The 57,671-nt window shown below is 36.2% G+C and carries 42 protein-coding genes and 2 pseudogenes (2 of these 44 cut by a window edge); 25 read left to right on the top strand and 19 right to left on the bottom strand.

Going from position 1 to position 57,671, the window contains the following annotated elements:
* Positions 1–715, top strand: partial view of an alanine--tRNA ligase gene (gene alaS, locus ACFIKJ_RS05495; protein WP_375651823.1) — the 3' end only. 1,952 nt of this gene lie to the left of the window's left edge; the window shows 715 of its 2,667 coding nt (coding positions 1,953–2,667); its start codon lies off the left edge, out of view; the stop codon is at positions 713–715.
* A 1,171-nt stretch (positions 716–1,886) separates the two neighbouring features.
* Here alaS and ACFIKJ_RS05490 read toward each other — a convergent pair.
* Positions 1,887–3,668: a glucan ABC transporter ATP-binding protein/ permease gene (locus ACFIKJ_RS05490; RefSeq protein ID WP_375670333.1), complete on the bottom strand. Its 1,782-nt coding sequence runs from the start codon at positions 3,666–3,668 to the stop codon at positions 1,887–1,889.
* Positions 3,669–3,905: 237 nt separating this feature from the next.
* Between ACFIKJ_RS05490 and ACFIKJ_RS05485 the strand changes: the two genes are divergently transcribed.
* The 6 genes from ACFIKJ_RS05485 to ACFIKJ_RS05460 all read left to right on the top strand — a co-directional run bounded on the left by ACFIKJ_RS05485 (position 3,906) and on the right by ACFIKJ_RS05460 (position 10,233).
* Positions 3,906–4,889 (top strand): RluA family pseudouridine synthase, encoded by a 984-nt coding sequence (locus tag ACFIKJ_RS05485; protein WP_375626030.1) that lies wholly within the window; start codon positions 3,906–3,908, stop codon positions 4,887–4,889.
* Positions 4,890–5,685: 796 nt separating this feature from the next.
* Complete coding sequence (locus ACFIKJ_RS05480; RefSeq protein ID WP_375626979.1) at positions 5,686–6,705, top strand: ATP-binding cassette domain-containing protein; 1,020 nt, start codon at positions 5,686–5,688, stop codon at positions 6,703–6,705.
* Complete coding sequence (locus tag ACFIKJ_RS05475; protein ID WP_375651825.1) at positions 6,680–7,351, top strand: ABC-2 family transporter protein; 672 nt, start codon at positions 6,680–6,682, stop codon at positions 7,349–7,351. Before ACFIKJ_RS05480 ends, ACFIKJ_RS05475 begins: the two co-directional genes overlap by 26 nt.
* A 135-nt stretch (positions 7,352–7,486) precedes the next feature.
* Positions 7,487–8,275 carry an ABC-2 family transporter protein gene (locus ACFIKJ_RS05470; RefSeq protein WP_375651826.1) on the top strand — a complete coding sequence of 263 codons (789 nt, stop codon included), beginning with the start codon at positions 7,487–7,489 and terminating at the stop codon, positions 8,273–8,275.
* Between the two features lie 707 nt (positions 8,276–8,982).
* Positions 8,983–9,342, top strand: a complete 360-nt coding sequence (locus ACFIKJ_RS05465) for a hypothetical protein (protein ID WP_375626025.1) — start codon at positions 8,983–8,985, stop codon at positions 9,340–9,342.
* Positions 9,343–9,867: 525 nt separating this feature from the next.
* A complete protein-coding gene (locus ACFIKJ_RS05460; RefSeq protein ID WP_375626023.1) occupies positions 9,868–10,233 on the top strand; it encodes a response regulator in 366 nt (121 codons plus the stop codon).
* A gap of 232 nt (positions 10,234–10,465) precedes the next feature.
* On the opposite strand, the gene rpsI is transcribed toward ACFIKJ_RS05460, so the two are convergent.
* Positions 10,466–10,951: a 30S ribosomal protein S9 gene (gene rpsI, locus ACFIKJ_RS05455; RefSeq protein ID WP_015856545.1), complete on the bottom strand. Its 486-nt coding sequence runs from the start codon at positions 10,949–10,951 to the stop codon at positions 10,466–10,468.
* A gap of 2 nt (positions 10,952–10,953) precedes the next feature.
* Complete coding sequence (gene rplM, locus ACFIKJ_RS05450) at positions 10,954–11,418, bottom strand: 50S ribosomal protein L13 (protein WP_015856544.1); 465 nt, start codon at positions 11,416–11,418, stop codon at positions 10,954–10,956.
* A gap of 296 nt (positions 11,419–11,714) precedes the next feature.
* Here rplM and recJ point away from each other — a divergent pair, with 296 nt between their 5' ends.
* Positions 11,715–13,499: a single-stranded-DNA-specific exonuclease RecJ gene (gene recJ, locus ACFIKJ_RS05445; RefSeq protein ID WP_375626021.1), complete on the top strand. Its 1,785-nt coding sequence runs from the start codon at positions 11,715–11,717 to the stop codon at positions 13,497–13,499.
* Positions 13,500–13,516: 17 nt separating this feature from the next.
* Here recJ and parE read toward each other — a convergent pair whose 3' ends face one another.
* The 4 genes from parE to ACFIKJ_RS05425 form a co-directional block, all read right to left on the bottom strand.
* A complete protein-coding gene (gene parE / locus ACFIKJ_RS05440; protein ID WP_375653890.1) occupies positions 13,517–15,583 on the bottom strand; it encodes a DNA topoisomerase IV subunit B in 2,067 nt (688 codons plus the stop codon).
* 81 nt (positions 15,584–15,664) lie between these two features.
* The gene (lipB, locus tag ACFIKJ_RS05435) at positions 15,665–16,402 is read right to left on the bottom strand and encodes a lipoyl(octanoyl) transferase LipB (RefSeq protein ID WP_375626017.1); all 738 of its coding nucleotides are present in this window, start codon (positions 16,400–16,402) and stop codon (positions 15,665–15,667) included.
* 122 nt (positions 16,403–16,524) lie between these two features.
* Positions 16,525–17,376: a TPM domain-containing protein gene (locus ACFIKJ_RS05430; RefSeq protein WP_375626015.1), complete on the bottom strand. Its 852-nt coding sequence runs from the start codon at positions 17,374–17,376 to the stop codon at positions 16,525–16,527.
* The gene (locus tag ACFIKJ_RS05425; RefSeq protein WP_015856539.1) at positions 17,376–18,002 is read right to left on the bottom strand and encodes a LemA family protein; all 627 of its coding nucleotides are present in this window, start codon (positions 18,000–18,002) and stop codon (positions 17,376–17,378) included. The genes ACFIKJ_RS05430 and ACFIKJ_RS05425 overlap by 1 nt, the downstream gene beginning before the upstream one ends.
* Before the next feature lie 252 nt (positions 18,003–18,254).
* Between ACFIKJ_RS05425 and ACFIKJ_RS05420 the strand changes: the two genes are divergently transcribed.
* From ACFIKJ_RS05420 to ACFIKJ_RS05385, 8 genes and pseudogenes are all read left to right on the top strand, one after another.
* Entirely contained in the window at positions 18,255–19,064 is an 810-nt protein-coding gene (locus ACFIKJ_RS05420; protein ID WP_375626968.1) for a class I SAM-dependent methyltransferase, read from the top strand.
* Positions 19,065–20,394: 1,330 nt separating this feature from the next.
* Entirely contained in the window at positions 20,395–21,933 is a 1,539-nt protein-coding gene (hutH, locus tag ACFIKJ_RS05415; RefSeq protein ID WP_375670332.1) for a histidine ammonia-lyase, read from the top strand.
* A 401-nt stretch (positions 21,934–22,334) separates the two neighbouring features.
* Positions 22,335–22,610, top strand: coding sequence for a hypothetical protein (locus ACFIKJ_RS05410; protein WP_375653888.1), 276 nt, complete (start codon positions 22,335–22,337; stop codon positions 22,608–22,610).
* A 532-nt stretch (positions 22,611–23,142) separates the two neighbouring features.
* Positions 23,143–24,519 carry an amino acid permease gene (locus tag ACFIKJ_RS05405; RefSeq protein WP_375670331.1) on the top strand — a complete coding sequence of 459 codons (1,377 nt, stop codon included), beginning with the start codon at positions 23,143–23,145 and terminating at the stop codon, positions 24,517–24,519.
* A 1,103-nt stretch (positions 24,520–25,622) separates the two neighbouring features.
* Positions 25,623–25,814: a hypothetical protein gene (locus tag ACFIKJ_RS05400; protein WP_375653886.1), complete on the top strand. Its 192-nt coding sequence runs from the start codon at positions 25,623–25,625 to the stop codon at positions 25,812–25,814.
* Between the two features lie 405 nt (positions 25,815–26,219).
* Positions 26,220–26,621, top strand: a pseudogene (locus ACFIKJ_RS05395) (hypothetical protein).
* A gap of 361 nt (positions 26,622–26,982) precedes the next feature.
* On the top strand, positions 26,983–27,384 hold the full coding sequence (locus tag ACFIKJ_RS05390; RefSeq protein WP_375626958.1) for a hypothetical protein: 402 nt from the start codon (positions 26,983–26,985) through the stop codon (positions 27,382–27,384).
* A gap of 1,467 nt (positions 27,385–28,851) precedes the next feature.
* A complete protein-coding gene (locus tag ACFIKJ_RS05385) occupies positions 28,852–31,605 on the top strand; it encodes an autotransporter outer membrane beta-barrel domain-containing protein (protein ID WP_375670330.1) in 2,754 nt (917 codons plus the stop codon).
* A gap of 974 nt (positions 31,606–32,579) precedes the next feature.
* Here the strand turns inward: ACFIKJ_RS05385 and ACFIKJ_RS05380 are convergent.
* From ACFIKJ_RS05380 to ACFIKJ_RS05360, 5 genes are all read right to left on the bottom strand, one after another.
* Positions 32,580–33,845, bottom strand: coding sequence for an acetyl-CoA carboxylase biotin carboxylase subunit family protein (locus ACFIKJ_RS05380; RefSeq protein WP_375670329.1), 1,266 nt, complete (start codon positions 33,843–33,845; stop codon positions 32,580–32,582).
* Between the two features lie 236 nt (positions 33,846–34,081).
* On the bottom strand, positions 34,082–34,705 hold the full coding sequence (locus ACFIKJ_RS05375) for a DMT family transporter (RefSeq protein ID WP_375670335.1): 624 nt from the start codon (positions 34,703–34,705) through the stop codon (positions 34,082–34,084).
* Positions 34,706–34,785: 80 nt separating this feature from the next.
* Entirely contained in the window at positions 34,786–35,685 is a 900-nt protein-coding gene (locus ACFIKJ_RS05370; RefSeq protein WP_375670328.1) for a DUF6421 family protein, read from the bottom strand.
* Positions 35,637–35,990 (bottom strand): hypothetical protein, encoded by a 354-nt coding sequence (locus ACFIKJ_RS05365; protein WP_375648341.1) that lies wholly within the window; start codon positions 35,988–35,990, stop codon positions 35,637–35,639. Before ACFIKJ_RS05365 ends, ACFIKJ_RS05370 begins: the two co-directional genes overlap by 49 nt.
* A complete protein-coding gene (locus ACFIKJ_RS05360) occupies positions 35,977–36,435 on the bottom strand; it encodes a hypothetical protein (RefSeq protein WP_375670327.1) in 459 nt (152 codons plus the stop codon). The genes ACFIKJ_RS05365 and ACFIKJ_RS05360 overlap by 14 nt, the downstream gene beginning before the upstream one ends.
* A 779-nt stretch (positions 36,436–37,214) precedes the next feature.
* Between ACFIKJ_RS05360 and ACFIKJ_RS05355 the strand changes: the two genes are divergently transcribed.
* Positions 37,215–37,997 (top strand): ATP12 family chaperone protein, encoded by a 783-nt coding sequence (locus ACFIKJ_RS05355; protein ID WP_375670326.1) that lies wholly within the window; start codon positions 37,215–37,217, stop codon positions 37,995–37,997.
* 34 nt (positions 37,998–38,031) lie between these two features.
* On the opposite strand, the gene ACFIKJ_RS05350 is transcribed toward ACFIKJ_RS05355, so the two are convergent.
* The 3 genes from ACFIKJ_RS05350 to ACFIKJ_RS05340 all read right to left on the bottom strand — a co-directional run bounded on the left by ACFIKJ_RS05350 (position 38,032) and on the right by ACFIKJ_RS05340 (position 40,540).
* The gene (locus ACFIKJ_RS05350) at positions 38,032–38,577 is read right to left on the bottom strand and encodes a hypothetical protein (RefSeq protein WP_375670325.1); all 546 of its coding nucleotides are present in this window, start codon (positions 38,575–38,577) and stop codon (positions 38,032–38,034) included.
* 155 nt (positions 38,578–38,732) lie between these two features.
* Complete coding sequence (gene glnA, locus ACFIKJ_RS05345; RefSeq protein ID WP_015856529.1) at positions 38,733–40,142, bottom strand: type I glutamate--ammonia ligase; 1,410 nt, start codon at positions 40,140–40,142, stop codon at positions 38,733–38,735.
* 59 nt (positions 40,143–40,201) lie between these two features.
* Positions 40,202–40,540 (bottom strand): P-II family nitrogen regulator, encoded by a 339-nt coding sequence (locus tag ACFIKJ_RS05340; RefSeq protein ID WP_273754282.1) that lies wholly within the window; start codon positions 40,538–40,540, stop codon positions 40,202–40,204.
* Between the two features lie 906 nt (positions 40,541–41,446).
* On the opposite strand from ACFIKJ_RS05340, the gene ACFIKJ_RS05335 reads away from it, so the two are divergent.
* The gene (locus ACFIKJ_RS05335; protein WP_375651837.1) at positions 41,447–41,581 is read left to right on the top strand and encodes a hypothetical protein; all 135 of its coding nucleotides are present in this window, start codon (positions 41,447–41,449) and stop codon (positions 41,579–41,581) included.
* Between the two features lie 24 nt (positions 41,582–41,605).
* Here ACFIKJ_RS05335 and uvrA read toward each other — a convergent pair whose 3' ends face one another.
* Positions 41,606–44,521: an excinuclease ABC subunit UvrA gene (gene uvrA / locus ACFIKJ_RS05330; protein ID WP_375625995.1), complete on the bottom strand. Its 2,916-nt coding sequence runs from the start codon at positions 44,519–44,521 to the stop codon at positions 41,606–41,608.
* 333 nt (positions 44,522–44,854) lie between these two features.
* On the opposite strand from uvrA, the gene ssb reads away from it, so the two are divergent.
* From ssb to ACFIKJ_RS05305, 5 genes and pseudogenes are all read left to right on the top strand, one after another.
* On the top strand, positions 44,855–45,361 hold the full coding sequence (gene ssb / locus ACFIKJ_RS05325; RefSeq protein WP_375625993.1) for a single-stranded DNA-binding protein: 507 nt from the start codon (positions 44,855–44,857) through the stop codon (positions 45,359–45,361).
* A gap of 228 nt (positions 45,362–45,589) precedes the next feature.
* Positions 45,590–48,373 (top strand): DNA gyrase subunit A, encoded by a 2,784-nt coding sequence (gene gyrA, locus ACFIKJ_RS05320; RefSeq protein WP_375625991.1) that lies wholly within the window; start codon positions 45,590–45,592, stop codon positions 48,371–48,373.
* A gap of 24 nt (positions 48,374–48,397) precedes the next feature.
* Positions 48,398–48,917: pseudogene (gene coaD, locus ACFIKJ_RS05315) on the top strand (pantetheine-phosphate adenylyltransferase).
* A complete protein-coding gene (locus tag ACFIKJ_RS05310; protein ID WP_375625989.1) occupies positions 48,907–49,500 on the top strand; it encodes a peptidylprolyl isomerase in 594 nt (197 codons plus the stop codon). The pseudogene coaD and the gene ACFIKJ_RS05310 overlap by 11 nt, the downstream one beginning before the upstream one ends.
* Positions 49,501–49,518: 18 nt before the next feature.
* The gene (locus tag ACFIKJ_RS05305) at positions 49,519–50,031 is read left to right on the top strand and encodes a peptidylprolyl isomerase (RefSeq protein ID WP_273788293.1); all 513 of its coding nucleotides are present in this window, start codon (positions 49,519–49,521) and stop codon (positions 50,029–50,031) included.
* Between the two features lie 305 nt (positions 50,032–50,336).
* Here ACFIKJ_RS05305 and ACFIKJ_RS05300 read toward each other — a convergent pair whose 3' ends face one another.
* Positions 50,337–50,474, bottom strand: coding sequence for a hypothetical protein (locus ACFIKJ_RS05300; protein WP_375625988.1), 138 nt, complete (start codon positions 50,472–50,474; stop codon positions 50,337–50,339).
* A 968-nt stretch (positions 50,475–51,442) separates the two neighbouring features.
* Between ACFIKJ_RS05300 and tgt the strand changes: the two genes are divergently transcribed.
* Positions 51,443–52,561 (top strand): tRNA guanosine(34) transglycosylase Tgt, encoded by a 1,119-nt coding sequence (gene tgt, locus ACFIKJ_RS05295; RefSeq protein WP_375670324.1) that lies wholly within the window; start codon positions 51,443–51,445, stop codon positions 52,559–52,561.
* Positions 52,562–53,798: 1,237 nt separating this feature from the next.
* The gene (locus ACFIKJ_RS05290) at positions 53,799–54,998 is read left to right on the top strand and encodes an MFS transporter (RefSeq protein WP_375626941.1); all 1,200 of its coding nucleotides are present in this window, start codon (positions 53,799–53,801) and stop codon (positions 54,996–54,998) included.
* A gap of 42 nt (positions 54,999–55,040) precedes the next feature.
* Here the strand turns inward: ACFIKJ_RS05290 and ACFIKJ_RS05285 are convergent, their stop codons facing one another.
* Together ACFIKJ_RS05285 and ACFIKJ_RS05280 are read right to left on the bottom strand one after the other, a co-directional pair.
* Positions 55,041–56,468, bottom strand: a complete 1,428-nt coding sequence (locus ACFIKJ_RS05285) for an MFS transporter (protein WP_375626938.1) — start codon at positions 56,466–56,468, stop codon at positions 55,041–55,043.
* Between the two features lie 119 nt (positions 56,469–56,587).
* Positions 56,588–57,671: the 3' portion of an NADP-dependent isocitrate dehydrogenase gene (locus tag ACFIKJ_RS05280; protein WP_375626936.1), read on the bottom strand. It continues 131 nt past the right edge of the window; the window shows 1,084 of its 1,215 coding nt (coding positions 132–1,215); its start codon lies off the right edge, out of view; its stop codon occupies positions 56,588–56,590.

The following is a 57,671-nucleotide window of genomic DNA, read 5'->3' as shown; positions in this document are numbered from 1 at the left end:
TGAAGTTCGCGTTGTTTCTATGGGGGAGCCACTTGAACAGGGAAGATTAGAAAAGCGTTGGTCAATAGAGCTTTGTGGAGGTACACATGTGGAGCGAACAGGTGATATCGGTTTGATTCATATTGTTTCTGAAAGTTCTGTAGCTGCTGGAGTGCGGCGTATTGAAGCTTTAACAGGCAAAGAAGCACGTCTTTATCTTAGCCGCCAAGATGAACGTATTCATGAAATTGCTGATCTTTTAAAAACTTCTTCTGTTGGTGTGGAAGAACGGGTGCGAATTTTGCTTGATGATCGTCGTAAACTTGAAAAAGAATTGAATGATGTACGCAAGAAAATGATGTTGAGTGGTGGAATAACAGAAAGGAGCCAAGGTGATATTACTATCATCAATGGGTTTTCTTTTACCGGACGCGTTGTTAAAAATATTTTACCACGGGATCTTAAGGCGCTCGTCGATTCTGAGAAAAAACAAATCGGATCTGGAGTGGTTGCGTTTATTAGTGTCTCGGAGGATGGAAAAGGGAGTGCTGTTGTCGGTGTTACGAATGATTTAACTCATAGATTGAATGCTGTTGATCTCGTTCGTATTCTTTCAGCTATGCTTGGTGGTAAAGGTGGAGGTGGCCGTCCTGATATGGCGCAGGCTGGTGGTCCTGAGGGGAACAAAGCTGATGAGGCATTTGCAGCACTAAAAGATTTTTTGGAAAAAAATTAAAGAATGAAATCATTCTGCATAGGTTTTTTTTACATTTTTATATTGGGTTGGCATCTAAGTATTAAGAATATCTGTCTTGTGTATTTCTGAAATGCAGATACAGCGTAATTGGGGAAAAATACATTTGTAAAGATAAAAGCAGTGTTTGTCTTTATGATTACTTTTTCATTTGGCATTATAGCCTCCAAGCGTTTCAGAAGTCACCGTTTTAAGATAAGATAGATTATGCAGCACTTCATGCTTTGCTGTGTATTCTTTTACTAGGAAGACTAGTTATGGCATTGCTCCTATAGATTGTTTTGAAGAAACCTCTCTTTTTATGAAAGGAATAACACAAGATTTATTGCATACGATTATCCTTATAAAGTTATAAGCTGTCATTATTCTATTAGTTTTCAAATAACTAAAATCCCTTTCCTTGAAAAGGCTTATAAAAGAGTTGTTGTATCTTAGAGCTATTGTATTGTTTTCATTTTGCTTGTTATGTACAAGCAAACAGTTTTTTTGTTTATCATTAAAAGGTCTTGAAAAGAACATTCTCCTATCTTTATAAATCAAAGGAATGTTACACAAATCTAAAGATTTAGATTAATGTATGATTTATTATGATGAGATTTCCTTAATAAATTAATTTATAATGATAATTTATCGTTTCAAATTCTGTGTATGTTAAATTAATCAAAATTACTTACGGATGTCGTTGTGAAATGGGCTTAGGAGCATTGAGAAATGTTTCTAAAAAAGCCATATGAATGTGCAAAATAATGATGTTCTGTTCTTTATGAGAGGACTATAAAGAACAAGATAAACAAAAGTGCAAAGCAATACAATAATATTCATTATTAAAAAGATATTGCTTTAGTTCCTTTTGAAATTCGTAGAGCTGAGTTGAAAGAAGAGGGTAAAACTGGAAATTGTTTTTACCTTTATATCTTTATATTTTCCCTAAATGAGAATGTATACTCGTCAATATGCACAGATATAGGAAAATATTTTTGTTCCAATCTAGTAAAATTACAATAGCAGAGAAAATACTAAACTGTTTTAATATTTGTTTTAAATACCTAAAATGGATTGTGGCATTTTTAGAAATTTTTTTACTTGTATCATATAAGCACTCTTATTATATTAAGGAGGATTTTTTGCATAAGATCTATGAAGAGTATCGTTTTTATGAAGCTATGGCTTCATGTAAGGGGATAACATTTTCTCCTTCTCTTTCTGGTTGTTTGATTGTTAAACCACTTGCCTTTAAAAAATTAGAGAAACGTCCTCCTTTATCGATCAATTCTTGAAAGTTTCCTTTTTCCATTAAGTAACCATGTTCCAGAAAGAGTATCACATCAACATTGCGTACTGTTGAGAGGCGATGTGCTATAATAAAAGTAGTGCGGTTATGGCGTATGCAATCGAGAGCATCTTTGACACGTGCTTCTGTTTCAACATCAAGAGCGCTTGTTGCTTCATCTAGAATGAGAATAGGGGCATTTTTTAAAACAGCGCGTGCAATTGCTAGTCGCTGTTTTTCTCCACCTGATAATTGAGATCCTCGTTCGCCCACCATTGTGTTATAACAATCAGCTTTTTTTAGAATAAAATCGTGAGCTTCTGCTATTTTTGCTGCTTCATAAAGTTCTTCATTTGTTGCGCTCGCTTTTCCTATTGAAATATTGTCATAAATAGTGCGGTTGAAAAGACCTGAGTCTTGAAATACTGTTGCTAGAGACTTGCGTAAAGATTCGCGATTGATCGAGCATATATTTATTCCATCAATGGAGATATGCCCAATGGTAGGGTCGTATACGCGCTGCAACAGATTGATCAATGTTGTCTTCCCAGCCCCTGTTGGTCCTACAATCGCAACAGTTTGTCCTGCTTTAACCTCAAAGGAAATATCAAAAACGCCTTGAGAAGAATTTGGAAATTTATAGGTCACGTGATGAAATTGGATGGCGCCTTTAACATTTTGGAGGGAAGGAAGATTTTGTGGTTCGTTGGTATGAAAGGTTGAGTCTTCCATTTCAAAAAATTCTTGCAGTTTTGCTTGTGAGGATATTGCACAATTAATGAAATTGCTCATTTGGTCTAGACGACTAATCATGAGTTGTGCAAATCCAACAAAAGCAACGATTTCACCTACTCGTAATTGACCTTTTGCAACAAAAAAAGCTCCAAGGAGAAGAACACAAACGATTGAAATTGTTGAAGCCATTCGATTTAAGCCACTGGCAAGCGCCCACCAATTAAGAACAGGATTTTGTGCTTTAAGCAGAGCATTTGTATGTTGATGCAGTATAGAAGTTTCTTCTTTTATTCGGTTATAACTTTGTACAATGGAAACATTAGAAATTGAATCACTGACATGTTTAAAAAGGTTGTGGTGGTAGCATTCTACAGCGGCTTGTCCGTCTTTTGTTTTTCGCATCACTAAACGTGCAATTAATACGTAGATGATGGCAAGCACAACCAAGACTATTGAAAGACGCCAATTCATATTAAACGCTATGGGGATGAGAACCAATAAAGCGACAAGCGTTGAGAGGTGTTGGCGCATAAAATCAAGCCATATGGTTGACATGGAATCTATTGCGCGCAAAAGTGTATGGAGTGCGTTGGAAGTTCCGCGTTGTTGATGCCAAATTAAAGGCATGGCAATGATACGTTCGAAAGATTCCGTTAAAACCGTTAAGCGACGTCTATGGGCTAAGCGGTCAGCACCGCGAGCAACAAGGACATAAGCAATAATATGTGAAAGTCCAAAACAAACCCAAAGGGTAAGAGTAGGAATGATAGCTGATTTTTCTGAAATAGAATCAATAACACGTCCGAATAAAATAGGTTCTGCAATAGTGATAATAGCTAACATAACATTAGCGGTACAGATTAAAAGGGATGCATTTTTTTCTCTATTTAGGTAAGTGAGAACACGTGCATAGGTTTTGAATAAGGACACGGTTAATTATCTCCATTCGCTATTAAGCGTAAAGGTTGTTGATTTTTACTACGCTTAGTTTTTAGCTAATAAAATTTGGACGTTAAGAAAAGGCAATTTTGGATACTAACTGTAATATGGTGTGATAAAGCCAACTAAAATATCAATTTTTGTGTTTATAAAGGCGCAAAAATAGATCAATAAAATTATCAGGTAAAAAATATTGGGCAGAGAAAATTATCAGGTAAGGGAATTTTCATGGCAGGCGTAGAAATAAAAAAAGTTGAGGCAGATGAAAATGGAATGCGCTTGGACCGCTGGTTTAAAGTGCATTACCCTGGGCTTGGTTTTGGAGCTTTGCAAAAATTGTTGCGTTCTGGTCAGATACGGGTTGATGGTGGACGTGTTAAAGCTGATACGCGTCTTTGTATGGGGCAAGCTGTTCGTATTCCACCTCTCCCTATTAATGACAAGGAAAATCTTTCAATAACGGATAAAACACTTCGTGGGCAGGATGATGAAACCGTTTTGAAAAAAATGCTGCTTTATGAAGATCCAAAGGTATTTGTTTTTAATAAACCAGCTGGGTTGGCTGTACAAGGAGGCTCTGGTTTAACACGTCATATGGATAGTATGCTTGAGGTATGGCGCAATAAAAAAGGTGAAAAGCCGCGTTTGGTTCATCGTCTTGATCGTGAGACGTCGGGGGTGCTTATTGTTGCGCGATCAAGGGGAGCTGCTCAGTTCTTAACAGCTGCTTTTAGAGCGCGAGAAACAAAAAAGACTTATTGGGCGTTGGTTCGGGGCGTGCCTAAAAAAAAGCAGGACAAAATTTCAACGTGGATGGTTAAGGAAATGACTGCACAAGGTGACAAAATGCGTGTTTGTGAACATGGGGAGCCAGATTCACATCATGCGGTTTCCTACTATCGCGTTTTAGACACGCGAGGGCGGGCTCTTTCGTGGCTTGAAATGGAACCCTATACAGGGAGAACACATCAGCTTCGTGTGCATGCTGCCCATGTGGATCATCCTATCATTGGCGATACAAAGTATTTTTTTTCTGATAGTAATTGGACATTACCAGGAGGAATTCAAAATCGTCTTCATCTTCATGCACGTCGTATTCGTATTCCTCATCCTTCAGGAGGAATATTGGATATTGTTGCACCTTTACCGCCTCATATGGTCCAAAGTTTTAATCTTTTGTCTTTTAATGAGAGTGATGCTGAAACAGAGTAAAGAAACTTCATTTGTTCTTTTTGATTGATACAAATTTTGTCTATAAATTTTATAAGATGAATAGGGCATCATTTGAAGAAAATTTTTGATAAGTAAATTGCTATGAGAAAATTGTGTTTTTGAGTGATGAAATTTTCGAATATCATAAGTTTTCTTTCTACAGCTCTTTATCCATATAGATTGTATTGTTATTTTTGGATATGGTGTGTTATTTAATAATCTGAGCTGGTGAAGCTGCTCCTTTGAATTATCTATAGAGGTCATATATTGGGGAGGCGTGTCTGTTGAGGGAGATGAGTTAGATAAAATCTGAAAGATATTTACTAAAATAGTGAAGGCGATTTTAATTTTTTCATGGGAGATAATTGAGGCATTTTATAGTAATGCTGAGGAAAAGTAGCCTCTCAAAAAATTCCTGTTGTCAAGGAAGTTTGTTCTGTTATCAAAGTGATTTGATAGGCTTATAGTATAGATTTATGCTTTGTATCTTTGCTTATACAATGAAGTTTTATGAGAAAAGTTCTCCTTTCAATGAGCAATTATTTTTCTACTTACTTAGTTTATTCAAAAGATTATCTTTCATAAAAGAAGAAATAAGTTTTTAGTATCTTAATGCTTCATTGAAGTGAACTCATCACATTGAAAAATATCTATACAAAAAATTGGAGATAAAACGTCAGGTGCGTTTTATTGCTCTAGGGAGGGCTTGAACACTTTTGTTTTTTCTAGTGAACAAAAACAGATAGTTATTATGGGAACATTTAAAGGGGAGATAAGTTGAAATTAGGAGTGACGGATGGGATCATTATTGATTGACGTTAATAACGTCTCAAAAATATATCGCAACATTGACAGAGGAATTGGTTTTAAAAACAAGGTGGTTTCTCTCTTCAAGCCGGTTTATACAAATCATCATGTGTTAAAAGATATGAGTTTCACTCTCTTTTTAGGGCAATCATTAGCAATTCTTGGCCCTAACGGAGCGGGTAAATCAACACTGATTAAAATACTTTCTGGTATACAACATGCTGATGAGGGATGTATTAAAGTCCTTGGTGTTGATCCTTATAAAGCGAAGAAAGATCTATTCAAGTCTTTGGGTGTGGTCTTTGGTCACAAGAATTGTTTGTGGTGGGATTTACCTTTACGCTACAGTCTGGATATGGTTCAACCATTATATGGTCTTGAACGCGCTTCTTTTACTCGTGATCTTAAAGAGATCACTGAGTTGCTGGGTCTTGAGCATATTATGGATAAGCCAGTGCGGATGCTTAGTCTGGGTGAGAGAGTGAAAAGTGAATTGGCATTTAATCTCTCCTTTAGACCTAAACTGTTGTTTCTCGATGAGCCAAGTATTGGTCTTGATATTACATCTAAGCATGAAATCAGGGAGCTTCTTAAAAAACTGAAAAGGGAGCGCGGCACTGGGTATATCATCACGAGTCATGATATGGGAGATATTGATGGATACGTCGATGATATTATTCTCTTGCATAAGGGAAAGAAACAGTTTCATGGCAATCTTCAGGCGCTTAAAAATGTCATTCCTTCTTTGGTGAGAATGACACTTTTTTGTGAACACTTGGCTGCACCTTCAACTGTTGTAGAAAAAATTGATGAGATTGCGTTGAAATTATCTACTCCTTTAAAGGATAAGCACTTTAACACTGAAGAATGCTCGCTGGAGATTTCGCTGCCTCGTGAGGATTTTGCGCATTTTGTACGCGAAATTACAACCGAATTGAACTGTACGTTCTCTGTATCCACTCCCTCGCTTGAAGAGATGCTCCGTGTTAAATTTAAAGAATTTATCTAACCACTGCTTTGGCATGTTTCTTTTTGCCAAGAATGGATTACTCACTGTTCTAAGTGATAGAGCAATGTTTTTTACCGACATTATCATTGGAACACTTTCGCCATTTGTTATTCAATTTCTATTATGGAATGCACTTTTCTCTGATATGGGCAACACCATAAATGGCTTTAGCTTTCATGATATGATGTATTATTATGCTTTTTCTTTAGTCCTAGGACGCTTAAATAATGGTTATAATGTGATTAAGTTTTTCTCTCATCATGTTAAAGAAGGTCAATTAGAAGTATATCTTACAAAGCCCTTCAGTTATATGACACAAATGCTTTTTACTTTTTTAGGGGAGAGTGTATTATATAGCATCCCGTTATTGGCTCTTTTTGTTGTTAAGCTTGTTTCATCCTATGAAAACATTCTGGGATTGGTCATCGCTTTTCTATTCTTTTTTCTCATTGTTATTCTATCACAATTGCTTTGTTTTTTACTCTCTTTTGGAATTGCCTTATTAAGCTTTTGGGTGATTGAGTACAATATATTACTCTCTTTCAGTATTCTTAGTTCAGCGCTTCTTGGGGGGGGCTTTTACCACCATCTTTTTGGCCGGTGTGGCTTATTCCGCTTATGCAATTTAATCCTTATCGTTTCGTGATCTCAGCTCCTGCCGAGTTTTTTGCGACGCAAAATTTAGCGTTGTTTCAGCAGTTTATTTTCGGAAGTTTTACTTATATTTTGTGTTTTTTATTCTTAATTTATATTGCTTGGAATAAAGGGATGAAAGCATATAATGGAGCGGGTGGTTGAGATGAAAATAATCCTTCATTTTATCAGTTTGAATATCCGCCGACAGATTGTTTATGGTAAGAATTTGGCTGGGGAGTTTATTCTTTCTCTATGCTATTATTTTATTCAATTCATATTTATTGATAGAATATCTTCTTTTTCAGGAAAGATCGGTAACTATAGCAGAGATGAAATCCATTTTATCTTTGTTGTCTTTGTTTTACTTGGAATATTTTTGAATATTTTTACTAATTCTATTGAAACGTTTTTTGAAAAAGTAGCGGATGGTAAAATTGAACCATACTTGATAAAGCCCGTTTCAATTTGGTTGTTGATGTTGTTTGGTTGGTGTAAACCTCTTAATCTGATCAAGCTCTTTGTTCTTTATGTTAGTGCCTATTTATTTGTATCATTACCGAATATATCCGATCTTAAGCTAAGATGGATCTCTTTTATTGTTGCAATATTTTGTGTTTTTATCGTCAATATTTGTTTTTTCATGATGTTTAATTTTGTAACATTTATTATTAGCCGTAAGATGCCTGTCGAATATTTTCATGAAATGATTTACGAGCTGTCATTTGTACCAATAGGCATTTATCCTTTAAGCATCGTAAAATGGCTTTTGTTTATGCTTCCTATGGCTTTTTCTGCTTCTTTGCCCGTTTCACTGTTATTTGGTAAAGGCGAATGGAATATTGGATATCTTCTGTTGAGCGCTTTTCTTTTTATTGCCATGACTTTCATGAGTTATAAGAAAACAATGCGTAAATTTAATGGATTAGGGGGATGATATAAAAGTCAGAAAGTTATAATCGTGGAAGACAATGAACTTTATTAAAATTATTCCGCGTTCTTGTAGAAACGAGTGGCTGTGAAATCGTTGAAATGTGTAATGTCCTTATGGCATTAGATTTGGCGCGTTCACCAAAAGTTATCTCTTATTGTATCTGATTTAGCTTTTTCAATCAAAGAGCTAAGCTGGAGTTTACGCTATTTTTTTTACTGGGACAGCTATTTCTTCTCAATTTATAATAATGCAAAATAATTTTATCAGAATATTTCAATAAAGTATTTTTTTGTTTTTTGTAAATTTTAAAAATATTTATCTTACTGTACTATACAAAAAAATAAAAACAATATGTGTAACTAAAAAACAACACATTAATATTTTTATAATGTAATAACATAGTAATATTTATGATAATAAAGCTAAAATTATAATAAAAACAATAAAATAATTCTAATTTAATACATTTTAGCATTAAATTGTATAATATAAAAACACAAATAAAACAATTGACAAACTTAAGATAAATATGTAACGGATATAATATAATATAAAAATAGCAATTAAAATAAAATTATTAATTAAAGTTTTGTATTATATTTTTATTATAAGAAGATAAATATACGTTATCGATAGATGATGTAATGTTTTATATTTAGAGGGGGGTAAAGAAAAATTTATTTTATTAAACATTGTAATAGGTGGTTATGATGAAAATATTTAAGCATTGTATAGTATGTGTGGTTGCAGTCGCTATTTTCTTTTCACAGGTTTTAGGAGCCAATGCCGATTCTTTAAATGGTAGATTTCAAAATGCTGGTTTCATTTCTGTAATGACACAGGAAAATAGAGTTATTAAAGCTGTTGATATGATTATTAGCCAATTTGGAGGACAAGGGGCTGAGAAAAATGTCCAAAAAGTCGCGGGTTTAATGGGGATGGAGGCAGCGATTTTTGGTTTAATCGCATATCTTGTATATTTCTTTACTAGAAAGCCACCGAGTCCTAGCAGAGAGACAGGTGGAAGAACATTCGATGCTTTTGCTCATAGTGCATGGGCTTTGAATTAAAAGATATTGTACTTGATTAACTTTGAATTATTCTTTTGTTGAATATTTCATATAACTAAACCGTGATATTTAATCATGGTTTAGTTATATTTTACTCTTAATGATGTTGATTAGTTTATCCTTAAGATATTTTTTTGGGTAAGGCAATATATGGCACATTAAATTTAACTAATCAGCTATTTTAAAGGTTACTTAAATTTTTCCCTCTTCAAAATACACATTTGAGCTAAGTTTGTGGTTGATATTTTTTTATGATGCGAATGTATTAATTGAGATATCCATGAACTTTGCATATCAACTCAAAAAATACAGGGGATCACAATCTTACGACTATTTGTGGGTTTCATTCTTATGAAATGAAAAAGCATAGTGATGAGTATTATAAATGTTTGCGTAAAAAGCTTTTATTGGAAGCTTCTAGTCTCTTTGTGGTTTACAATTCATTTTATCATTTTATCTTAAGCAAAGAGAATGTGGATTCATTTCTATTTCTCTATTTTATCTGAGAAGGGTGGAGTTATACGAATGTCAAAAAAAGTCATGATCGTGGAAGATAATGAGCTTAATATGAAGTTATTCCGTGATCTTGTAGAAGCGAGTGGTTATGAAACCGTTGAAACGCGTAATGGTCTTATGGCATTAGATTTGGCGCGTTCATCAATGCCATCTCTTATCCTTGTGGATATCCAGTTGCCAGAGGTCTCTGGAATAGATGTTATTAAACAATTAAAAGGAGATGAAGAACTAAGATCGATTCCCGTTGTTGCTGTAACAGCCTTTGCTATGAAAGGGGATGAAGAGCGAATTCGTGCCAGTGGATGTGAAGAATATATGTCAAAGCCTATTTCTGTCCCTCATTTTATCACAATGGTAAAGCATTTCTTGGACTAAATTTTGTTAAGTGATGATAGAAAAAGACATTGAAAAGCTTATGAGATAACTAAAGTTATATTACAGATATTTTTTGATCTACTTTTTTAGTTCTTGTTTAAGGAGAATCTGTTGTTTTGCATTCTTGTTTTCTTCTAACAGATATAAATTTGTCTCTACGAAAGGTCTGTTTTAGCAGTTAAAAAAAGCCCCGTTTTTGTCCGAGGCTTTATGCATTGTACAAAAAATGAAATTAACGCTTTGAGAATTGGAAAGAACGACGTGCTTTTGCTTTACCGTATTTTTTACGTTCAACAACACGACTATCACGGGTAAGAAAACCACCTTTTTTCAAGATTGAGCGAAGTTCTGGTTCGTAATACGTTAAAGCTTTGGAAATGCCATGGCGCACTGCACCGGCTTGTCCGGAAAGACCACCACCTGCAACGGTTGCAATAATATCAAACTGGGTATCCCTGTTTGTTGCAACAATTGGTTGACGAAGAATCATTCTAAGAACAGGACGAGCAAAATATTTGTCAAATTCCTTATTATTGATCGTGATTTTTCCAGAACCTGGTTTAATCCATACGCGTGCAACAGCGTCTTTACGCTTTCCTGTTGCATAAGCACGTCCTTGTGAATCAAGCTTTTGCACGTGGACAGGAACAACATTTTCATGTGTTTCTGTAATACTTGTTACTATGCTAAGCTCAGAAAGAGAATTAATTTCAGCCATAATCAAGCAATCCTTTTGTTTTTGCGGTTTAAAGCACCAACGTCAAGAGATTCAGGCTGTTGTGCTTCATGTGGATGTTGGCTTCCAGCGTAAACACGTAGATTCTTCAATTGACGGCGACCAAGGGGACCACGAGGAATCATGCGCTCTACCGCTTTTTCAATAACGCGTTCGGGAAAACGCCCCTCAAGAAGTTGACGTGCTGTACGTTGTTTGATTCCACCAATATAGCCGGTATGCCAATAATATTTTTTATCCGTATATTTTTTGCCAGTGAGAGCTATTTTATCTGCATTAATGACAATAACGTTGTCACCATCATCAACATGTGGAGTAAATGTAGCTTTATGTTTGCCACGTAAGCGGTTAGCAACAAATGTGGCAAGACGACCTAAAACAAGGTTTTCTGCGTCAATAATAACCCATTTTTTCACCACTTCAGTTGGCTTTTGTGAAAAAGTTGCCATAGAAGTATCCTTTATTAGAACCCTTTTAATATAAGGGAATTTTTACTGTTTTGCGTTGAAAATTGTTACCATAGCGAAATATTTAACGCATACACCTTACTCTGATATAATGTCTTTTGATTGACGTCAAGAGAAAATAAAAACTTTATAAAACAACATGTTATGATAAAGGTATTATAATACCTCATTAAAAGAAGTTTGTGGACAATTTAAACTTAAAATGAATGTTGCAAAAGACTATTTTATCTTTAACGTATGATTGTATTTTATCGTTCTCCATTATAAAATGAGCAATAATGCAGTGGTCTCGTTACTTTCTCAATGTTGAATCTTCTGCTTGTGGTCAAGCTTGGTTAGATGCCCTTGATGTCAAAGGGATAAATAATGCGCGTGCTATTTCTCAAAAATTTGGTTTTCCAGATCAGTTAGCTCGAGTACTTTCAGCAAGAGATGTGGATGAAGCTGAGGCTGTTGCTTTTATTAATCCAACATTACGTACGCTTATGCCTGATCCAGAAAGTTTTAGGGATATGCAATGCGCTGCAGAGCGCATTGTTAAGGCTCTTCTCAATCAAGAACAGGTTGCTGTTTTTGGTGATTATGATGTTGATGGTGCTTGTTCTTCGGCACTCATAGCGCGTTTTTTTCGTTATTTTGGTATTGAAGTCAAAATTTATATTCCTGATCGTATTGTTGAAGGCTATGGTCCGAATGAACAAGCAATGAGGATGCTTGTGCAAGAAGGTGCTCGGTTAATTATCACTGTTGATTGTGGCGCAAACAGTCCAGATGCGGTAAAAGCAGCGAGGCTTGCTGGTGCTGATGTTGTGATTTTAGATCATCATCAAATGTCAGAGATTCATCAAGAAGCCGTTGCTCTTGTCAATCCTAATCGCCCTGATGATTTTTCTAAACAGGGGCATTTATGTGCAGCGGGCGTTGTTTTTGTTACGTTAGCTTGGGTTCATCATTTACTGCGGAAAAAACAATTCCAAGGGCAGCTGCCTGATCTTTTAAGTCTGCTTGATCTTGTTGCATTGGCAACCATATGTGATGTCGTCCCATTACAGGGGGTTAATCGTGCTTTTGTGATAAAAGGGCTTCAAGTTGCTCGTTCTATGCATAATCCAGGAATAACAGCTTTAACAAAGGTTGCACGAATAGGGGAGCCGCTTAATAGTTTTCATTTAGGTTTTTTGTTAGGCCCTAGAATTAATGCAGGAGGGCGCATTGGTGATCAAGCTTTGGGAGCACGTTTGCTTAGCTGTGAGAATAAAGATGAAGCGGACAGAATAGCAGAACAATTAGATCAGCTTAATCAAGAACGCCAAGAAATGGAGAACATTCAATTAGCACAAGCGGAATCTTACATTGCTTCTCTTTATCAAGATCAAGAAATACCCTTGTCACTTGTAATTTCTCATAAAGAATGGCATCCGGGAATTATTGGTATTCTTGCTTCCCGTCTCAAAGAGCGTTTTTTTTGTCCTGTTTTTGCTATTGCTTTGAAAGAAGATGGAAATGGCGTAGGGTCGGGACGCTCAATTAATGGTATAGATTTAGGGGCACTCGTTCGTGAAGCTGTTACATTAAATTTATTAGAAAAGGGAGGGGGACATAGTATGGCCGCAGGAATTACAATTCAATCAACAAAAATTGAAATCTTTCGAAAATGGTTAGAAGAAAAAGTTTCTTTAAGGGTTTCTGAGTTGCATGCTAAAAAGTCTCTTAGTATAGATGGTTCTCTTTCTGCTTCTGGTGTTAATGAAGCACTGTTTGAGTTGCTTGAAAAAGCAGGGCCATTTGGGACAGGGAATGCAACACCTGTCTTTGTTCTTCCCTCTCATCGATTGGTGAATCTATCTGAAGTTGGTAAAGGACATCTTCGCCTCATTGTATCTAATGTTGAAGGAAAAAAACTGCAAGGAATAGCTTTTCGTGCTGTAGGGACATCTCTTGGTGATTTTCTTTTTGAAAATATTGGTGAAATGATTCATTTAGCTGGTCATCTTAGTTTGAATTATTGGAATGGAACGACCAATCCGCAACTGCGTGTGATTGACGCAGCCGCAGTGGTTTGAAAGGGATATTTTTTACATTAGATGTCTAGATTAGAAGCAAAAGTAGAATTTTCTTGTATGAAACGAAATCGTGCTTCTGGTTTTGTTCCCATGAGACTTTCTACAGTCTTTTTCGTTTCTTGCATTTCCACGGCATCAATAGAAACACGAAGCAATGTACGTTTTTGAGGATGCATAGTCGTTTCTTTAAGTTGTTCCGCGCGCATTTCACCCAGCCCTTTAAAACGCCCGATTTCGATTTTAGCTTTTCCAGTAAATTCAGTTTTGAGTAATTCATCCTTGTGAATGTCGTCACGAGCATAAGCAACTTTTCCTCCTTGCGATATTCTATAAAGGGGAGGGACGGCGAGATATAAATGTCCCTGATGAATAAGGTCAGGCATTTCTTGAAAGAAGAAGGTAATGAGCAGTGACGCAATATGAGCACCATCAACATCAGCATCTGTCATGATGATAATACGTTCATATCTGAGATCTTTTTCACGATACTTGGAGCGTGTTCCACATCCAAGAGCAAGGATAAGATCGCTAATTGTTTGGCTTGAGTTCATTTTTTCATGTGCAGCACTGGCGACATTTAAGATTTTACCACGAAGAGGTAAAATTGCTTGGTTTGCTCTATTTCTTGCTTGTTTAGCAGATCCTCCTGCAGAATCCCCTTCAACAATGAATAGTTCAGCACCTACAGCATGGTTCTGGCTACAATCTGCAAGTTTACCGGGCAGACGTAATTTACGGACAGCAGTTTTTCGACTTATTTCTCTATCTTGGCGTCGTTTAACACGTTCTTCAGCACGTTCAATAACCCAATCGAGAAGTTTTGTTGCTTCTTGCGGGGAATTTGCTAACCAATGATCAAAAGGATCGCGGATTGCATTCTCAACGATACGCTGTGCTTCAATGGTCGCTAATCGATCTTTTGTTTGTCCAACAAATTCAGGGTTACTGATAAAGACTGAAAGTATTGCGGCTGTTGAAATCATAATATCGTCAGACGTAATAATTGTTGCGCGCTTGTTTCCTATTAACTCAGCGTAGGATTTCAATCCACGCAAAAGAGCTTGACGTAATCCTATTTCATGTGTTCCACCTTCTCCTGTAGGAATCGTATTGCAGTAAGATTGCACACAAGAATCACCACCATGCCACGCGATAGCCCATTCAACGGAGCCATGGCCATTATTTTGTTGTGTTTTGCCAGAAAAAATTTCTGATGTTACTCGATATTCATCTTTTAGTGACGAGAGTAAATAGTCTTTAAGCCCATTGGGGAAATGAAAAACAGCTTTTTCAGGAATATTTTCTGCGCCTTCAAGTATGACGGGATCACAAGTCCAGCGAATTTTTACGCCACCAAAAAGATAAGCTTTGGAGCATGCCATCTTATAGATTTTTTCTGGATCAAAAGCTGCGTTTTCACCAAAAATTTCACGATCAGGATGAAAACGAACGCGCGTACCACGACGATTATAAACATCTCCCAGATCTTCCAATCCAGATTGAGGAATGCCGCGTGAGAAACGTTGGCGGTAAAGTTTTCGTTCTCGTGCAACTTCAACTTCCATATCATCAGAAAGAGCATTGACAACAGAAATCCCTACCCCATGAAGTCCACCTGCAGTTTGATAAGCCTTTCCATCAAATTTTCCCCCTGAGTGGAGTTGTGTCATAATAACTTCAAGAGTAGATTTCTCAGGCATTTGAGGATGATTTTCGACAGGAATACCACGTCCATTATCTGTAACGGTTATATAACCGTTCCTATCTAATGAGACCTCAATAAAATCTGCATAACCCGCAACAGCTTCATCCATCGCGTTATCAATAATTTCGGCAAATAAATGATGAAGCGCTTTACTGTCTGTTCCACCAATATACATTCCAGGGCGTAAACGTACGGGCTCTAAACCCTCAAGCACTCGAATAGAGAGGGCATTATAGTCATCTTCTTGCGTATCTTTTGCGCTTTTTTTTGAAATCATCGCTTTTGATTTCATTGGAGACTGCAGAGTGTTTTCTTTTGTATTTACCCGAGATGGGGCTTTATTTAAAACACTAAAAAGATCCTTTTTGTTATCGCTCATAGCGTTTAACTATCTACCTCATAAAATAAAATATTTATTAAAACGATTTTATGCCTGTTTTTTATTTAAAAATCAATGCACTTAGGAAACATCAATTGTTGGACCGAAAATTTGTTCAAAGGCGTGTTTGAGAGCAATATCAATATCATGCATTGTTACAGGGTAACCTAGATCCAGAAAGCTTGTTACACCGTGGTTTTTAATTCCACAAGGAACAATTCCTGAATAATGGGCTAAATTAGGATTAACATTGATAGAAACTCCATGAAAACTTATCCATTTGCGCACTCGAATGCCAATAGCTGCAATTTTATCTTCGGAAGAAAGATCATTTTGTTTTGATGGGCAATGAGACTGTTTAACCCAGACACCAACTCGATCTTCTCTGCGTTCGCCTTTAATATTAAAGTTTGCAAGCATCTGTATGATCCATTCTTCTAATGCACTAATAAAAGCACGAATGTCTTGTTTTCGGCGTTTAAGATCAAGCATGATATAAGCAATACGCTGCCCTGGACCGTGATATGTGAATTCGCCTCCACGTCCTGCTTCATAAACAGGGAATAAATTAGGCGCCAAAAGATCTTTTTTATTTGCACTCGTCCCTGCTGTATAAAGGGAAGGGTGCTCAAGAAGCCAAACCTGTTCATGCGCGGTTTTTGCAAGAATTTTTTCTACACGTTCTTGCATATAACGCAGAGCTTCAGGATACTCAACTAGATGATTACTTATCTTCCATTCAACGGGTGGATTTCCTAGAATTGCATTAAAATGATATGATAAGTTATTACGATCCGTATGTTTTAATTCAAATGTCATTGGTAATATTTATCTTGATGTTTGAGTTTGTATTATAATCAGAAAAATAAAAAAAGAACAGGATTAAGAGATAGTTTATAAGAAGTGCAATGAATTTTATTAAAAAAATCGTTATGCTCGTTTTACCATCTTCCTGTTGCACCGCCACCACCTGATGATCCACCACCACCTCTGAATCCTCCTCCCCCTGAAGGTCCGCCAAAGATTCCACCAGAACCTCTACCGCTCGCATTTAAGTTTAAAAACCAAGGTGTGAAGACAATACCCAGCCAAAGATACTTTCGTGGACCTATTTTTTTACCAAAAATCATAGCAAGAATGGGCAAACAAATGACTATAAAGAGAATGAGAAACGTGATTGTATTTGTAATCATTTCTTCTTTTTCAGCTTGTTTGCGTTGTTCTTCAACAGCTTTAGCTTTTTGATTGATTCGAAAAGAAAAATCAGCATCACTTTGTGTGATCACTTTGATAATTGCGTGAACGGATTCGACAATTCCTTTTTGATAATTTCCTTCACGAAAATTAGGAATCATGAAGCTATTAATAATGACAGAGGAAATGGCATCTGTTAGTTCTCCTTCCAGACCGTAGCCTACCTCAATACGTGCTTTGCGTTCATTTGGTGCAATGACGATTAATATGCCGTTATTGATTTGTTTTTGACCTAATCTCCATGTACGAAAAAGAGAATTGCTGTATGTCTCTATATCATTGCCCGAAAGAGTAGGGAGCGTCACAAGAACGATTTGATCTCCTGTTTTCTCTTCGAGTGTAGCTAGCTTTTCCGTTAAATTTCTTTGTGTTGCATGATCAAGTAAATGAGCCATATCGTTGATATAGCCGGTTAAGGGAGGAAACTTAGTGTGTGCGTAAGTGACATTCCCCAATGCAATGATCAAATATAGAATACTCAAAGGAACCCATAAACGTAGAAAAATACGACGTTGTATAGAGTGTTGAAATATTTTCATTAATTAAAATTAACCTTTGGTGTTTGTTGGCTATCAGTATCGATGGTAAAAGTAGGCATAGGTTTAGCATCACGAAACCATAGCTTTGCCCAAATCATCGTCGGCATTGTTTTGAGAGCAGTATTGTAAGCACGTACTGTTTCAATATAATCGCGGCGCGCAACGGAAATTCGGTTTTCTGTTCCTTCTAATTGTGATTGAAGAGCAAGAAAGTTCTGGTTTGCTTTAAGATCCGGATAGTTTTCGACAACAGCCATAAGCCGCGAAAGGGCACTTGATAAATTTGCTTGATTTTTGAGATATTGCTGCATAACTTCTGGATTATTCAACATATCTGCATTAATGTTGACTTGCGTTGCTTTGGCACGTGCCTCAATTACATTTGTGAAAACGCTTTGTTCATGAGCTGCGTAAGCTTTAACTGTTTCTACAAGATTGGGGATGAGATCTGTACGACGTTGATATTGATTGAGCACTTCACTCCATGCTGCATGTGCTTTTTCTTCATTTGTTGGTATCGTATTAAATCCGCACCCACTTAAAAATGGCACTAACCATGCCAAAAAAATCACGATTGAAAATTGTTTTAATATTTTAAACATTGAAGAAGTTTGTACATTTAACATAAAGATGTCTCCACAGATATTTTATGTATTATATAGGGTTTATCTTCTTGCTGGAAAGTATTTTGAATTTTATCAACAGGCATATTTATCAATAAACTGACACCTCTATGCGTTTTAGGAACGCTTAAGTGACTTGTTGATATTAAAATAATAGCGGTAATATAGAGGTCATCTTATAAAAGATCAATGATATTCATATAAATTATTATTACAGGAAAATATATTATTTTTATAGTATTTTTGTTTCAAAACATGCATATAATAATTGGGAAAGGGGAAAATCCTGTGATAGAAAGTGTTCAACGGCAAAGTGAAAAGTTTGATGGATTGGCTAATGATTATGATCGTTATCGTCCTCGCTACCCCCTAACTTTATTTAAAACCATGCTCCATCCTTTTAAGAACAAAAAGCATTTGTCCATTGTGGATGTGGGGGCTGGGACAGGTATCGCACTAGAGGGAGTTGTTAATTTTTTAGGAAATGAGCACCAATATCATGCTATCGATGTATCGGCAGATATGATTAAGAAGGGGCGAAGAAAATTTCCTACGGTGCAGTGGTATCAGGGGCGTGCCGAAGACCTATTGCCTCAAATTGGTGAGGTCGATCTTGTCATTGCAGCGCAAGCGTTTCAGTGGATGGATCGTCCTAAGTTGCTTTGTTCTGTTTCAGATCAACTTCGAGTCAATGGTGTCATGGCTGTTATTCAAAATAATCGTGATTTCAAGCATAGTGAATTTCTAGAGGCTTATGAGACATTGTTAGAGAAAATGAGTCCGAACTATTCCCGGTATTATCGTAATTTTGATTTTTTACAGGAAATGAGTGATGGCTTTGGGGTAGATCCAGAAAAGATTTTTTTCCATACGCACAATTGGACGATGATGATCCCATCTGAAGCTTTTATTGGAATGAGCCGCTCTTCAACGCAAGCGCAACGTGCTATTGCTTGCTATGGGGAAGAATATTTGCGGCAATTGGTTGCATTGACAAAGAAATATGAAGTGCAAGGTAATTTGGAGCTTTTGTATCGAAGTGAGCTCTATATGTATGCAGGATAATCTGATATCGATGATTGCTTTTGCTCTTTTAGCACATCAGAGTAGGCGGTATTCAGGAGATTAACGTATTATTAAGGTAGATTTTGAGGGGGAGAGTTTTTTCTTCTTCAGCATTCAAATTGACATCTTATTACATATTACATCTTATTTTTATTGTTCACTTTATATGAGAGAGTTTTAAATAGAAAATTTATGAACTAAATTATAGCATCGGAGTGCTTTCTTTACTGTAGTTTAACAACAGATTATTTTATAAAAGGGGAAGAGGTAGATTGAATAGAAATATTTGATAATTCTTTGTTTTTACGCTTATTTCTTATTATTAAATGAGAGTTCTTAAATTTTGACAAAAATAACTGAAAAAATACAAAAATTATCATAATCAGAAATTTGCAGAAAAAGGGTAATGGCTTGGAAGAATCTTTAAAAAAACTAATTCTGAAATTATCTCTAAATTCAGATTCAATATAACAAAAAAGTAAAATATAAATATGTTATATGAAGCATTTCTCTTTTTAAATATATAATATAAAAACAATATGTTAATTAAATTTTTTGATATAAGAAAGCTTCTTTTATTTTTATTTTAAATAACGGGTTAGTTCGAGTCTTGTGTGGTTTTATTGAAGATGTACTTTTCAGGTTTCAATCTGGCGCTTTAAATACAATTTTAGAAGTGGTAAATAAGCTTAATTTCTTCTATGTTGTGATATGTTAAATAAGTTTTTTAATTTTCTATAGAGTTTAATTTTTGCAATCATGATAGATTGTGACAGCTATCTGTCTAAGATTTTTATAAGTTTAGTAGGAATAGCTTAATGATATATCCATATGATAAATTCATTGAGTCCTTCGTCTTTACGCTTCATACACAAGAACAAGTCTGCACCATCACACAGTTTATCATTTCCCAATGTTGCGACAGCCCTTGAGACGGTTCATAAGAGGGGTTTTAGTTCTTTTTTGTACAGTTTTATCCATACGCCAATCTCGCTTATGACGTTCAAGCGAATGGTTTTGATTAATTCAACATACACAGATTTAGAATGGGAGAATCTTAAGATGTTCGGATCTCTTATCAAATTCAATATAAATAATGCTAGATTATGATTATAAATTAATGCGTTATCTATTTTTGAAATCCATGACCTTGGTTGTGCTTGTCAATATTTCATTTATCGTCAACTATTCTACTTTTGGATAATGACTCCATCGTAAGGAATACCTTTAAGAAAGTATTCTCGTTTTAAAGAGTCGTTATAGTTTTTTTGTTTTATAGAAGGATCAATAATGCTAAACATTACGCTTTGATTAAAAAAGAAAGTAAATTATGACTATTATACTAAAACCAAGCGAGGTGACGCTTAGTGAACTTGAGGCTATTTATTTTAATGGTGAAGTGAGTAAACTTCATAATGATACGCATTTAGCTATCGAGAAAGGGGCTCAGCGCATTGCTGAAATTGCTGCTGGAAGTGAGCCTGTGTACGGTATTAATACTGGTTTTGGGAAGTTGGCTTCCATTAAAATTGATGCGGACGATGTCGCTGTTTTACAGAGAAATCTTATTTTGTCCCATTGTTGTGGGGTAGGAGAGCCTTTAGCTGAAAATATTGTGCGTTTGATAATGAGCTTAAAGCTTATCTCTTTAGGAAGAGGAGCTTCAGGAGTTCGTCTAGAATTGGTAAATTTGCTGGAAAATATGCTTGCAAAGGGCGTCATTCCTGTCATCCCTGAAAAAGGGTCTGTTGGTGCTTCAGGTGATCTAGCTCCACTTGCTCACATGGCGGCTGTTATGATGGGAGAAGGAGAAGCATTTTTTCAAAATATTCGTATGAGTGGAGCGGTTGCATTAGAGAAAGCGGGATTGTCCCCTATTATTTTAGAGGCAAAGGAAGGTCTAGCTCTTATTAATGGGACTCAAACATCAACAGCCCTTGCACTTGCCGGTCTTTTTCGAGCTTATCGGGCATTGTGTGGTGGATTGCTGGCAGGAGCTTTGACGACAGATGCCATTATGGGATCAACGGCGCCATTTCATCCTGATATCCATATTTTACGAGGACATTATGGGCAAATTGCCGTATCGAAAACATTAGAAAAGCTTGTAGAGGATTCAGAAATTCGTGCAGCACATTTACGGGGTGATGAGCGTGTACAAGATCCTTATTGTATACGTTGTCAGCCACAGGTCATGGGGGCATGTTTTGATATTTTGCTGGCAGCAGCAAAAACACTGATTATTGAAGCAAATGCTGTTACAGATAATCCATTGATTTTAAGGAATGGTGAAGTTGTATCAGGTGGGAATTTTCATGCTGAACCTGTAGCGTTTGCTGCTGATCAGATTGCTCTTGCTTTATGTGAAATAGGATCTATTTCTCAACGGCGTATTGCTCTTATGGTTGATCCAGCAGTTTCTTATGGACTTCCAGCTTTTTTAGCGCATAATGCGGGTCTTAATTCAGGTTTTATGATTGCTGAAGTAACAGCAGCAGCTTTAATGTCTGAAAATAAGCAAATGGCCTATCCTGCTTCCGTTGATTCAACACCAACTTCAGCCAATCAAGAAGATCATGTTTCAATGGCTTGCCATGGAGCTCGTCGGTTATTGCTAATGAGCAAAAATCTTTTTACACTTATTGGCATTGAAACGCTTGTTGCAGCACAAGGAATTGAATATCGTGCACCTTTAAAAACAAGTACTTTTTTGCAATCTGTTATGGAATGTTTACGCAAAAATGTTGCTTCTCTTAAGGAAGATCGCTATATGGCTCCAGATCTTCATCAAGCACATATACTTGTGCGTGAAGGGCACTTATTATCTGTTTTACCAGAAACAATTTTTCCTTCATTAAGTTTTCAATAATATTTATTTTAGGGACAATGATGAAGGGCGGATATTGAATTTTGAAACTTCCTCATATGAAAATATAGAAGATCAATACTATATTTAAATTATTTAATAAATTATGTATTTATTACTGTACATATATGTTGTTTGTAGCCAAATAAATATTTTGTTATTTTATAGTGATCTGGATTTATCATCATAATTTTATAAAAACTATAAATTTAAAATACATATACTTTCTGATTTCTATCAAATTTTTTAATATAAGTTAAATAATATCCACAAATTATATATTGTAATATTATATTTTATGTATTGTATTAAGTAAAAAAATTATTGTATATTATTCTTATTTTTTAATAATTTATGAATTTTATAGTTCATTTTTGATATTTTAAATAAAAAAGGAGAAAGAAATGGTTAAAAGTGCTAGATTATGTGTTTTAACAACAGTTCTTTTTTTCTCTCAAATTCTCGAGATTCATGCAAATTTTAGGAGAGGTGGCTTTCCAGAGGAAGTTTTCATTATGATAGTGGACCAAGAGAAAGAGCCTCTTATTTCAGCGAAAAACAAAAGTTTTATTGCTATCTCAGGGCAAACTTCTATAGGTAAGGAGAATGCTATCATCGGACCAACAGTCAAAGATGCTATTTTAACCGTATATTTTTTTCATTGGAAAGCTTGTAGTTAAGGCAGTTGGAGTCCTTAAAAGATGGGCTGTAGATACCCTTTCTCATACTTTTGAAAATTGGCGAGATTCGTATTATCATTGATTGAGCTGTTCAATTGGTGTAAAAGGTTTGTTTTCTGGACCCAAAGAGAGTTTACTTAAAGTAACAAAAAATTAATTGTACGCATAGTTAATGCGTTTGTTATGAATTTTTAGGCTTTTATTTCAGTGCACTGAAATAAAAGCCTAAAAGTTTAGATTACATTAAGGTTAATTTTCTCTGTAAAAAACTAGAGAATACGAAATGAATTAAATGACAATTACAAAAAAATTCATTATCACTTTATTTGAATAAAATAATACGAAATTGCAGGCTGTAAAAGCTAGATAGTTCGCAATAAAAGTATTTTTTCATTGTTTAGAGCAAAGTGTTGGACTGGCTGGTCTTCAATGTTTTTTGAAATATATTTGTGAAAGAAACATGAGGCTTTATTTCTCATAGAGCTATTATCGTGGTGTGGATTGTCAGCATTTCAATAAAGTAAGGAAAGAAATGGCAATAAATGAACTGAAAAGAGGGATGAGTAAGCGCCAAGTTATTTTTTTAGCTCTTGGCTCTGCTATTGGAACAGGTCTTTTTTATGGGTCTGCACAGGCAATTAAGCTTGCGGGTCCCAGTGTTTTGATTGCCTATTGTATTGCTGGTTTAGCTATTTTTATGGTTATGCGGGCTCTAGGAGAGATGATACTTCATAATCCATTACCTGGTTCTTTTGCTCGTTATGCGGCAAATTACATATCACCATTAGCAGGTTTTTTAACGGGATGGACATATGTATTTGAGATGATTCTTGTTGGTTTGGCTGATATTACAGCTTTTGCGACTTATATGGGGTTTTGGTATCCTGATGTTGCTCCTTGGGTATGGGCACTGAGTATTACATTAATCATTACAGGTATTAATTTAGCTGCTGTAGAAGTCTATGGTGAACTAGAGTTTTGGCTATCTTCTATTAAAGTTATCGCTATCATTGCAATGATTATTTTAGGAATAGCAATTATTTTTTTTGGGTGGGGTGAAGGTGCAGATTTTTCTACCGTTACTGTTCATAATTTATGGAAAAATGGTGGTATTTTTCCCAATGGTTGGTTTGGTTTTTTAGCTTGCTTTAGTGTTGTTGTTTTTGCTTTTGGTGGTATAGAAATCATTGGGATGGCAGTCATGGAAGTTCAAAACCCTCATCAAACAATTTCAAAGGCAATTAATTCTACTCCAGTTCGTATTTTGCTTTTTTATGTCATGACGTTAGCGATTTTAATGTCACTTTATCCTTGGAATGAGATTGGTCTTATGGACAGCCCTTTTGTATCCATTTTTGAAAATCTTGGGATTTCATATGCGGCAAATATCTTAAATATTGTTGTTGTTACAGCGGCTATTTCTGCAATGAATAGTGGAATGTATGGTGCTTGTCGCATGATACATGGTTTATCGCAGGAAGGTTATGCTTTAAAGAAGTTTCAATATTTATCAAAAAATGGTATACCGATTTTTGTTATTTTGATGATTTTCGGTATTTTTCTTCTTGGTGCTGTCCTTAATTATTTTTATCATGAAAAGCTTTTTTTTCTTATTGCTGCAATGGCAACATTTGCGACAGTTTTTGTTTGGATGATGATTCTACTTTCACAATTTTTTATGCGAATTAAGATGCCTAAAGAAGCACAGAATGGTTTAAAATTTCCAATTCCATTTTGGCCAATAGGATCGATTTTTTCTATTTTATTTATGGTTTTTATTTTTATTCTCTTATGGTATTTTGATGAGACACGGCCAATTTTAATTATAGGTTTTAGTTGGATTGCTTGGCTTGTTATTTGTTTCTATGCACTTAAACTTTATAATTTTAAGCAAAAGAAACAGCAATAAAATGTGAATAGAGATAAAACTCAAAACAAATAACTGATGTCATCAGGAGAACAGTTGTTTGATTGTTATACTCTAAAGATTAGAACAATTGAGATTGAAAAAAATCTGCTCGTTATTATTTTGCTTTGGAAGTTTTTGTGAGCCATTGCTTATGCTAACGGCCAAATCATATAAATATTGGGCATTTTTTTATGGTGAGCTTTGAAATCAATATAAGTCTTTCATGTTAAAATGCTTAACAATGCAAATAGATTTTAATAGAGACAAGATTATAGGCAGATATCTTTTTCTAAACGTATTAATGGAGTTCTGTTTTACAAGGTAAGTTATTGTTTTTATTATTTTATAAGCTCTTTAAAAAATTTGTTGTTTAAATTTTGTTGTTTAAGAAACTACTATTGCTTTTAGAAGCGAAGATAAAGTTCTAGATGTATTCTCTCGAAAAGAAGGGTTGGAGTCTTCTGTATCCTTTAAAAGGATATTTGAGTTGTTATGGGGTAAAGGGGAGAAGTTTTTTATTGTCTATTATTTTTTCTCAAAGAGGATTGGCGTTGGTAGAAAATAGTGAATAATCAAAGTCATTGTATCATTGCGTTTGCAAAAACTTCAATAAAGAGCAGTAAGGTATCACAATAAAATTTCATTAGAAGAGTAAATTAAAGAGAACAATGAACGTGTGACAGTTTTACGATTCTTGTTGTTATTGCGAGAAAAAGAGCAAGGATCTAACTTATTTTTTATAATATTGATACGGGATAATTTTTATCACAAGTGGAGAAGGACAAAATGCACTCCGCAACTGTATTGTGGGTCATAGTAATCATAGTTCAAGTACACAGGAAGAGCACACAGGCTTTGGCTTTCAGATTGAAAAGAGCAGCAGCGGGTGCTTCTGTTGTGGGTGCGAGTGCGAAAGACACTGGCGATCAATAGGAAAATAGCTCCGTTCAATCCTATTTCAAAGCGCAGAGAGGTGCAGATTATTGCTGATCATGATGTAAACATGTAAGCCGACAAATGTTTCAGCGGAGTGTGATGTCAACGTTGATGCTGGAAATAATATCACGCTTTCGGAAAACTATGATATCTCTAAGATACAAGAAATGCCTGAAAAGTCCTTTGTTGGTGTGACAGGATCTGTCAATGTGGGCATTCTTGGTACCATAAAAGATGTAAGGGGCGCAGCCAAACGTTTTGATTATAGAGATGTAAAACACAAAATCGATAATAGTTTGATTGGCGGGCTAAATGGCAATATAGTCGCGATTGTTCGTGCACGTAGCCCCCCAAAGTAAAGGATTGCGTGACTTTAAAAAGCGAGATATCCACAATATAGCAAAGAAACAATATCTATCTTTTGGGAACAGCTTATAAGGCTCTATCGATAGAAAATCTATTATATGTCGTAAATGATGGCGAAAAAGGTCGTGTTTACCTACAAAACCATTTACTTAACCCCATTGGTATAGGATTTGGTCACAATCCACCTACTTTTTATAAGGTATCCTTGGAGTTTCCCTATATATTATTTCCACCAGCAATTCCCATGCGAAAGGAGAGGAGAGCGGTAGGCGCCTATGATCCTAGAATTTTTATAGTCATGCGCCTTATACGTGTGCAATGCACTATGGAACGCTTCATATTATGCTAATTTATTCGATTTTAGATAATTTAGGTTTAGGTTATTTATGGAGAAAAAAATGCAACAAATCTTAAAATTATTAAGTGGTCTCATTCTGTCAAATATCGCTGGATATAACATCGACAAGCCCCACTAGGAGTTTTGAGTGCTTGGGAGAAACCTAGAGCAGACTTTACTGAGGTAAGAAAAGCACTGTTAGAATGTGGCATGCCAGCTCCTTATGATATCTTTCCAGAAAATAAAAAGTTAAGCATCAATGCAGTGGCTTCCATTGATGTTTGCATGATCCAAGCAAAATTCCACTACAAATGGGGAGGACTATATTGGTGTTATACTTAATAAAGATGAAAACCTCTCCATTTGTCGTCCTAGTGCTGTTATCCCGCAACGAAGTGTCAAGAAGCGTTTGAACAGCTCGTTTTGTAAAAAATATAAAACCGCTCCTGAATATCAGTCTTAATTTTTGCTGATGATGATCAACAATCCCTATCTTCATGTTTTTCATGCCTGTGCACTGGGGTGTCCTTAAGTCACCATTTCAATGCTATTTATTTATGGGTACTACAACTGTAGGCGCAATAATATAAAAATATCTATTTTTGTTGTAATCAAAATATTGATAATAATTATAAGCATGCCGTTGATAGAATATGATTTTAGTAATAATTTTACCGTATTTTTGATATAAAAATAATGTTATAATCTTCGGGAAGATAAAAATAATAAAGGTTGATAATGTCCATCATTGTTTTGAAAATAAAAAACAGCATGTAAAATAATTTATAGATTGTTTCGTGCCAAAATTACTCAAGGATAGGAAAATGAAGCATATTTTAAAATTATTAAGCGGGATAACCTTATTTGTTATGGCTGGATGTTACGAAGAACAGCCTTCTCGAACAGCTGTAGATGCATGGGAAAAGCCCGGCGCAGATCAGCTTGAGATCAAAAAAGCTCTGTTGGAATGCGGAGTGCAGAATTTGGATGGTCGGCTTGATACGGAAACAAGTATGGATGAGAAATTCAATGCTGAGGAGGCAGAGAATGCATGTATGATCCAAGCAGGTTTCCGAGATAAATTGGGAAGGGTGAAGTGGTGTGAGAAATATGAAAATCTTCCAATTTGTCAGCCTGATGCAGTTATTCCTCAGCGAAGTGTAGAGAGGCGTTTGAATAGTCCTCATTGTAAAGAGCATAAAGAACAACCTGAATGTCAACCTTAGGTATTGATGTTTCTGTAATCAATAATCCTCATATTCTTTTTCTCGCATGGGGGGCGGGGTTTCTTTTTTTTAATGTACTAGCCATCTTGTATGCGAGAAAATACTAACAAGTTTTTCAGCCTTTCTATCGTAAATATTGAAGGGGGGAAATGAAAAATATTGAAATTATTGAGTGTTATAATTTTATTAAGCTCTGCTGGATGTGTTAGCAAATCTCCTCCAATCGATCTTGGCATTATGAGAAAAGCCCAATGTCAATGAATCTACGATCTCACAAGCACTGTTCAAATGTGGCAGGCAGCCAATCTACGCTTTTCCTGAAAATATGGATTCGTGTGCAAGTGAGTTTGCAGCAATTTATGAATGCATGACTAAAGCAGGTTATCGATACAAACCACAAGATTCAAAGAGAATCTACTTTTATCAGTATCGCGAAGTGATTCATTTTTAGCAAATTTAATGGTAGTAAGGTATCAGCAGGTTATAGATAATGATATTTTTGGTGTACCAATTAGACGAAAAAGATGTTACGTCTTGATGAATGATAAAAAACGCTAGTAAATAAAAAAAGCTTTGCACAAGTGATCATCAACAGTAGAATACTCATTTTAAATCAATAATTGAATGAAAATATTAAACGGGAGAAGAGAAAAATACAGCTCTTTTGTCTCCAATATAGTTATATTCATCAGCTACGAGATTAGCAATAGTGTTGTTGTCAGATGATGATAGTGGAGGATAGTGAGTTGTTGTTTAGAGAAATTTATTCAATATAAAGAATGTCAAATAATAGCTTTGCTAAAATATCTGCTTTAATGATAATAAACAGATAGCTTTCATAAAACTGATTTTGATGAAATTTTATTTTGGTGTTTTTTAATTTTAAGATGGTGAGTGTTTTACTGTATTTTAGATTTTATCAAAAGATCTAAAGTATTATGCAAGTAATTTTGATATAAAGATCTTTTCATTTTATGATAATTTTTTTGTTAGATACTAGCATTTTTAATACAGAAATTGTGTACATTAGGTTATAAATTAGTGTGCGATTTTTTGTTTTTTTATTGTAGTTAAAGAAATGATGCTGTTATAGCTTTCATATAATATATCTCATTATATCGTATTTTTATTAAAACGGTTCGATTGTTTAAATCTTAAAAATTGTTATCATTTTGTTGCATTTTTATTTTTCGGTGGTGAGATAAATTGAATATTATATCTCTTCAAAATTCACATTTTTCGCGTTTTTTGAGATGCACTCTTTAAAGAGATTGTCATCATAAATGGTGTTTTTAAACTTTTTGTTCTTTCTTTACACAAAACACAAAACATATTATGAGTATGCTATAATTTATCATAAAAAACAAAAAACATCAATTTGTTTTATTCTTATTGTGTTTAATTCGTGGTTTGTTTTTTTTGCCAGCATTTTTTGTTTTGTTGAAAAAAAGAGAGTTTTGAAAAACAATGATAACCAAGGTATCTAAAAATCACTTGTATTCGTGTGTTTTTACAGCAGCTATTTTTTCTTTTTTATTAAATATAAATATTGAGGCGCATTCTCATTCATATACATCACTGTCATGTGACGAAAACAAATTGCCTTATAAATGCAGTGATGGTGTAAAGCATACAATTAGTGATAAAGTATATAAGTTCACGGTACCTGTTAAAGAAAAGAATGGGGAGGGTAGTTCTCTCATATTGCCTGCTGCTATAGTAGTGCAGGAGCCAAATACAGTTATTCAGGCAATGCGTGTAGAGGTTGAAGCTACTGCGGGTATAGAAGATAGTTATGGTGTTTTTGTATCACGAGGGGGAAGAATTGTTTTGAGTGATTCAGCTTTTAAAAATGTGTCAATAGGTCTTAAAGCTGATAGTGGAATGATTGAGGTTAATCGTGGAACAATTGAGGCTTCTCAGATTGCAGCTTATGCAGAGAAGCGAGGAGCATCTGTTACGTTAACGAATACAAAAATTAAAGTGGAAGGTTTGGGTATCGGTCAAGAGAGTGCTCTTTTCGTTAGGGCTGATGCGGGTATTCAGATGAAAAGTGGTTTTATTGATGTGAATGATGCTGCTGCGCTTTATGTGGGGAGAGGGGGGAGTGCGACTTTAGATGGTGTTACCATTACTTCAAAATATCAAAAAACAGAAGACAATGAAAATACAAGTGAAAAGATTGCACATACAGTTTTCAATGTAAAACATCAGGGCTCTGTTTATTTAAAAAATACTAATATTATTTCTACGGATGTTCATGTTTTAACAGTTGGACAAGATTCTAACACACTGTCCAATAATGGAAGGGAAGGAAATATTTTAATTTCGCGGGTTAATATTGAAGATTCAACAATTAAAGCAATAGGTAATAAACATGGTATGTATTTTGAGATGGATGGGGGGAATGATGGGTATGAACAGGGACTTGTCTTTTTGAAAAGGACGATTTTTGAGGTTCCAGATGGAACAGCTATTCACAGTAATAATAGTCGTAGTTATATTGCAGTAACAGAAGGTACAAAAATTTTTGGTGACTTATTATTAACAGCTGAAAAGGGAGGGACTGTAGCGATTTTGGCTGATTCTTCTTCATTGATAGGAGGGACTCGTGTTGCCGATGATTCTATTGCTGAGCTTTATTTGACAAGGGGATCAAAATGGTTTTTGACAAAAAGAAGAGAGATAGCTTCGCAAGCTGCAAACCGCACAAGTTCATTTATTTCATTTGTGAAAGTTTCTGATAGTTTTATTGCTTTTGAAACTCCAATTTTTCAGGATTATCAGACACTTTATATTGGGGAGGGAGAGAAAGAAGTTTATAGTGCGCAAGAAAGTGCTGATATTTATCTCAATACACATTTCAGTAGTGATGGTTTGCTCGATAATAAAAAGACTGATCGGCTTTTGATACATGGTGATGTTTCTGGAAAAACGACAGTTTATGTGCAATTTGTCACAGGAAACCAAGGTGAGATAGCAACCGGTGAAAATGTTCATAGTATTTCACTTATTCAGGTTTCTGGAAAAGCGGCAGAGGATTCTTTTCAGTTAGATCGTGCTTATATTGCATTAGAAGGGTTGCCTTACCGATATTATCTTCATGCTTATGGTCCAGATTCTGCTCTTGGAAATGCACAAATTTCTCAAAGATTGGTTGAAGGAAATGGACATTTTTGGGATTTTCGCCTTGAAAGTAAGTATATTCAGCCTTCTTTGGGGACGTCTGTTATCCCTCATTCTGAGTTAAAGGTCAGAGAGGTTGTTCCACAAGTTCCAACCTATCTTTTATTACCAAATGCTTTGTTTCATATTGGACTCATGGATATCAGTAATCAACAAAAGGAATTGCAAGTTACGCAGTCTATTCCTCGCAAATTATTAAAAGTTGAAGGGAATTTTGCTTTATCTGTCCACGGTTATGGTGGGAGTTATCGTTATGTCTCAGATCTTTCTACACTTAAATATGGGTACGATGGTCATGTTGATTATAATGCTATAAAAACAAACATTTTGCTCAAAACAATAGAGAGCGCATATGGTACGACATCTTTTGGGATTATGGGAACCTATGGACAGCTTTCCTTACAACCTCGTAACGTGGAACAAAGCCAAAAGAGTACGTTTAATAAATGGTCATTTACGACATACGGTAGTGTGAAACACAACACTGGTTTTTATATAGATGGTCTTTTATCTTATGGTTTGTTTAAAGGGGATGTGCTTACCCATGCTTGGGGTAAGACGGCGACATTAAAAGCAAATCCTTTGAACGTTTCGTTTTCTGCTGGTAAAGTGTTTATGACAGGATATAAAGATCTTATTTTTGATCCGCAACTTCAGCTTATTTATCAATATCTTCAATTTGATAAGTTTCGTGATATTGATGGATTTGATGTTGAGATGAAAAAAATAGGTCAATGGTTTGTGCGTATTGGTGGACGTTTAAGTAAAACATTTACAGCATTTGAAAAGGATCGGATCACTTCTTTTTATGGTAATATTCATCTTGCTCGTTGTTTTGATAAAGAACAATTTGTTCATTTTAAAGATGCTTTCCAGTTGGGTTCTTTTGGCTCTTCCTTAGAAGTTGGTTTGGGTGTCAATTCACAGTTTTCTTCTAAAGTTACACTCCACAGTGATGTTAGCTATCAGCATAGGTTAACCAAGGCTGGTTTTTCTGGAGTTCATTTTTCTGGTGGTTTGCGCTATCATTTTTAATAAATCTTTTTAAAAATAATAAATGTGATTTTTAAAGTTTTGTTTTATTTCCTTGATTTAAACCATTGATAGTGCAGCAATTTTAATTTCTTCTTTTAATAATGGCATCATGTGTTTTAATAAGTATGAAAGGATCACGTTGATTTATTTTTTTATCTGGTTGATAGGGGGGCTTAAATGTTTCAAAAAAATTGATAATGAGACTGTAAATCTATTTGTGTTATTTTGGCTATAGATATTTTGGATGTATTCGTCATCAGCTTTTTAAAATAGTAGCTTTATTATCCTATTATGCTGTAAAGTATTGTCGTTTGAAGTTGCTGATATCAATCATGAAAGGCAGGGAGGTGTGTTGACTGTTGATTTAAGAGCTTTTGCTGTTAAGCAAAGGAGGGCATATGTCAAATATAAAGCGCTATTGTTTCGTGGATAATACGCATTTTTATGCTTTTAAATTTTGTAAAAAGCGTTTTTGAAGCTGTTCGTATCGATAGCATTATTGTAGGTGGATCATGAGAAAAGTGGTAAAGCTTGAACACTTTTACCATCAAATTCAACATCTTCAGTTCTTATAATGATAAATGCTTTAAAAAATTGTTCTAATGGCTGTATTGAATATGTGAAGAAGATCATGTCTTATTTGTGAAATAGATATGAAATATAACTTTTAAATCAGAGTGGGGGCTGTAAGATCTTTTTTTCTTCTTTGAGACGTGGGGAGAAGAGGTTGGTCGTATCGAAAAAGTCGTTTAGAAGTTTTTATTATTGTTTCAAATACAGAAACATTGAAGAGCTTTTATTAAAATGGGGTGTAAAAGTAGATCATATTTCCCTCAATTTCTGTTTTTTGAAATATGCATCTTTAATGGAAAGATATTTGCGAAGTTTTAGGCATTCGCATTCGCATTGTGACTTCATTTGTATCGATAAGATTTATATCAAAGTTGAGGGTCAGTAGAAATATCTTTATCGGACTATTGATAAACGTGGTGTTTCCATATGATGCTTAAGGTGTCATCAAGCCATTTATGGTAATTGCGTGCTTCTTCGTTTGAGTTATGAACAGAGAAAATAAAACCAGGATATCCACCAAATGCTGGTGGAGGTGGTGAAGTATGATTGGTTTCAAAGAAAATGATAGTTCTGGCGGTTTGAGGATGCTGTGCAACCTTATCTAGACCAAAAAATCCAGAAAACCGTCCATGACCACGAAGAGGAATAATGTAATTTGCAGCCACTTTTTCAGCTGGGAGTATATCGGGAAGGTTTGGGTTTGGTTCAGCTAAAGCGGCATTCATACATAGTTTTGCAAATGAAATCCCTGTACCTTTCTCAACAATAAAATGGGAGACACCTGATCCACCTATACGAGCGCCGATCTCAATTATATAAGGTAAATTATTAGCATCTAGACGTAGCTCTACATGGGCAGCACCCATATTTATGCCAAGAGCTTTAACTCCAGAGCATGCAGCCTCACATAAAGCAATAATTAAAGGATCATCTATATCGCAGCGTTGACGATAAATTGTTTCTTCAAACCATGGTCCCTCAGGCTGTCCCTTGTCTCCAACGGTCAGAACATGTACACCTGCTGTATCAACAAAGCATTCTACGACAAACTCTTTTCCTGGCAAATACTGTTCTATAACTAAACCTACAGGTTTACTTTTATCATTAAAACGTGCCATATCTTTATGCTGAACATTCCATACGGCTTTAATGAGATCAGGAAGTTCGGCGGAATTTTTAGCTAACATGACGCCTGTACTTGCCCATCCAGAAACGGGTTTAATAACGAGCGGATAGTCTAAGGCTTGTGTTTGTGATAGGTCTTCTGGATTATCTATATAAAGGAATCCTGGTGTTCTTAAGCCTGCTTTAGCAAAAGCTTGACGCATGAGATATTTATTTCTGGTTAATGCTGCTACTTCTGGTTCAATACTTGGAGTGTTGATTTTTTTTGCAGCCAAAGCTGTCCATAGAATGGCTTCTTCGCGAAGGGTCATAACCCCAGCAATATTGCGTTCTTTTGCTCCTGTTGCAAAAGTGTCTAGAGCTAACTCTGGGTTATCAAAAACAGGAAGTTGCCAAGTTGAAGTGACTGCTGCGGGGTGTTGAGTGGGAGCGCTTTCAGCGGTATCATAGATCATTACTAATTCGATATTAGCTGCTTGTGCTGCTTCAAATATAAATGGTAATTTTGCATTGCGTTGGCAAACTAACGCGAGTTTTTTCATTTTGTTTCCTCATTAAATTTGGAGTTTTGAGAATGGCGTTTATGTTGCCATGTAGATACCTTTTATGCATCTATAAATAAGAGTATCATCCCTATAACAACTACAATCATAGCAATTATTTTGATCATATTGAGAGAAGGGTTCGAGCCGATTATCCATTCACATGCAACCACTGCAAAAGGGGATAATACGCCGATAGTATTGGCGTATAATACGCCTCCTTCGGCTAAAACTTTTTAGTATAATACGTAAACTGGTGCCGAGCAAACAGTTCCTAAAATCAATATTTTAAATATATCTTCTAACTTAAGATATAAGAGTGGGGCAGGATCAAAAATAAATAATGGTATAAATGATGCTGCAGAAATTGTCGTGATCCAAGCCAGTGAGGTGAGCAAAGGTAGATTTTTAAGATAACGTTTAGACAATAAACCATAAGCAGAGTAAGAAAGTGCTGCTGTTAAAGCAAGAGCTGTTCCTATTAGGCTGTAATATCCACCCTCTGCACTGTTTATATTAAATGCTATAGCCGCTACACTGACAATGATCATACCGATAAGTTTTAACCATGAGAACGTAAGGCTATTCGTCAGTGCACCCAATATGTAGGTAATACCTGGAATAGTAGCGAGCACCATGGTTAAATCACTGGCTTTGAGTGATTTTAATGCGCCAAAACTGCATACAAAATACAGCGAAAATCCTAACACTGAGAGAATTAAAAAAGAAGGTATCATGGAAAGCAATGGTAGGGATCTGAAAACAGCTTTCTCACGAAATATTGCAATCAGCCATAAGGTGGCAGCGGTGGCAAACAACCTAAGTCCAACCGCATGCATGACGGGTATATTGCTAACCAAATTCTTAGATAATAACCAACTTATGGAAAACAATGCTAGAATGGCAAAAGTAAATAATAGTAACCGTCCTTTTATAAAACTCAATGATTTAATCCTCTAATCACTCGCTGTGCATAATATGATGTTGAAAAATTAAATCGTGACTGTGAAGTTTGCGGCTTTCCAAGATTATTTTGGATATAATCTTTAGCTCCTGCCAAATAAGCGTCATCATCTAATGCTTCAAGTGCTTCTATATCTGCTATCATCAATATTATTACTTTTTCAAGACGCTCCAAATCAAATTGAAGATAACCTTGATTTGTTTCAATCAATGCTTTGTTCCGCATCAATATTTCAAAAAGCAAGATCCCTGTACCAGCATCGAATGTCATATGCTGATCAGAATCTTGTGGATAACGAAATATGCGTTCTAATAGGACAAATTCAGTTATTTCTTTCCAAAATTTTGGATGATTTTGTAGCATAATACGCACTGTAATTAAATCAACTTTAGTTTCTTCTAGAAGACCTGTAAACCAATTTAATTTTATATACAGATTTTTATCCAATGGCCGCGGTCCGGTATGATGTGCATAGTCATGATAATAGCCCCACAAACAGCGAGCATCGTAAATGTCTTCTTTAGATAAGTTACGACTATGCAATTGACCGAACAGGAATTTACTATCTCGACCGAGTAAACGTTCAGCTTCCACAATTGTTTGCTTATTGTAAATATCAAAGAATTTACTGAAAAAAAACAAAGCAAATGCTTGCTTATCAATTTTTTGAGCAGCCGCTACAGATTCTGGGAATAGAACAATGCAATTGCCTTCTAAAAAACCTCTTGATGCTATTCCCATTTTTATACATTGAAATGGTGATACATAATTATTTGTATATTTTGAGGCGTCAGCCAGATAGGCCGTTTCATGACGATATCCTGTAACTAATTCCAGCCGGAATCCTTCTGGATCAGGTCCATTTGTTGCACGCATTGGAGCCAAGAAAAACAAGGGAGCATCTGGTAATGGGCTTTGAAAGCAGCCAAAGTGTTATCAAATTTAGGAGGGGTCGTTAAACCGCTGATTATCCACTGATGAAGATCATCAGAAATGGTCGCTAAAAGTTTTGGAGATAATCCGTCAAGAATATTGGCATGGTGGTTCAGCAGAGTGATCAATTCATTGATCATATTATTATCTGCTGAAGTTGGTTCCTTAATGCTCCCATCTCGTTCTTGGCGCATACGGAATTTGTCAACCAAGTTAACAATGGAAAGAAGCGCTTCAGATTTTTTCATGATTAGTTGACTTTAGTGAGTGGAGCAAAAAGGCCATTGGCACTTGTCCAAAATTTTCGACAATACTCAGCCTATAGCGATTTGCCGCAACCGATGTTGTGATACAAGCATCGGCTTTTTCAGCCTTACAAAGAACGGCTGCATCAGCATTGCTGTTGGCAAATACTTTGTCATATTGATGAGCTACCAAAGATTGCGGGGCAGAATGAGTCGCTACGGTTTTAATTTTATCAGCGTTATTGCGTTTAGCTAAAACCATAGAGTGAGTAGGCATGATAAAGCTGTCAAATAATTGCATATCACCTAAACGGGTAAATATGAGTGTATGCAAATCAGGGTAAGCAGCACAGCTTAAGAGATATCCATCCTTTTTCTGAGCAAGTTCATTAAATGCTTCTTCAAGAGTTGTGTATAAGATAATACAGGATCTCGAGTCAGTGGACAAAATATTTTGATTGTGATTGTCAAGCCACTATTGTGCTGCAGCTGTGCAGTTAGTATCTGCAGGGATAAGTGTATAGATAAAAGTATTATTTTCAGATTGCATGATCTCTATTCTTTATAATTATATGCCTAAATTTAAACTAGTGCAATATGTAGAGTATATCAAGCACAATGCGTTAAGTAATTTAGTGCTTTATAAAATAATGTATATGTGAGAGCAAATTTACGATATAATTTGGTCTTTTCATTATTCTATCATGCTGTAAAACACCGTCGTTTAGGGGAGTGATTGAGCAGGAAAAATTCTATGCAAGGGGTATTTATTGGATATGTTAGAGAATTATTGGAATGGTTAAGCGAAGGTAAATGACACGTAAAGCACACTGTTCTATCATTTTGGGGATGATGAACTTTTTGGCTTTAATATTTTGCAAAAAGTATTTTTGAAGCTGTCCGTGTCGATAACATTATTGTAGGTGGATAATAAGAAAAATGATAAATCGTGATCACCTTTATTATCATATTCAATGTATTAAACTTTTTAATTAAGATGATACTTTAAAAAGATTACTCTATATTCATGACTGTATTGAATATATGAAAAGATATTATCATTGTCTTGTTTGTAAAAGAAACATGAAATATAACTCTTAAATTAGAGTGGGGGGTGGTAAGGTCTTTTTTCTTCTTTGGAATCGTTAAGAAGGTCAGATTAAACCTTATTGAAGCTACAGAACCTAAAGAAACAGTCGTTTTTTTGAAAGATCAGAGGTAAACAATATGCGTGAGATTTTGGATCATTTTGATATGCCATTGAATAAGAAGAATTCTGTTCAAAAGATTCAAAATCTTTCATGCCAATCACACCCAAAACGGTTTTATAAGCAAGTGAAGATTGCTTGTGGGGAGGTCGGCTTTACGATTTTGTTGGACGAACGTCCCGTTAAAACGCCCGCAAGGCGTCATTTTCATGTGCCAACAGAAGTGTTTGCTGAATATGTTGCTCAGGAATTTGAGAACCAAAAGCACGTTGTTGATCCTGCAAAAATGCCGATGACGCGTTTGGTTAATACTGTTATTGATGGTATCGCTGATGATATGCAGGTTGTTTTTGAAGATTTATTGCGTTTCGTTGCGTGTGATATGATCTTTTATCGTGCACAGACACCTAAAGAGTTGGTGCAAAAACAATCTGAGCAATGGGATCCTTTATTAGACTGGGCAGAAAAAAAACTGGGTGCAAGGTTTTATTTGACAGAAGGGCTGATGCATGTGGAACAATCACCAGAAGCACTTCAAGCTGTGAGTCATTATTTACGTAGCGTTGAGTCTCCTTATATGCTTGCCGCACTTCATATGATGACAACCTTAACGGGATCTGCTCTCATTGCTCTTGCTGTTGCTGCGGGAAATATTGATGCTGATCATGCTTGGTCTATTGCCCATTTAGATGAAGATTGGATGATGGAACAATGGGGAATAGATAAAGAAACAATGGTACGCCGTGCTCATAAAAAAGTTGAATTTAAGGCTGCTGCTACAATTGTTACAACTTGTTTATAGGGGTAAATCTTTTATTTACGTGCGTTCTTTTCACTCAGAGTATTTTTGTGACTTTTTGGGGATTGATTTTTACTTTTTCAAGTCCAGGAAATAGTTCATTGGTTATGTTTAAGAGCGTTTTGTCATTACCGCGGATAAAATACCATTGGTTATCGTGAAGTAGGGCAATAATTTCAGTGTGAATAGAGCATTTTTTTCCAGCATTTGTTGTGGTTACAAGCTCCACGGGTATAACAAAATAAGGGGTGCCATTATCAAGTGTACCTTCACGTTTTTGTTTTTGGTCAATGTTGATCGTTTCAATCTTGTAACTTTCTGCCAACCGTTCTATTTGGCTTTTCATGATTTGTCGAAATTGTGATTGACTAAGATTTTTTTTAGCGGTTAAGCGGTTGATGATTTGGGGAGGAATAGCATTTAAGATGACATTTGCATCGGCATTTTTAAGTGCTTTACTATAAGCGGATGCCGCTTTTTCAAGAGCTATGAGTTTTTGATTGGTTATCGTATGTGCTTGAGTTGTTGATGTGATAAAGACAATGCATAAAAGAAAGGGAACGAGAAAACAAATTCGCGGCATTAGAGACCTTGTTAGTTCATTTGAAGAGATTCAACACATTATAAAGGAAAAGCGGATGAGCAAAAAGCCTCTTGCGCTTTTGCATGAGAAGAATATCCACAAAAATGGAGGCTTTTGCCTCCATTTTAAAAATCAGAAGAATGCGTATTGATTGTTTAAACAGAATAGTACATATCAAATTCAACAGGATGAGGTGTTGTTTCGTAGCGCAAGACTTCTTGCATCTTTACTTGAATGAAGGAATTAATCTGATCATCATCAAAAACGTCGCCAGCTTTAAGAAAGCCACGATCTTTGTCAAGTGCTTCAAGCGCTTCACGCAGACTTCCTGAAACAGTAGGGATTTCTTTGAGTTCTTTTAAGGGAAGATCATAAAGATCTTTATCCATAGCATGTCCGGGATGAATTTTGTTTTTGATGCCATCAAGACCAGCCATTAAAAGGGCTGCAAATGCCAAATAGGGATTTGCTGTTGGGTCTGGAAAACGAACTTCTACGCGTTTTGAATTTGGTGAGGAGCTCATTGGAATACGGCAAGATGCAGAACGATTACGTGCTGAATAGGCAAGAAGAACAGGAGCTTCATAACCAGGAACCAAACGTTTATAGGAGTTTGTGGATGGGTTTGTAAAAGCATTGATTGCTTTTGCGTGCTTAATAACACCACCGATAAAAAATAAACAGGTTTCTGATAGACCGGCATATTCATTTCCTGCAAAAATGGGTTTGCCATCTTTCCAAATGGAGATGTGGACATGCATTCCAGAGCCGTTATCACCAAAAACTGGTTTTGGCATGAAGGTTGCTGTTTTCCCATAACTGTTTGCTATTTGATGTACAACATATTTAAAAATTTGCATCTTGTCAGCTTCGCGAACGAGTGTATCAAAACGAATACCCAATTCATGTTGGCCTGCTGCTACTTCGTGATGGTGTTTTTCGACCTGTACGCCCATATCCTTGAGTGCTGTGAGCATTTCAGAACGCATATCTTGGCAGGAATCAATCGGCGGAACAGGAAGGTATCCTCCCTTTATTCGTGGGCGATGCCCTAGATTGCCTGTTTCATATTCCGTGTCATCATTGGAGGGAAGTTCACTTGAATCGAGTTTAAACCCTGTGTTGTAAGGATCCGTTTTATAGCGCACATCATCAAAGATAAAAAACTCTGCTTCTGGACCTACATTAATTGTATCTCCAATGCCTAAAGATTTCATATAAACCTCAGCCCTTTTGGCGATAGAACGAGGATCTCTACGATAAAATTCACCAGAGACAGGATCAAGTACATTACAAAATATAACCAAAGTGGATTGAGCAAAAAAAGGATCAATATGTGCTGTTTCTGGATCTGGCATTAAAACCATGTCAGATTCATTAATTGTTTTCCAACCAGCAATTGAAGAACCATCAAACATGACACCATCACTAAAAGTATCCTCGCTGATCTCTGCGATATCCATTGTAATGTGATGCAATTTTCCTCGTGGATCAGTAAAACGTAAATCAACAAAACGGATTTCATTGTCTGTAATCTGTTTGATAATATCTGATGCGGTTGTCATATTCAATTTCCTTAATATGGCGTTGAGGTGGATAAAAAAGTGAATTTTCTCATTATTTATTAAAGGGCATCGATACCAGTTTCGTCGGTGCCTATACGAATGGCATCATCAATGGAAAAGACAAATATCTTTCCATCTCCTATATGTTTGGTTTGAGCTGCTTTACGTATTGCATCAACAGTTTGTTCCAGTTTTTCATCGGACACAACAATTTCAATCTTTACTTTAGGTAGAAAGTCAACAACATATTTCGTGCCACGATAAAGTTCTGTATGCTCCCTTTGATGGCCAAAACCTTTCGCTTCTGTTACTGTAATACCATGTAACCCAATTTTTTGAAGCGCTTCTTTCACTTCATCAAGTTTGAAAGGTTTTATAATGGCTTCAATTTTTTTCATGCTGAAATTATCTCCAACGTTATTTTGTCTTTTTAGACTGCATCACATTATATTGACAACTGTAAGATGTCCAACAGATACTTTGTGCACAAAAAGTCGAAAATAATGACACTCTATGCTCTTTTAGGAGAGTTTCTTTTGTAGAATAAAGTCAAATACTGTTTTTTGGGAAGAAATCTTACAATTTTTGTACAAGAATTAAAATAATATAATAAAAGAGTTTTGTTTTTTTTGTTAGATAATACGTTGATTTATAAGGATAATTAGACGTTTTCTATACGGAATGAGAAACTCTAATAGCGTAAGATTTTCTCATTTTAGATCTTTTTATCGTCAATCAATCAAAACGATACCTTTGTATATCATGAATAGTAAGAGTGTGTGGATAAAAACATTTGAAAAAATAACATGCTTTTTATGAAAGCTTTCGATAACTAAAGGTTTTGCAATATTAGGGAGTAGGGGGAGACAAATATTGGAAAAGAGTGTGATGATGCCGATCATGCTCCTTCATAAACGTAAAGATGGTTGTGTACAATAGTGGATTTATCATTATAGCATTAGGTACCGTCGTGAAATGGGCTTGAGAGCGTTGAGAAATATTTCTTTAAAACAGATGTGTGATTTGGCAACGCAAATATATTTTGTTTGGGGCGTTTTGTCTCTTCGTGAGGAATGTGATTCCATTAAGGAACGCGATAAACAAAAGCGTGAAGCAATGGGCAATCTTCATTATAAGATACTGCTGCGGATACCTTTGAAAATCGTAAAGATAAATTAAAAGAAGATGTAAAGATAGGAACTTATTTATATCCTAAAACTTCGTATTCTTTCCAAATTGGGCTGTTTGGTCGTTTCAGATATAAACAAAACAGAGAATAAATACGCAATTATGCGTGCGTTCCTATGGGCAATACGAAAATTGAAACAGCTTATAAAGCGCTAAATTGTTTCAGCCTTTGCTTTAAACATGTTGCACCACTGGAATTAGGTGTTGGTGTTTACAAGGTAACAATAGAAGTACAGGCTTTGTTCGTATGATTTATTTTACAATGGAAACCGTTTTTAAGAATTGGAATTATAGAGAGAGGGGCGCAGTAAAACATCTTTTAGAAATTTTCCTGTGTAGGAAGCGGGGACCTTAATGATGTCTTCAGGGCGTCCAATTGCAACGATTTCGCCACCACGATCTCCACCTTCGGGTCCTAAATCAATAATCCAGTCGGCTGTCTTTATAACATCGAGGTTATGTTCAATGACTATAACTGTGTTGCCTTGCTCGACTAGTTCATGCAGCACTTCAAGAAGTTTGGAAATATCGTGAAAATGTAAACCTGTTGTCGGTTCATCCAAAATATAGAGTGTACGTCCCGTTGTTTTACGTGAAAGTTCTTTCGCAAGTTTCACACGTTGTGCTTCCCCACCAGAAAGTGTGGTTGCTTGCTGTCCTACTTTTATGTAACCTAATCCTACTTTAATGAGAGTTTCCATTTTATTATGAATAGCGGGAATAGCTTGGAAAAATTCCTCTGCTTTTTCAATTGTCATATCCAAAATATCGGCTATAGACTGTCCTTTGAATTTTATTTCTAGTGTTTCTCGATTATAGCGTTTTCCTTTACAGACATCGCAAGTAACATAGACATCAGGTAAAAAGTGCATTTCAATTTTTATGACTCCATCACCTTGACATGCTTCGCAACGTCCTCCTTTAACATTAAATGAAAAACGACCAGCTTTGTAACCACGGGCTTTTGATTCTGGAAGATCGGCAAACCACTCACGAATCGGTGTAAAAGCGCCTGTATAGGTTGCGGGATTAGAGCGTGGGGTGCGTCCAATGGGGGACTGGTTGATATCAATGACTTTATCAAGAAATTCTAATCCTTCAATTTTGTCATAGCTGGCAGGGCTGTGATGAGAGCCCATGATATGATGTGATGCTGCTTTGAAAAGTGTTTCAATAAGAAATGTTGATTTTCCTCCTCCAGAAACACCGGTTACACATGTAAAGGTTCCAAGAGGAATATTCGCATTGATATTTTTGAGGTTATTTCCTTTGGCACCGATGACTTTAAGTGTTTTCATTTTTGATATTTTACGTCGTTTGGCAGGTATTTTAACAGCCATTTTTCCTGAAAGGTATTGTCCTGTGAGAGAGGCTGAATTTTCTATAATTTCCTGTGGTGTCCCTTGCGCTATGATTTCTCCGCCATGAACGCCCGCGGCAGGGCCCATATCGACAACATGATCTGCTGTGAGAATAGCGTCTTCATCATGTTCAACGACAATAACTGTATTGCCAAGATTGCGTAAATGGCGCAGCATTTCCAAAAGGCGTTCATTATCGCGTTGGTGTAAACCGATAGATGGTTCATCTAAAATATAAAGAACGCCTGTAAGACCAGAACCAATTTGGGATGCTAACCGAATGCGTTGACTTTCTCCACCTGAAAGCGTTCCTGAAGTTCGAGACAAGGTAAGATATTCCAATCCTACATGATTTAAAAAAGCTAAACGTTCGCGAATTTCTTTTAAAATACGTATAGCGATATTACGTTGTTTTTCTGTGAGATATTGATGAATATTGGCAAACCAATCATCTGCCTTTAGAATAGAAAGATCTGATATTTGCCCAATATGCATTCCGTGGATTTTTACAGCAAGTGCCTCTGGTTTTAAACGATAACCATGACAAGCTGGGCAAGGCGAAGAAGACATATAACGTTCGATTTCTTCTCGAGACCAAGCAGAATCGGTTTCTTTCCAGCGTCTCTCCATATTGGGGATAATTCCTTCAAAAGGTTGGGTTGTTTTATGCGAACCAGAATTATTTTTATAGATAAAAGAGATTTCATCTTTTTTTGTACCGTAGAGAATTGCCTGTTGTGCTTCATTAGAGAGTTCACACCATTGATCTGTGAGTTTGAAACCGTAAGCTTTTCCTAATGCTTCTAAGGTTTGTCTGTAATAAAGTGAATCCGATTTAGCCCAAGGAGCAATGGCTCCATTCTTTAGGGTAAGATTTTTATTTGGCACAATTTTTAGTGGATCCATTGCCTTTTTTATACCTAATCCATCGCAGAGAGGGCAGGCCCCGAAAGGATTATTAAACGAAAAAAGGCGTGGTTCAATTTCAGGAATAGAAAAACCAGATATAGGGCAAGAAAACTTTTCTGAAAAAATGAGCCGTTTGTGTGTATCATTTTTTGATTTATGAGCAGATTCCTTTGTCGTTTCTTTTTGTGCCAAGGGCTGGTCTGCCATTTCAGCTATGGCAAGTCCATTTGCTAATTGTAAACAGGTTTCTATACTATCAGCCAAGCGAGAGGTGATATCTTTTTGTACAACAATGCGGTCTACCACGACATCGATGTCGTGTTTATATTTTTTATCAAGAGGTGGAATATCGGCGATTTCATAGAATTTTCCATCAACTTTAGCGCGTTGAAATCCTCTTTTTAAAAGTTCTGTTAGCTCTTTTTTATATTCGCCCTTTCGTCCTCGCACCAAGGGTGCCATAATAAAAATTCTTGTTCCTTCTGGTAAGGATATAATTTGATCCACCATTTGGCTTACTGTTTGGCTTTCAATAGGAAGTCCTGTCGCAGGAGAATGAGGAATACCAATACGTGCAAAGAGAAGACGCATGTAGTCGTGGATTTCAGTAACGGTACCTACCGTTGAACGAGGGTTGCGACTGGTTGTCTTTTGTTCAATGGAGATAGCTGGAGATAGACCGTCTATGCGGTCGACATCGGGTTTTTGCATGACTTCCAAAAATTGGCGTGCATAGGCTGAAAGGCTTTCGACATAGCGGCGTTGTCCTTCAGCGTAAATTGTATCAAAAGCTAAGGATGATTTTCCTGATCCAGAAAGTCCTGTTATAACAATGAGTTTGTCACGAGGCAGATCGAGATCAATATTTTTAAGGTTATGCTCACGTGCACCGCGAATGGAGATATATTTTTGATAAGTCATATTTTACCCTTGGCATATGTGACAAAAACTGAGCATCTAAAATGGAATAAAACTGTTTTTTTAGAATTACAATGTGTTTAACTGCTTTAATGCTAAAAGAAGGTATAAGTTTTATGAAAAGAGGAATACAAATGAGTAGCTTTTTATTCTCTCGTGGTGGAATAAACTATGCGTCTTTATCATCTTTTGTTATAATTACACGGATACAATATTGGGAAAGGATAGCAATATCCATATTGAAGGTCAATTGCAGACATGTAAATTGAAGGTCAAGATGGTTATAACTATTATAAAACAGAGTATTTTACGAATTAAAATTTTGGAGTTTATGCGATGGCTGGTAGCCTTAATAAAGTTATTTTGATTGGTAACCTTGGTGCGGATCCTGAAATCCGCCGTTTGAATTCTGGTGATCAAGTGGCAAATTTGCGTATTGCTACTTCAGAAAGTTGGCGTGATCGGAATACAAATGAGCGAAAAGAACGCACTGAGTGGCATAGTATTGTTATTTTTAATGAAAACCTTGTCAAAGTTGCAGAGCAATATTTAAAAAAAGGCAGCAAAATTTACATTGAGGGGCAGTTACAGACACGAAAATGGCAAGATCAAAATGGAAATGACCGTTATACAACAGAGGTTGTTTTGCAAAAGTACCGTGGTGAATTACAAATGCTTGATGGGCGGGGAACCGCGGGCGGGGAGCAAGGAGCAAGTCAAGGGGGGAGTTATAGTGGTGGCTTTGCCGATAGTAACTCAAATCAGAGAAATACGTTTGGTCAAAATAATAATCAATTGGGAGAAAGTTTTTCACACAAATTAGATGATGACGTACCTTTTTAAGAGTCTTTAATTGCAGTATCATGATTACTTTATGATTTGTTTGTTTCAGATTTTTGAAGTTTAGCGAAGTGGAAATTGTTGATTATTATTGGTAATTTTAATATAAATTAATAACATATTGAAAAATATTGTTAAATTTCTTTTTTGTCATGGGGGAGAAATTAGCATTTTGGTGTATTTTTCGATATAAATAAAGTGAAATGATTCTTTTTTGAAAGTTTTAAAATTGTGACCGATCTTACTCCACTTCCAGAACGTGATGTGCTAACCGGTATTGAACCAATCAGTATTATTGATGAAATGCAACGCTCCTATCTCGATTATGCGATGAGCGTGATTGTTTCACGTGCACTCCCTGATGTTCGTGATGGTCTTAAGCCTGTTCATCGACGTATCCTTCATGCTATGAATGAGATGGGGCTTTCTTTCAATAAGTCATATCGTAAATCTGCTGGTGTTGTTGGTGAGGTTATGGGGAAATTCCATCCCCATGGTGATGCTTCAATTTATGATGCTTTAGTGCGTATGGCGCAGGACTTTTCTTTAAGAAATCCATTGATTGATGGTCAGGGAAATTTTGGTTCCGTTGATGGTGATCCACCCGCGGCTATGCGCTATACTGAGTGTCGTTTAGAAAAAGTTTCAGAAGAACTTTTAGCTGATATAGATAAAGATACTGTTGATTTTCAGGATAATTACGATGGGCGTGAGCGTGAGCCGGTTGTCTTACCAGCGCGTTTTCCCAATCTTTTGGTTAATGGGTCAGGGGGGATTGCTGTGGGAATGGCAACCAATATTCCTCCCCATAATCTTGGTGAAGTCGTTGATGGTTGTATCGCTTTGATTGATAATCCCGATATCACACTCGATAAAATAATTGAAATTATTCCTGGTCCGGATTTTCCTACAGGGGGCATTATCCTCGGACATTCTGGTGTTCGTGCAGCTTATGAAACAGGACGTGGCTCAATCATTATGCGTGCTAAAGTTGAGATCGAAGAAATTCGCAATGGTCGACAAGCAATTATTGTGAATGAGATCCCTTATCAAGTTAATAAGGCAACGATGATTGAGAAAATGGCCGAATTGGTGCGCGATAAACGCATTGAGGGAATCTCTGATTTGCGTGACGAATCTGATCGTGATGGATATCGGGTTGTTATTGAGCTGAAGAAAGATGTCGTTGCGGAAGTTGTTTTAAACCAATTATATCGGTATACGCCGCTACAAACTTCCTTTGGTTGTAATATGGTTGCTTTGAATGGGGGAAAACCCGAACAGATGACGTTGCTTGATATGCTTCGTGCATTTGTTTCTTTTCGGGAAGAAGTTGTCAGTCGGCGAACAAAATATCTTTTGCGTAAAGCGCGTGAGCGAGCACATGTTTTGGTTGGTCTTGCCCTTGCTGTTGCCAATATTGATGAAATTATCGCACTTATTCGCAAAGCTCCTGATCCGCAGACAGCACGTGCACAGTTAATGGAGCGACGCTGGCCAGCAATGGATGTCGCACCTTTGATTAAACTTATTGATGATCCTCGTCATATTATTCATGAGGATGGTACTTATAATCTCTCTGAAGAACAGGCGCGTGCTATTTTAGAATTGCGTTTGCAACGATTGACAGCCCTTGGGCGTGATGAAATCGCTGATGAATTGAATAAAATTGGCGTGGATATCGCTGACTATCTTGATATCTTGGCATCACGCATACGCATTATGTGTATTGTTAAGGATGAGTTGAGCGCTCTTCGTGAGGAATTTGCAACGCCGCGACGTACCGTATTTGGTTTTGGTAGCGCTGAGATGGAGAGTGAAGATCTGATTGCACCAGAGGATATGGTGGTAACGGTGAGCCATAGTGGCTATATTAAACGTGTGCCTCTTAATACCTATCGTGCACAGCGACGTGGTGGTAAGGGGCGTTCTGGTATGTCCACGAAGGATGAGGATTTTGTAACGCGATTGTTTGTTGCCAATACGCATACACCGGTTCTTTTCTTTTCATCACGTGGAATTGTTTATAAGGAAAAAGTTTGGCGACTGCCGCTGGGGACACCCCAATCGCGTGGGCGGGCTTTGATCAATATGCTTCCTTTACAACCAGGTGAGCGTATTACAACGATTATGCCTTTGCCTGAAGATGAAGCGAGCTGGAGTGCATTGGATGTTATGTTTGCGACAACACGTGGAACTGTGCGTCGTAATAAATTATCAGATTTCGTTCAAGTTAATCGTAATGGTAAAATTGCAATGAAACTTGATGAAGAAGATGAAATTCTTTCTGTTGAAACCTGTACAGAACATGATGATGTTGTTCTAACAACAGCCAATGGACAATGTATCCGTTTTCCAGTTGTTGATGTTCGTGTCTTTGCTGGGCGTAATTCTGTGGGAGTTCGTGGTATCAATTTAGCTAAAGGCGATAAAGTCATTTCGATGACAATTTTAGAGCATGTCGAGGCGACGTCCATTGAGCGTTCTGCTTATATTAAACGTGTAATGAATGAACGGCGTGCTTCTGGTGCAGATGCTGATGTTGAAGATATTGTAACTCTTGATGAGGAAGATGGGGGTGCTGAAACAGAGTTAACAGATGAACGTTATGCAGAACTTCATGCACGTGAACAAATGCTTTTGACGGTGAGTGAGTTTGGTTATGGTAAACGCTCTTCATCCTATGAGTTCCGGATTTCCGGACGTGGCGGAAAAGGGATTCGTGCAACAGATCCATCTAAAACAGCTGAAATTGGTAAATTAGTAGCGGCTTTTCCGGTGAAGGCGCAAGATCAAATTATGTTGGTATCAGATGGGGGACAGCTTATTCGTGTTCCTGTTGAGGGAATTCGTACTGCTGGGCGCTCAACTAAGGGAGTCACAATTTTTAATACAGCCAAAGGTGAAAGGGTCGTATCGGTTGAACGTATTTCTGAACCTGAAGATGATACGAGTTCATTAGATGATGAAGGTGAGAAGCATTCTGATACAGTTGATATGAGCGAAGAAAAATAATTTTCAAGAGGATGAAGTAAAATCATGAAAATTGCTCTTTATGCAGGTTCTTTTGATCCTCTTACAAATGGTCATCTTGATGTTTTGAAAGGATGTTTTGTGTTAGCTGATAAGGTGGTCGTCGCTATAGGGATACAGGCTGACAAAAAAACACTCTTTAGCTTCGAAGAGCGTGTTGATTTCATTACGCAGGTAGGGAAAGATTTGTTTGGCGCGGATTCTAACCGATTGCAGGTTCTTTCATTTAGCAACCTTCTAATTGAGAAGGCGCGTGAAGTTGGTGCTTCATTTCTCATTCGTGGATTGCGTGATGGTACTGATCTTGATTATGAAATGCAAATGGCAGGGATGAATGGCGTTATGGCTCCTGAATTGCAAACTGTTTTTTTGCCGGCAAGCGTTTCTGGGCGTGCGATAACTTCTACATTGGTACGCCAAATTGCCTCCATGGGAGGTGATGTGACACCATTTGTACCGCCCAATATTGCACGAGCTTTGAGCTCGAAATTCCAATCTTTTAGGGGAGAATAATTGTGTCTCGTAGAATTTTTGCTGTTTTGATATGTGTGTTTTGTTTTTTTTCATTGTCCGCTGTCGCCGGTAATTCTAGCCCAGCAAGTGATGCAAGCCTTCTTGTTTTATCTCTCAAAGATGGTGATGTCATTATTCGTCTGCGTCCTGATTTGGCGCCAAAACATGTTGCGCAAATTAAAAGATTAACAGAGGAGGGGGCTTATAATAATGTTGTATTTCATCGTGTTATTCCTAATTTCATGGCACAAACTGGTGATGTAAAGTTTGGAAAAAAAGGCAGTAGAGATTTTGATTTGAAACGCGTTGGTATGGGTGGCTCAAATTATCCCAATATACCGGCAGAGTTTTCAAAGCAGCCGTTTAAGCGTGGTACTGTTGGGATGGCACGGTCACAAGATCCGGATTCCGCGAATTCTCAATTCTTCATTTGTTTTGATGATGCTGCTTTTTTAAATGGTCAGTATACGGTTGTTGGAGAGGTTATAAAGGGGATGGATATTGTTGATAAAATAAAAAAAGGTACGACAAGTAATAATGGATCTGTAAAAAATCCTGATGTTATTAATGCTGCTACTTTACAAGTTGAGAAATGAATCAAAGGAGCTTTCCATATGGCTGAGAATAAAAATCCAGAGAATACTTTAATTCTTGAAACAACAAAGGGCAGAGTTGTTATTGAGCTTTTGGCTGATTTAGCGCCAAAACATGTTGCACGTATTAAAGAATTGGTACGTGAAGGTGCTTATGATAATGTTATTTTCCATCGCGTTATTGATGGTTTTATGGCGCAAACTGGCGATGTCCAATTTGGAAAGAAGGATAGTGAAAAATTCAATTTATCCCGTGCGGGTATGGGGGGGGCAGAAAAACCAAATTTAACAGCAGAGTTTTCAAATCTTTCTCATAAGCGTGGTACAGTTTCTATGGCACGTAGTCAGAATCCAAATTCTGCTAATTCTCAGTTTTTTATTTGTTTTGCAGATGCTCCGTGGCTTGATCGTCAATATTCCATATGGGGACAGGTTGTTGAAGGTATGGAAAATGTTGATAAAATTAAACGTGGTGAACCTGTTGCAGATCCAGATTCAATTACCAAAGCCGTTATTGCTGCGGATGCAAAATAGTATAAATTATGCTGATTTCAATTGTCAGTTTCTAAGAAAAAATACTCTTTTCTGATCAATAAAGGCACACAAAACTCTTTTGTAGTATCACACTTACCTTTTATAATTTCGAGCTAAGAATTGTCCATATATTTCCTTCAATCGGATCTTCTTGAAGAATATAACGCAAAGGATTTGTACAAACACTTGTCAGAATAGGAAAACGCAAAGTCTGTTGTGTTATGGTTGTTGTTTGGAAAAGTATTTTATAAAAAATTCGGCATTTCTCTTCAATTCATTGTTGGTCTATTAATGGTTTTATGATGTTACTTTTCTGAGAGAGCGTGTGCTTTTGTTGCTGCTTGTAAATCAACATCCAATCCTAATGCAGCAGCACACATATTAATACGGATAAGAGCCTTACTAGCTGCTCCAGTTTTCCTAGCAAGGTGGAAAACCAGCATTTATGTATATCTCATTGGTGTCATCTTTAAAACAAGAAGACAGTTTAATCTTAGAAGAATGTGAAGGCGCAGAGGTGAAACAAATGGCTAGTCTTGCCATATTCTTTTTAATTCAGCTTTACTTTTTTAAAAAGTATCTAAAGCGATATCATTTAAATAATGAAGGTTATGCATAGCCTTACGCTTTTATTTTTCTCGTTTTTTAATAGAGGAACGCTCCAAACGGAATATACTTATGTTGCACATTTATGTATTTTTTTAAGAAGAATTTCTCAGTATATATCAACATTCACTTCCACGATGACATTCATGGTATGTATAGTTTTAAAGCTTGTGAAGGAGCAAACGGGTACCATCATACGCTTTTTCAGCCTCTAATGTTACGATAGAGCTTTTGGTATTTGAGAATCTTTACAAAAAGCATTTTTAGTTTTTTTAAGTGTTTTTACACGTTAATTTCTTTTGTGAATTATCTCAAGTGCCAAGAGCTATCTCAATATTGTAAGGGGATAAATGATTATGCTCATTTGCGCTTTTATTAAGCGTGGGGATCGCCGTGCTCAGCAGATGAAAAATTTTTATCTGTAAAAGTAAAGAATATTGTAAGCTGTACAATGCGTTCAGAATTTTCTTCTATGCGTACAAAGTTATTGCTTATGGAAGTATGTGAAGATGAGATTATTGTGATAATAATTTTGCAGTTCTATTAAGGCTTTAGTGCATTAATCGTAGGTATTTTGAGGTATGATATTATAAGGATTTTGCTATTTTTTTGGAGCTAGATTATCACTTTTATTATGGTGATTTCTTAACAAGAAATGTTCTTTTATCTCGTTTAATTTTTTATGCTGGTTACAATATTGAGCGAATCAAAAATTAATTCATAAAGCTTATGACAATGCTCGTAAGGGGATATCTTTTTTCTTTCTATAGAGATATGCATTGATGGAATCAAAAAGACGAGAGTTATGATAAAGACATTTCATTATAGAAAAATTTCTCAAGATGGGTATGCACGTCGAGGCGAAATTATAACGGGGCGAGGATGTGTTCGTACACCCGCATTTATGCCTGTTGGGACGGCAGGAACCGTTAAGGCTATGTATATGGATCAAATACGTGATCTTGGTGCAGATATCATTTTGGGGAATACTTATCATTTAATGTTACGTCCAGGAGCTGAACGTGTTGCGCGTTTGGGAGGATTACATGAATTTTCACGCTGGAGCGGACCTATTTTAACCGATTCTGGTGGCTTTCAGGTTATGTCATTGGCGGGAATCCGTAAAATTACTGAACAAGGTGTGATTTTTCGCTCTTACATTAATGGAGCTTACTATGAAATGAGTCCAGAGCGTTCTATCGAAATTCAAGAACTTCTTGGTGCGGATATCCAGATGCAGTTGGATCAATGTATTGCATTACCTGCAACTGAAAAAGAAATGGAAGAAGCTATGGAACTTTCATTGCGGTGGGCGCAGCGTTGTAAAACAGCTTTTGGAGATCAGCCCGATAAAGCATTGTTTGGGATTGTTCAAGGTGGTGATAATATGAAACTGCGTGAACGTTCTGCTCAAGCATTAAAAGAAATGGATTTAAAAGGTTACGCTATTGGAGGGCTTGCTGTTGGTGAGCCGCAGAGTGTTATGACAGCAGTATTGGATACTACTTGTCCGATTTTACCAGAGGATAAACCACGCTATCTTATGGGAGTAGGGACACCTGATGATATTTTACAAAGTGTTGCTCGTGGTGTTGATATGTTTGATTGTGTTATGCCGACGCGTGCAGGACGTCATGGTTTAGCTTTTACCCGCTTTGGTAGAATTAATTTGCGTAATGCGCGTTATGCAGAAGATCCACATCCTCTTGATCCGCAGTCACTTTGTCCAGCAGCACATGATTATAGTTGTGCTTATTTGCATCATTTGATCAAATCTGGTGAATCTCTTGGGGGTATGTTGTTGAGTTGGAATAATCTTTTTTATTATCAACAACTGATGCAGGGAATTCGTGATGCCATTGAAGAAGGCTGTTATGCTGATTTTTGCGCTGAAACGCGCGCTCTATGGGCACAAGGACGCTAAAATATTAATTGTAATATAGCGTTTCATTTTTTTATTGAATTTATTCTTGCACTTACAAATTTAGCTAAAAATATGAAATTAGAAAACACCTTCAAAAATTATAAATTCCACTATCCTAAGATATAGAAGTGCGGTTTTATAGGGCATATATTCTTTTTCTAATTACTATATAAAACAGAAACTGTTACTCCGGTACGCGCTACCTGATCCGGAGAAAAACAGTTTATTTCTGTTTCTGATGACTGTTTAAAGCAACAATGTTAATGAGGTGTTAGCGAACTCTTAAAGAAGTATGAAAATTGTATTTTTATGAGCTAATTTGTGTTTTTTATTACTAAAGGTAAAGAATGGGTTATATACAACCGAATAGATAAATCTTTAGAAAATTAAAATAAAACTAAAATAAGATTACAACATTTTAAATATTATAATTATATATTTTAAGTTTTTATTATTTTTATATCTTAATAATAAGTATTATTTATAAGATAATTATATATTTTAAGTCATAAAAAATTTAAATATTAATCACGATAATTAGCACATTTATAAAATATCGATAAATATATTGAGATAAAAATTATTATATTTGTTTTCTGCTCTGTTTATAGAATTTATCTGAAAATAAGCATAGTATATTTAATTGAATATTTTAATTTAAAGATAATGAGTTAGATATCTGATGCGATTCCTCTGTTAGAGGAGGGAGGGGTAAAGATGCCTAAAAGAGGATATTTAATAAATCTAGAAACCAAGCACTATTCTCATGAGAGTTTTTAAAAGATTCTATAATAATTTATAAGAATGGCGTAAAGTTGAAATTATAGCTTATCAATTTGGAGGATCTGCATTTAGATAACAAAAATAATGCAACAATAATTTTGGGAGAAGTTTTATCTTTGTATCAAGATAATGATGAGATGTGGTTCACTTGTTTGAAGTGCATTATTCGACAAATTTTAGAATTATTTATAGGGTATAGTATATCGTCGCAAAATAAAGGTTTCACTGTAAAATCGGAACTGATAAAAATAGGAGACAAAGTTTATTATCTGGCAGATCTGAGAAAAATAGGTGAATACGTCTATAACCTTGAGGGTTTCAAAGGTTTTTCATTAAAGAATCTTACCTAAAACTTCATTGGGGACTATTGGGTATGCGTATAACAATGTTTTGAATTTTTGTTTGTGTGTATTACAGATATCTACAGTTAAAACTCCTATCCAGAAGTGATGATATGAGGGATTCTTATAAACAAAAGGTTCTTGCATTGGAAATTGATTCGAGAATACGGCGTTTAATAATTTTAGCCCTTGCCGTGGGGAGTTTTGCTATTGGTACTGCAGAGTTTGTTGCAATGGGGCTACTGCCAGAGATGGCACGAAGTTCATATGTTGATATTCCTACCGCTGGTCAATATATTTCTGCTTATGCATTAGGAGTTGTAATTGGATCACCTCTTTTAGCTGTGGCAACAGCTCATGTATCACGCAAAACTGTTTTGATAGGATTGATGCTTTTTTATGCTTTAGCAAATATCGCTAGTGCCTTTGTTTCTGATTTTAGCATATTAGTAGTATTACGCTTTCTCAGTGGACTTCCCCATGGAATCTATTTTGGACTTGCGGCTATGGTTGCCTCTTCAATGGTAGAAATGAAAGAACGTTCTAAAGCTGTTGGATATGTTATGCTTGGCTTAACAATTGCAACCGTTTTGGGAGCACCCAGTGCTACTTGGATTGGTCAACTTATTGGTTGGCAGATTGCTTTTGTCCTTGTGGGTATGATTGCTTTATTATGTTGTTTGCTTATTTGGAATTTTTTGCCTTGTGATTTAAGTTTTCCAAAAACGAATCCTTTGCACGAAATGGGTGCATTAAAGCAAAAGCAGGTATGGCTTCTTTTGTTAATGGTTTCGGTGGGAGCGTCAGGATTATTTTCTGTTTTCACTTATATCAAGTCAACATTAATGCATATTTCTGGTGTTTCACTTGAGTGGGTACCATTTATCATGCCGTTAGTTGGATTGGGAATGGTGGTAGGAAATCTCTTGGGGCCTAAATTAGCTGTTAAAATTGGTATTTCGCCGATGATATTTTTTTCTATGCTTTGGAGCGTATTTGTTTTTTTTCTTTTTTTCTTTTTGTCCTATGCTCCGTTAACAGCGGCAATAGGATGCTTTTTTGCTGGGACTTCTTTTGCTTCTATGCCTTCTATACAAACAAAAATTATGGATGTTGCACTACAGGGACAGATTTTGGCAGGAGCATTAATGCAGTCTGCTTTTAATATTGCTAATGCTCTTGGTGCAGAATCTGGAGCATTAGTTTTAAAATTGGGCTATAGTTATGAATATACAGCTATTTTAGGAAGTGTTCTAACTTTGTGTGGACTAGTGATTTTTTGCGTCTCATGGTATATGGAAAAGCATGCTTAATACTTTTGATTTTTTTAATGAAGAAGGTATTTTTATGTTTATTTAATTATTGGAATGTCCTGTTGGACTTTTTAATATGCAGTAAGAAATGCGCAGCGCTAATGGAATAGCAAAACAAAATAAAAAACCAATGAGCACTATAAGAAGAGTTTTTGCTGCTAAGATCATTCCTATTGTTCCTCCAGGATTAAAGAGACCGGAAAGATTGGTGATAACTCCGGCTAGAGTTGCACTCAATGCAGCTGAAAATAGTTGTACGGAGGTAAGGGATTCACTGGCACGTAGAGCATCTTCATCATTTGTACATTGTAAGATCCGTGTGAGCAAATGTGGCCATGCTATGCCCGCACTGATTCCAATAGAAAATAGTGCTAAGCAAATAGTAAAAATATATTCAAGTGTGGAAACTTCTGTTGGGATGAGCCATAAAAGAATCGCTATACCTAACAGTTTAAATAGGGGCGAGTATATAATGATGTTGCGAATTTTTTTTGTGGAGACAGCAGCACTTGAGAGGGCTCCACACGTCCACCCTAGGCTCATAAGTGCTGCTATATAACCGGCTATAAGGGGAGCTTGTCCATGAAGTTCTTGAAGAAAAAGTGGTAAATAAAGTTCTATACTGTACACGACTGTTGTCATCACGAGTATTAATGCGTAAACGGGAAAAATTTCAGAAGAGAAAGAAAAGGATTTGCGCGGCAACATAGGATGAAAGCTATATGATTCGATTTTTGCTAGAACAAAGAGAAGACTAAGTCCGATAACTAATCCGCAAATTTTTGCCATTGTTGTGTCCATAGCTCCTCCAACAGAAATGATAAAAATCAATAAGGTGAGTATGAAAAGCTGAAGAAGAGGGAGGGGGGATGTTGGAACATAGTTTTCATTCTTTTTAGGTAAAATTTTACAGGCTATGAGTAAGAAGAATATAGCTAATGCGCCAATGATCCAAAAGGATGCTCTCCATAGGCCATAATATACAGAAATTCCTCCTATCGCTGGACCTAATAAGGTTGATATTCCCCACATTCCAGAGATAACACTTAATGCATGTGACCATAAAGAGGGGCTGAAAATAATACGTACCATGGAATAGGATAGAGATAACAAAGAACCACTTCCCAATCCTTGAATAAAGCGTCCTATTAAAAATAATGACATAGATGAAGAAATGCTGCACAGGAAAGTGCCTAAGGTAAATATAAGTCCAGAGATAACATAAGCGTTGCGAGGACCTAATTTTCCTAATATTTTTGTTGCAAGTGAAGTACCAAGGAGTGAAGCTGTAATAAAGACAGTTGCCACCCAAGAATAATATATCTCATTGCCAATATGATTCATAAGGGAGGGTAAAATAGTAATAACAATATAAACGTTGGTTGCGTGTAATACAACACCACCTGTAAACGTTAAAAAGCAAAGACCGTTTTTACCTAATAAAAGCGCAGACCAACTTTGTTTTTTCACTGTTTTTTTGCTATTTAATAAAAGTTTATCCTCTTTTTACTTATAAGGTACTTCTTTGAATTTGCCAAGAGAAATTCAAAGCTCTGTTTAGAGCTTTGAATTTTAATTTAAGTAATAACTTAATTGCCCATTGCTTTTTTGAGATTCTCATCAATTTTCTCGAGGAAACCTGTCGTAGAAAGCCATTTTTGTTTAGGACCAATCAAAAGTGCGAGATCTTTAGTCATAAAACCCTCTTCGACGGTTTTAATACAAACTTCTTCCAATGTCGTGGAAAAGTTTTTTAATTTCTCATTGTTATCTAGTTTAGCACGGTGTGCCAGCCCACGCGTCCATGCGAAAATAGATGCAATAGAATTTGTTGATGTTTCTTCACCTCTTTGATGCTGACGGTAATGGCGTGTTACGGTGCCGTGTGCTGCCTCTGCTTCAACAATTTTACCATCTGGTGTCATAAGAACAGAAGTCATGAGACCAAGAGAACCAAAGCCTTGGGCAACAATATCAGATTGAACATCACCATCATAGTTTTTACATGCCCATACATAGCCCCCTGACCACTTTAATGCAGAAGCAACCATATCATCAATAAGACGGTGTTCGTAATATAATTTACGGTTTTCAAATTCAGTTTTAAATTCCGTATCAAATATTTCTTGAAAGATATCTTTAAAACGACCATCGTAAGTTTTTAGAATGGTATTTTTTGTTGAAAGATAAACTGGAACATTCCTTTGTAGTCCATAATTAAAGGATGCGCGGGCAAAATCACGAATTGACTCATCAAGGTTATACATAGCCATAGCAACCCCTGCGCTTGGGGCATCAAAAACATCATGTTCAATAACTTGATTGTCATCACCTACAAATTTAATACTTAATTTCCCTTTTCCTGGAAATTTAAAATCTGTTGCCTTGTATTGATCAGCAAAAGCGTGACGTCCGATGATAATTGGCTTTGTCCAGTTAGGAACAATGCGAGGGACGTTTTTACAGATAATGGGTTCGCGAAAAATGACTCCTCCTAAAATATTGCGGATTGTGCCATTAGGTGATTTCCACATTTTTTTTAGGTTAAATTCTTTAACGCGTGCCTCATCAGGTGTGATGGTTGCACATTTTATACCAACCCCATATTTTTTGATAGCATTGGCAGAATCGATTGTTACCTGATCATTGGTTGCATCACGATTTTCGACGGAA

This window comes from Bartonella sp. PS7NMGDW (assembly GCF_042193585.1).
In the GTDB taxonomy this organism is placed as follows: domain Bacteria; phylum Pseudomonadota; class Alphaproteobacteria; order Rhizobiales; family Rhizobiaceae; genus Bartonella; species Bartonella grahamii.
The sequence above is the reverse complement of the archived record's forward strand: the minus strand, read 5'-3'. Positions and strand labels throughout refer to the sequence as shown.

What these genes read in the sequence shown, in the direction of transcription:
- ACFIKJ_RS05485 (WP_375626030.1), top strand. Translation starts at nt 3,906, where the DNA reads ATGGCAGGCGTAGAAATAAAAAAAGTTGAGGCAGATGAAAATGGAATG.
- ACFIKJ_RS05480 (WP_375626979.1), top strand. Translation starts at nt 5,686, where the DNA reads ATGGGATCATTATTGATTGACGTTAATAACGTCTCAAAAATATATCGC.
- ACFIKJ_RS05470 (WP_375651826.1), top strand. Translation starts at nt 7,487, where the DNA reads ATGGAGCGGGTGGTTGAGATGAAAATAATCCTTCATTTTATCAGTTTG.
- ACFIKJ_RS05465 (WP_375626025.1), top strand. Translation starts at nt 8,983, where the DNA reads ATGAAAATATTTAAGCATTGTATAGTATGTGTGGTTGCAGTCGCTATT.
- ACFIKJ_RS05460 (WP_375626023.1), top strand. Translation starts at nt 9,868, where the DNA reads ATGTCAAAAAAAGTCATGATCGTGGAAGATAATGAGCTTAATATGAAG.
- rpsI (WP_015856545.1), bottom strand. Translation starts at nt 10,951, where the DNA reads ATGGCTGAAATTAATTCTCTTTCTGAGCTTAGCATAGTAACAAGTATT.
- rplM (WP_015856544.1), bottom strand. Translation starts at nt 11,418, where the DNA reads ATGGCAACTTTTTCACAAAAGCCAACTGAAGTGGTGAAAAAATGGGTT.
- recJ (WP_375626021.1), top strand. Translation starts at nt 11,715, where the DNA reads ATGCAGTGGTCTCGTTACTTTCTCAATGTTGAATCTTCTGCTTGTGGT.
- parE (WP_375653890.1), bottom strand. Translation starts at nt 15,583, where the DNA reads ATGAGCGATAACAAAAAGGATCTTTTTAGTGTTTTAAATAAAGCCCCA.
- lipB (WP_375626017.1), bottom strand. Translation starts at nt 16,402, where the DNA reads ATGACATTTGAATTAAAACATACGGATCGTAATAACTTATCATATCAT.
- ACFIKJ_RS05430 (WP_375626015.1), bottom strand. Translation starts at nt 17,376, where the DNA reads ATGAAAATATTTCAACACTCTATACAACGTCGTATTTTTCTACGTTTA.
- ACFIKJ_RS05425 (WP_015856539.1), bottom strand. Translation starts at nt 18,002, where the DNA reads ATGTTAAATGTACAAACTTCTTCAATGTTTAAAATATTAAAACAATTT.
- ACFIKJ_RS05420 (WP_375626968.1), top strand. Translation starts at nt 18,255, where the DNA reads ATGCATATAATAATTGGGAAAGGGGAAAATCCTGTGATAGAAAGTGTT.
- hutH (WP_375670332.1), top strand. Translation starts at nt 20,395, where the DNA reads ATGACTATTATACTAAAACCAAGCGAGGTGACGCTTAGTGAACTTGAG.
- ACFIKJ_RS05410 (WP_375653888.1), top strand. Translation starts at nt 22,335, where the DNA reads ATGGTTAAAAGTGCTAGATTATGTGTTTTAACAACAGTTCTTTTTTTC.
- ACFIKJ_RS05405 (WP_375670331.1), top strand. Translation starts at nt 23,143, where the DNA reads ATGGCAATAAATGAACTGAAAAGAGGGATGAGTAAGCGCCAAGTTATT.
- ACFIKJ_RS05400 (WP_375653886.1), top strand. Translation starts at nt 25,623, where the DNA reads ATGCCTGAAAAGTCCTTTGTTGGTGTGACAGGATCTGTCAATGTGGGC.
- ACFIKJ_RS05390 (WP_375626958.1), top strand. Translation starts at nt 26,983, where the DNA reads ATGAAGCATATTTTAAAATTATTAAGCGGGATAACCTTATTTGTTATG.
- ACFIKJ_RS05385 (WP_375670330.1), top strand. Translation starts at nt 28,852, where the DNA reads ATGATAACCAAGGTATCTAAAAATCACTTGTATTCGTGTGTTTTTACA.
- ACFIKJ_RS05380 (WP_375670329.1), bottom strand. Translation starts at nt 33,845, where the DNA reads ATGAAAAAACTCGCGTTAGTTTGCCAACGCAATGCAAAATTACCATTT.
- ACFIKJ_RS05370 (WP_375670328.1), bottom strand. Translation starts at nt 35,685, where the DNA reads ATGCGTGCAACAAATGGACCTGATCCAGAAGGATTCCGGCTGGAATTA.
- ACFIKJ_RS05365 (WP_375648341.1), bottom strand. Translation starts at nt 35,990, where the DNA reads ATGAAAAAATCTGAAGCGCTTCTTTCCATTGTTAACTTGGTTGACAAA.
- ACFIKJ_RS05355 (WP_375670326.1), top strand. Translation starts at nt 37,215, where the DNA reads ATGCGTGAGATTTTGGATCATTTTGATATGCCATTGAATAAGAAGAAT.
- ACFIKJ_RS05350 (WP_375670325.1), bottom strand. Translation starts at nt 38,577, where the DNA reads ATGCCGCGAATTTGTTTTCTCGTTCCCTTTCTTTTATGCATTGTCTTT.
- glnA (WP_015856529.1), bottom strand. Translation starts at nt 40,142, where the DNA reads ATGACAACCGCATCAGATATTATCAAACAGATTACAGACAATGAAATC.
- ACFIKJ_RS05340 (WP_273754282.1), bottom strand. Translation starts at nt 40,540, where the DNA reads ATGAAAAAAATTGAAGCCATTATAAAACCTTTCAAACTTGATGAAGTG.
- ACFIKJ_RS05335 (WP_375651837.1), top strand. Translation starts at nt 41,447, where the DNA reads ATGGGCAATACGAAAATTGAAACAGCTTATAAAGCGCTAAATTGTTTC.
- uvrA (WP_375625995.1), bottom strand. Translation starts at nt 44,521, where the DNA reads ATGACTTATCAAAAATATATCTCCATTCGCGGTGCACGTGAGCATAAC.
- ssb (WP_375625993.1), top strand. Translation starts at nt 44,855, where the DNA reads ATGGCTGGTAGCCTTAATAAAGTTATTTTGATTGGTAACCTTGGTGCG.
- ACFIKJ_RS05305 (WP_273788293.1), top strand. Translation starts at nt 49,519, where the DNA reads ATGGCTGAGAATAAAAATCCAGAGAATACTTTAATTCTTGAAACAACA.
- ACFIKJ_RS05300 (WP_375625988.1), bottom strand. Translation starts at nt 50,474, where the DNA reads ATGCTGGTTTTCCACCTTGCTAGGAAAACTGGAGCAGCTAGTAAGGCT.
- tgt (WP_375670324.1), top strand. Translation starts at nt 51,443, where the DNA reads ATGATAAAGACATTTCATTATAGAAAAATTTCTCAAGATGGGTATGCA.
- ACFIKJ_RS05290 (WP_375626941.1), top strand. Translation starts at nt 53,799, where the DNA reads ATGAGGGATTCTTATAAACAAAAGGTTCTTGCATTGGAAATTGATTCG.